The organism is Xanthomonas sp. D-109 (assembly GCF_017746095.1).
Taxonomy (GTDB): Bacteria; Pseudomonadota; Gammaproteobacteria; order Xanthomonadales; family Xanthomonadaceae; genus Xanthomonas_A; species Xanthomonas_A sacchari.
In genome coordinates, this window is record NZ_JAGHWV010000003.1 from 300,544 (window position 1) to 347,174 (window position 46,631).

Annotated in this window: 38 protein-coding genes and 2 pseudogenes; 11 read left to right on the plus strand and 29 right to left on the minus strand. The window is 70.8% G+C overall.

Annotation, left to right across the window (positions count from 1 at the left end; genetic code table 11):
* Positions 1 to 244 precede the first annotated feature (244 nt).
* Positions 245 to 814 (minus strand): hypothetical protein, encoded by a 570-nt coding sequence (locus J7357_RS05780; protein WP_209245339.1) that lies wholly within the window; start codon positions 812 to 814, stop codon positions 245 to 247.
* Positions 815 to 994: 180 nt separating this feature from the next.
* Positions 995 to 2,275, minus strand: coding sequence for an acetyl-CoA C-acetyltransferase (locus J7357_RS05785; protein WP_026143786.1), 1,281 nt, complete (start codon positions 2,273 to 2,275; stop codon positions 995 to 997).
* A 105-nt stretch (positions 2,276 to 2,380) separates the two neighbouring features.
* On the opposite strand from J7357_RS05785, the gene J7357_RS05790 reads away from it, so the two are divergent.
* The gene (locus J7357_RS05790) at positions 2,381 to 3,268 is read left to right on the plus strand and encodes a hypothetical protein (RefSeq protein WP_209245340.1); all 888 of its coding nucleotides are present in this window, start codon (positions 2,381 to 2,383) and stop codon (positions 3,266 to 3,268) included.
* A 196-nt stretch (positions 3,269 to 3,464) separates the two neighbouring features.
* Positions 3,465 to 4,031, plus strand: coding sequence for an NADAR family protein (locus tag J7357_RS05795; RefSeq protein ID WP_209245341.1), 567 nt, complete (start codon positions 3,465 to 3,467; stop codon positions 4,029 to 4,031).
* A 162-nt stretch (positions 4,032 to 4,193) separates the two neighbouring features.
* Here the strand turns inward: J7357_RS05795 and J7357_RS05800 are convergent, their stop codons facing one another.
* The 7 genes from J7357_RS05800 to glnA all read right to left on the minus strand — a co-directional run bounded on the left by J7357_RS05800 (position 4,194) and on the right by glnA (position 12,108).
* Positions 4,194 to 4,820, minus strand: coding sequence for a superoxide dismutase family protein (locus J7357_RS05800; RefSeq protein WP_209245342.1), 627 nt, complete (start codon positions 4,818 to 4,820; stop codon positions 4,194 to 4,196).
* Positions 4,821 to 4,898: 78 nt separating this feature from the next.
* Positions 4,899 to 5,477 carry a superoxide dismutase family protein gene (locus J7357_RS05805; protein ID WP_209245343.1) on the minus strand — a complete coding sequence of 193 codons (579 nt, stop codon included), beginning with the start codon at positions 5,475 to 5,477 and terminating at the stop codon, positions 4,899 to 4,901.
* Between the two features lie 291 nt (positions 5,478 to 5,768).
* Complete coding sequence (ntrC, locus tag J7357_RS05810; RefSeq protein WP_209245344.1) at positions 5,769 to 7,199, minus strand: nitrogen regulation protein NR(I); 1,431 nt, start codon at positions 7,197 to 7,199, stop codon at positions 5,769 to 5,771.
* Between the two features lie 10 nt (positions 7,200 to 7,209).
* Entirely contained in the window at positions 7,210 to 8,241 is a 1,032-nt protein-coding gene (locus J7357_RS05815) for an ATP-binding protein (RefSeq protein WP_209245345.1), read from the minus strand.
* Between the two features lie 334 nt (positions 8,242 to 8,575).
* Complete coding sequence (amt, locus tag J7357_RS05820) at positions 8,576 to 10,015, minus strand: ammonium transporter (protein ID WP_209245346.1); 1,440 nt, start codon at positions 10,013 to 10,015, stop codon at positions 8,576 to 8,578.
* Positions 10,016 to 10,034: 19 nt separating this feature from the next.
* Positions 10,035 to 10,373 (minus strand): P-II family nitrogen regulator, encoded by a 339-nt coding sequence (locus J7357_RS05825; RefSeq protein WP_010341076.1) that lies wholly within the window; start codon positions 10,371 to 10,373, stop codon positions 10,035 to 10,037.
* A 325-nt stretch (positions 10,374 to 10,698) separates the two neighbouring features.
* Positions 10,699 to 12,108 (minus strand): type I glutamate--ammonia ligase, encoded by a 1,410-nt coding sequence (gene glnA / locus J7357_RS05830; RefSeq protein WP_010341075.1) that lies wholly within the window; start codon positions 12,106 to 12,108, stop codon positions 10,699 to 10,701.
* Between the two features lie 225 nt (positions 12,109 to 12,333).
* Between glnA and J7357_RS05835 the strand changes: the two genes are divergently transcribed.
* Complete coding sequence (locus tag J7357_RS05835; RefSeq protein WP_209245347.1) at positions 12,334 to 13,125, plus strand: undecaprenyl-diphosphate phosphatase; 792 nt, start codon at positions 12,334 to 12,336, stop codon at positions 13,123 to 13,125.
* A gap of 783 nt (positions 13,126 to 13,908) precedes the next feature.
* Here J7357_RS05835 and J7357_RS05840 read toward each other — a convergent pair.
* From J7357_RS05840 to J7357_RS05880, 9 genes are all read right to left on the minus strand, one after another.
* Entirely contained in the window at positions 13,909 to 14,520 is a 612-nt protein-coding gene (locus J7357_RS05840; RefSeq protein ID WP_209245348.1) for a YbhB/YbcL family Raf kinase inhibitor-like protein, read from the minus strand.
* Between the two features lie 20 nt (positions 14,521 to 14,540).
* The gene (locus J7357_RS05845; protein ID WP_209245349.1) at positions 14,541 to 16,616 is read right to left on the minus strand and encodes a tetratricopeptide repeat protein; all 2,076 of its coding nucleotides are present in this window, start codon (positions 16,614 to 16,616) and stop codon (positions 14,541 to 14,543) included.
* A 354-nt stretch (positions 16,617 to 16,970) separates the two neighbouring features.
* Positions 16,971 to 17,963, minus strand: coding sequence for an alpha/beta fold hydrolase (locus tag J7357_RS05850; protein WP_209245350.1), 993 nt, complete (start codon positions 17,961 to 17,963; stop codon positions 16,971 to 16,973).
* A gap of 67 nt (positions 17,964 to 18,030) precedes the next feature.
* Complete coding sequence (locus tag J7357_RS05855; protein ID WP_019801786.1) at positions 18,031 to 18,825, minus strand: lysophospholipid acyltransferase family protein; 795 nt, start codon at positions 18,823 to 18,825, stop codon at positions 18,031 to 18,033.
* A gap of 114 nt (positions 18,826 to 18,939) precedes the next feature.
* Positions 18,940 to 19,359, minus strand: a complete 420-nt coding sequence (locus tag J7357_RS05860; RefSeq protein WP_209245351.1) for a hotdog fold thioesterase — start codon at positions 19,357 to 19,359, stop codon at positions 18,940 to 18,942.
* A gap of 144 nt (positions 19,360 to 19,503) precedes the next feature.
* Entirely contained in the window at positions 19,504 to 21,498 is a 1,995-nt protein-coding gene (locus J7357_RS05865) for a phospholipase D family protein (protein WP_209245386.1), read from the minus strand.
* Between the two features lie 11 nt (positions 21,499 to 21,509).
* Positions 21,510 to 22,064 (minus strand): YceI family protein, encoded by a 555-nt coding sequence (locus J7357_RS05870; protein WP_244667315.1) that lies wholly within the window; start codon positions 22,062 to 22,064, stop codon positions 21,510 to 21,512.
* 56 nt (positions 22,065 to 22,120) lie between these two features.
* The gene (locus J7357_RS05875) at positions 22,121 to 22,597 is read right to left on the minus strand and encodes a histidine phosphatase family protein (protein WP_209245387.1); all 477 of its coding nucleotides are present in this window, start codon (positions 22,595 to 22,597) and stop codon (positions 22,121 to 22,123) included.
* Between the two features lie 15 nt (positions 22,598 to 22,612).
* Entirely contained in the window at positions 22,613 to 23,245 is a 633-nt protein-coding gene (locus tag J7357_RS05880; RefSeq protein ID WP_209245353.1) for a ParA family protein, read from the minus strand.
* Between the two features lie 142 nt (positions 23,246 to 23,387).
* On the opposite strand from J7357_RS05880, the gene J7357_RS05885 reads away from it, so the two are divergent.
* The gene (locus tag J7357_RS05885) at positions 23,388 to 24,881 is read left to right on the plus strand and encodes an AAA family ATPase (RefSeq protein ID WP_209245354.1); all 1,494 of its coding nucleotides are present in this window, start codon (positions 23,388 to 23,390) and stop codon (positions 24,879 to 24,881) included.
* Between the two features lie 199 nt (positions 24,882 to 25,080).
* Here J7357_RS05885 and J7357_RS05890 read toward each other — a convergent pair whose 3' ends face one another.
* Entirely contained in the window at positions 25,081 to 25,995 is a 915-nt protein-coding gene (locus tag J7357_RS05890; RefSeq protein WP_209245355.1) for an AEC family transporter, read from the minus strand.
* 114 nt (positions 25,996 to 26,109) lie between these two features.
* Between J7357_RS05890 and J7357_RS05895 the strand changes: the two genes are divergently transcribed.
* The gene (locus J7357_RS05895; protein ID WP_209245356.1) at positions 26,110 to 26,310 is read left to right on the plus strand and encodes a hypothetical protein; all 201 of its coding nucleotides are present in this window, start codon (positions 26,110 to 26,112) and stop codon (positions 26,308 to 26,310) included.
* A gap of 17 nt (positions 26,311 to 26,327) precedes the next feature.
* Here the strand turns inward: J7357_RS05895 and J7357_RS05900 are convergent, their stop codons facing one another.
* Positions 26,328 to 26,939 carry a tetratricopeptide repeat protein gene (locus tag J7357_RS05900; RefSeq protein ID WP_209245388.1) on the minus strand — a complete coding sequence of 204 codons (612 nt, stop codon included), beginning with the start codon at positions 26,937 to 26,939 and terminating at the stop codon, positions 26,328 to 26,330.
* Between the two features lie 190 nt (positions 26,940 to 27,129).
* Here J7357_RS05900 and J7357_RS05905 point away from each other — a divergent pair, with 190 nt between their 5' ends.
* Both J7357_RS05905 and J7357_RS05910 read left to right on the plus strand, forming a co-directional pair.
* Positions 27,130 to 30,852: an indolepyruvate ferredoxin oxidoreductase family protein gene (locus J7357_RS05905; protein WP_209245357.1), complete on the plus strand. Its 3,723-nt coding sequence runs from the start codon at positions 27,130 to 27,132 to the stop codon at positions 30,850 to 30,852.
* Positions 30,853 to 30,935: 83 nt separating this feature from the next.
* A complete protein-coding gene (locus J7357_RS05910; RefSeq protein WP_244667294.1) occupies positions 30,936 to 31,625 on the plus strand; it encodes a hypothetical protein in 690 nt (229 codons plus the stop codon).
* A 303-nt stretch (positions 31,626 to 31,928) separates the two neighbouring features.
* On the opposite strand, the gene J7357_RS05915 is transcribed toward J7357_RS05910, so the two are convergent.
* The 6 genes from J7357_RS05915 to J7357_RS05940 all read right to left on the minus strand — a co-directional run bounded on the left by J7357_RS05915 (position 31,929) and on the right by J7357_RS05940 (position 37,911).
* Positions 31,929 to 32,711 (minus strand): hypothetical protein, encoded by a 783-nt coding sequence (locus J7357_RS05915; protein ID WP_209245358.1) that lies wholly within the window; start codon positions 32,709 to 32,711, stop codon positions 31,929 to 31,931.
* A gap of 187 nt (positions 32,712 to 32,898) precedes the next feature.
* Positions 32,899 to 33,528, minus strand: coding sequence for a DUF938 domain-containing protein (locus J7357_RS05920; protein WP_209245359.1), 630 nt, complete (start codon positions 33,526 to 33,528; stop codon positions 32,899 to 32,901).
* Between the two features lie 73 nt (positions 33,529 to 33,601).
* Positions 33,602 to 34,426 carry an NYN domain-containing protein gene (locus J7357_RS05925; RefSeq protein ID WP_209245360.1) on the minus strand — a complete coding sequence of 275 codons (825 nt, stop codon included), beginning with the start codon at positions 34,424 to 34,426 and terminating at the stop codon, positions 33,602 to 33,604.
* Positions 34,427 to 34,509: 83 nt separating this feature from the next.
* Positions 34,510 to 35,325 carry an EcsC family protein gene (locus J7357_RS05930; RefSeq protein ID WP_209245361.1) on the minus strand — a complete coding sequence of 272 codons (816 nt, stop codon included), beginning with the start codon at positions 35,323 to 35,325 and terminating at the stop codon, positions 34,510 to 34,512.
* Between the two features lie 122 nt (positions 35,326 to 35,447).
* Positions 35,448 to 36,842 carry an MFS transporter gene (locus tag J7357_RS05935; RefSeq protein ID WP_209245362.1) on the minus strand — a complete coding sequence of 465 codons (1,395 nt, stop codon included), beginning with the start codon at positions 36,840 to 36,842 and terminating at the stop codon, positions 35,448 to 35,450.
* 160 nt (positions 36,843 to 37,002) lie between these two features.
* Entirely contained in the window at positions 37,003 to 37,911 is a 909-nt protein-coding gene (locus J7357_RS05940) for a DUF4424 family protein (RefSeq protein ID WP_209245363.1), read from the minus strand.
* Between the two features lie 158 nt (positions 37,912 to 38,069).
* Here J7357_RS05940 and J7357_RS05945 point away from each other — a divergent pair, with 158 nt between their 5' ends.
* The gene (locus J7357_RS05945) at positions 38,070 to 39,893 is read left to right on the plus strand and encodes a family 43 glycosylhydrolase (protein WP_209245364.1); all 1,824 of its coding nucleotides are present in this window, start codon (positions 38,070 to 38,072) and stop codon (positions 39,891 to 39,893) included.
* A gap of 97 nt (positions 39,894 to 39,990) precedes the next feature.
* Positions 39,991 to 40,548 carry a lysozyme inhibitor LprI family protein gene (locus J7357_RS05950; RefSeq protein ID WP_209245365.1) on the plus strand — a complete coding sequence of 186 codons (558 nt, stop codon included), beginning with the start codon at positions 39,991 to 39,993 and terminating at the stop codon, positions 40,546 to 40,548.
* Between the two features lie 184 nt (positions 40,549 to 40,732).
* Here the strand turns inward: J7357_RS05950 and J7357_RS05955 are convergent, their stop codons facing one another.
* Both J7357_RS05955 and J7357_RS05960 read right to left on the minus strand, forming a co-directional pair.
* On the minus strand, positions 40,733 to 41,245 hold the full coding sequence (locus tag J7357_RS05955; RefSeq protein WP_244667295.1) for a hypothetical protein: 513 nt from the start codon (positions 41,243 to 41,245) through the stop codon (positions 40,733 to 40,735).
* A gap of 64 nt (positions 41,246 to 41,309) precedes the next feature.
* Positions 41,310 to 41,972: a hemolysin III family protein gene (locus J7357_RS05960; protein WP_209245366.1), complete on the minus strand. Its 663-nt coding sequence runs from the start codon at positions 41,970 to 41,972 to the stop codon at positions 41,310 to 41,312.
* A gap of 390 nt (positions 41,973 to 42,362) precedes the next feature.
* Here J7357_RS05960 and J7357_RS05965 point away from each other — a divergent pair.
* Positions 42,363 to 44,579, plus strand: a pseudogene (locus J7357_RS05965) (DEAD/DEAH box helicase); the annotation flags it as partial.
* Entirely contained in the window at positions 44,555 to 45,913 is a 1,359-nt protein-coding gene (locus tag J7357_RS21325) for a ribonuclease H-like domain-containing protein (RefSeq protein ID WP_343237393.1), read from the plus strand. The pseudogene J7357_RS05965 and the gene J7357_RS21325, both read left to right, overlap by 25 nt.
* A gap of 21 nt (positions 45,914 to 45,934) precedes the next feature.
* On the opposite strand, the pseudogene J7357_RS05975 reads toward J7357_RS21325, so the two are convergent.
* Positions 45,935 to 46,631, minus strand: a pseudogene (locus J7357_RS05975) (peptidase M56); the annotation flags it as partial.

Here is a 46,631-nt window from a genome sequence, read left to right on the forward strand (position 1 = left end):
GCTCCTACGGGATCCGTCCCGGTGTTGTTGGAGATGGCCGAGCCTACAAGACCAGGCCGGGCACGCTGATCCGCGGCGAAAGCGCGTCATGGATGCTTCCGGACGCGGCAGCGCACGCGCATCGCTCGCGGGCCGATCAGCAAAGATCCCAGGAGCACGGCAGAACGCACGGGGCGCGTCGTGTGTTAAGGCCAGCCGCTCGCCGGTCATCGACTCCGAAGCTAGGCCAGCCGCGTCCGGCCGCTCAGCGCCTCAGAGCCGGCGGCAGCGCCGGCAGGCGCGCCAGGAACGCGGGTGCCAGGCCCTTGTAGCGCGCGTAGCGCTCGTCCATGCGCCGCGGCACCAGGATGCGCGCGCCGAACATGCCCCAGATCAGCATGACCAGGAACACGGCGCCGCCCAGCCAGAACCCGCTCTCACCGCCGACGGCGAATCCCAGCAAGGGACCAACCAGGAAGGCACCCGCGATCAACAGGATGTACCGGTTGCGCCGACGCCGATGCTCCGCGCACATCCCGAGCACATGGCTGCTGCGCTTGCGCGCGACCAGCGCCGCGATCGCATAGACCAGGATGCTCACCAGGATCAGCGCGTACCAACCCGGCGCGTGCCAGTAGAAGGTGCGCTTCTTGAGTTCGTCGTTGCGCAGCGCCGCCCCGCACTTCACGCAGTGCGGCGGAAACGGCGCATCGCGCAGGCACAGCAAATCCGTGCCATCGCGCCACAACGTTTCGCCCGGCAACGGCGGCGGCAGGCTGGACGGGCTGGCGACGCTGGGCGCCTGGTACGGATTGAAACTGCCCTGCTCGGTCATGGCCTGCGCCCCCTGCGCGCCGTGTCGCCCGCGTGGCGCAGGCGAATCGGCGGGCATGGTAGCGCGACGGATGCAGCGCGGTAAGCGCTGGCGGCGCCAGCGTGCAAGGACCGGTGGATGACGCGCAGGCGCGTCCTGGGAGGATGTGGGCACGCGTGCAGGCACGCGCCCGCACCGGGCTCAGCGCTCGACGATCGCCACCACGCCCATGCCGCCGGCGGTGCAGATCGAGATCAGTGCGCGGCCGCCGCCGCGCTCGACCAGTTGCTTGGCGACGGTGGCGACGATGCGCGCGCCGGTCGCGGCGAACGGATGGCCGGTGGCCAGCGACGAGCCTACCGGATTGATCTTGGCCGGATCGATCTGCCCCAGCGGCGCGTCCAGGCCGAGCCGGGTGCGGCAGTAGTCCTCGCTCTCCCACGCGCGCAGGGTGCACAGCACCTGCGCGGCGAAGGCCTCGTGGATCTCGTAGATGTCGAAGTCCTGCAGGCGCAGGCCATGGCGCTTGAGCATCTCCGGCACGGCCACGGTCGGCGCCATCAGCAGGCCTTCGCCGTGCACGAAATCCACCGCCGACACCTGCGCATCGCGGAGATAGGCCATCGGCACGTGGCCATGCGCCTGCGCCCATTCTTCCGAGGCCAGCAGCACCGCGGCGGCGCCGTCGGTGAGCGGGGTCGAGTTGGCCGCGGTCAGGGTGCCGCGGCCGCTGACCTTGTCGAAGGCCGGCTTCAGCGTGGCCAGCTTCTCCAGCGAGGTGTCCGCGCGCAGGATGTTGTCGCGCTCCACGCCGCGGAACGGCGCGATCAGGTCGGCGAAGAAGCCGCGCTCGTAGGCGGCGGCCAGCTTGTGGTGCGAGGACACCGCCCAGGCGTCCTGCGAATCGCGCGAGATGTTCCACTGCTTGGCCATGTCCTCGCAGTGGTCGCCCATGCTCTTGCCGGTGCGCGGTTCGGCCACGCCCGGGAACTCGGGCTTGAGCTCGGCGAACTTGAAGCCGCGGGTCAGCGCACGCAGCTTGTCGCCGGTGCTCTTGGCACGGTTGGCCGCAAGAAGCCGCGCGCGCAGCTTCTTGCCGTAGACGATCGGCACTTCGGAAGTGGTGTCCGAGCCGCCGCCGATGCCCGACTCGATCTGCCCCAGCGCGATCTTGTTGGCGACGGTGATGATGCTGTCCAGGCTGGTGCCGCAGGCGCGCTGCAGGGTGATGCCCGGGGTCAGCGGCGACAGCCCGGACGACAGCGCCGCCTCGCGGCCCAGGTTCCAGTCGCTGGAATGCTTGATCACCGCGCCCATCGCCACTTCGCCCAGCTGCTGCCCGTGCAGCCCGTAACGCTCGACCAGCGCGCCCAGCGTGCGCACCGACATGCCGAGGTTCCCGACATCCGCATACGCCGTGTTCTGCCGGCAAAACGGAATGCGGACGCCGCCGAGAATGGCGACGGGACGGGCTGCTGGCATGGGATTACCTCGCGCGAGGGGAGTCGGGGACATGGCCTGCACGGTAGCGCAGGCATAATGAAGCGAGTGTAGCTATGCGCCCGCGACGGGCCAACCGCCAATCCCATGACCCAAGCCTCCGCCAATCGCCACGCCCACGGGGTGATCGCCCTGGAACTGTCCTCCGGGCGCGAACCGGCGCATCCGGCGCTGCCGCATGCGCAGGCCGCCGAACTGGCCGAGAAGGTCGGCCGCGACCTGGCGCAACTGGTGCCGGCGGTGCGCGAACTGGAACTGAGCCTGGCCGGCGCGCATTTCGATCCGGCCGAAGCGCTGCGTCCGGGCTGGCCGCTGCACCGGCGCCTGGAGGAACTCGCCGCCCGCGCGCCCGGCCGCGCCGAAGGCCCGCGGTTGCTGGCCTTCGGTACCGATGCCGACGGCAGTGTGCCGCTGCCGTTCCAGGCCGACCCCGGCCTGCGTGGCGGCGCGTTGCGGGTGGTGCCGTTCCTGCTCAGCGGCCCCGCCGACAGCGTGCAGGCCGTGGCCGAAGCGCTGGAGGACGTGTTGCTGGCACAGGGCATGGCGCAAGCGGACACCGCGCTGCTGGCACAGCAGGGCTTCGGCGCGCAGATCGAGCACGCCCGCTACCTGACCGGCAACGACCTGGCAGCGATGATGTCGATGCAGTACGACAACCAGGGCCTGGCACCGCTGTGGCCGTTGATCGAGACCGCGCTGCTGGCGCCGGACCAGGAAGAATGGCTGCAGGCTCCGCCCGAGCCGCTGCTGCGCTACCGCGAAGGCGAGGTGCGCATGGCGCTGTTCGACCCGGCCAGCTGGTGCGCGCACTACGCCTACGACCGCCAGGACTGCGAACGCCTGCAGCGGGTCTACGAGCAGTACCTGGCACGCCAGCGGCAACTGGCTGCAGTGCTCGAGGCACACGGCCTGCCGGTGCTGTACGTGCATTGCGAGAGCGGGCAGGACGCCAAGCAGGCGTTGCTGGCGGCCTGAGCCACGTCGGCAGCGCCCGACCGGAGCAAGCGGGCCAGCGGTGGCATCCGGGCAAGCGCGCGTTGCAGAGGGAACGCGATGCCGTGCTGATCCGGCAACAGGCGGCCGCAACAGCATGTCGCAGCATCCGCAGCGCTGCCCTGGCACTGCGCGGTTGCAGCAGTGCAGACGAACTTGATTTCCAGCGAGGACATCCATGCACACCGTGTTGACCGCGGAAGCGCTGTGCGCACGTCAGCAGGCGGGCGAACACCTCAAGTTCGTCCACTTCTGGGGGCATACGCCGAAACAGCCCGGCGCCATCGACCGCAGTTGCTTCAGCCAATGGTTCGAGGCGCCCTTCGTGCTCGATTCGGTGACCTACCCCACCGCCGAGCATTACATGATGGCCGGCAAGGCGCGGCTGTTCGGCGATCGTGCCGCCTGTGCCCGCATCCTGGCCGCAGCGCACCCGGGCGAGGTCAAGGCGATCGGGCGGGAGATCCAGGGTTTCGATGAATCCACCTGGCGCGACGCCCGCATGCAGTTGGTCATCGCGGGCAACCTGGGCAAGTTCGGCCAGCATGCGGCGCTGAAAACCTTCCTGCTCGGGACCGGCGACAGGGTGCTGGTCGAAGCCAGTCCGGTCGACCGGATCTGGGGCATCGGCCTGGCGGCGGACGACCCGCGCGCCGCCGATCCCACGACGTGGCAGGGCGAGAACCTGCTGGGCTTCGCCCTGATGGAGGTCCGTCGGCAACTGGCGGAACCAGATCCTCGCTGAGCGCGAGACACGCCGCCGCTCTGCGGCATCCAACCGCGATCCGGCGCGACTTAAGCCGTTTGCCGGATCAGCGCCGACCAGGCAAGTCCAGATCCAGGAAACGGGAAGACGGCGGCACCCGCAACGCGGACGCCGCCATCTCGAACGTCATCCGGCGTGCGCTTACTGCGCCGGCGCAGCCGCCGCGTCGCCCTTGATCACGCCGCAGGCCAGGCGGCCGCCGGCATTGCCGGTGGGCTGGCTCTTGTAGTCGTCGGGGTCGGCGTGGACGATCACCGCGTGGTTGAGGATGTCGAAGCCGTCGCCCTTGCCGATGTTGACGTTGTTGGACACCGCCGCATCGATGGTCGCCTTGCCCTCGGCGTCGGCCTTGAGGTTGGGCATGTCGCCGCCGTGGTGCGGATCGCTGCCGACCTGGCCGTGCTCGGTCTTGGCCGGGTTGAAGTGGCCGCCGGCGCTGCTGCCGTCGGGCGCGCTGCAATCGCCGAACTCGTGGATGTGGAAGCCGTGTTCGCTGTTGGGCTTGAGCCCGGTGATGGTGCCGGTGACATGCACGGCGCCGTCGACGGTGGTGAACTTGACCTCGCCGGCCACTTCGTTGCCCTGGGTCGGGCTGAGCGCCGCGCTGGCGCTGCCGGTGGCGTTGCTGGCGGCCGGCGGTGCGCTCGCGGCAGGGGCGGCAGCGGGTTCGGGGGTCGCCGCCGGCGTGGCGGCGGGTTCTTCGCGCTTGCAGGCGCTCAGCGCCAGGGTGGTGGCCAGGAACAGCAGACTGGGAAGGGTACGACGCATGGGGTTCTCCTTCGTTACAGAGCCGCGGAATGCGGACGGACCTCCCAGGCGGACCCGGGCGGAAATAGCGATGCGAGGTCAGCGCAGCGGGCGGATCACGCCGCAGGCCACGCGCGCGCCGGCGTTGCCGGCCGGCTGGCTGCGGTAGTCGTCCGGATCGGCATGCGCGACCAGCGCGCGGCCGACGATGTCGTTGGCCGCACCGCCGCCGAGGACCACGCCATGCAACAGCACGTCGATCTGCGCGGTGCCGTCGGCATTGGCGTTGAGGTTGTCCATGTCGCCGGCGTGGTGCGGACCGTTGCCGGCGCGGCCGTGCGGCGCGCCGAGCGGGTTGAAGTGGCCGCCGGCACTGCTGGCGTCGGCCGCGCTGCAATCGCCGCGCTCGTGCACATGGAAGGCGAAGCTGCGGTTGGGCTGAAGACCGCCCAGCGTGCCGGTGATGCGCACGCCGCCGGGCGCGGCGACCAGCGACAGCTTGCCGCTGACCAGGCTGCCGGACGCCGGCGCCAGCACGGCCTGCGCCTGCTGCACCGTGCCGGCGCTGGCCAGCGGCGGCGCCTTGGGCGGCGGCGGCGGCGGGGCCTTGGGCGGCGCGCTGCTGCACGCGGCCAGCATCAACAAGGCGCTCGCGGCGAAGGGCAATCCATAACGCATCGACATCGACTCCTGTGGCAGGGCGAAACTAGAGGGGCAGCCGTGCAGACCTCATGAAGGTGCACGGCGTGCAGTCTAGTCGGGTGGGATTGGGGATTGGGGATTGGGGATTGGGGATTGGGGATTCGCAGGAGCGTAGCGCCAGGCGGTTCGGCGCAATGGCTTGCGACGTCATGCCGCAACACGCGCCGCGTGCAGCGGCGACACCCGCCCGAAAGTGGGACATCGCCGTTGCGAATCCCTAATCCCGGCTCTCAACAGCCGCAGGCTGGTCATCCCCAATCCCGCCCCTCAGCGCCGCCGCCGCCCGGGCCCCAGCTTGCGGGTGACGGTGTTGCGGCCCACGCCCAGGCGGGCGGCGGCTTCGGCGCGGCGGCCCTGGGTGAAGCGCAACGCAACTTCCAGCAGCGCCTTGTCGAAGCGTTCGCGGGCCTCGGCATGCAGGCCCTCGGCGCCGTCGGACAAGCGCTGCTGCGCCCAGGCCGACAGTTGCGTGTCCCACTCGCCGCCGTCGCCGCTGCGCTCGCGGCGGCCGCCGCGCAGCAGGGCGGCCTCGACATCGCCTGCATCGATGATTTCCGCCGGCGCCAGCGCGGCCAGGCGCCAGCACACGTTCTCCAGTTCGCGCACGTTGCCGGGCCACGGATAGGCGCGCAGCGCATCCAGCGCCGCCGGCGCCAGCCGCTTGGGCGGGGTGTCGAGCTTGCGTGCGGCCATCGCCAGGAAGTTCTCGGCCAGTTGCGGCACGTCGGCGCGGCGCTCGCGCAGCGGCGGCAACTGCAATCGCACCACGTCCAGGCGGTGCAACAGGTCGGCGCGGAAGCGGCCCTGTTCGACCAGCGCCTCCAGGTCCTGGTGGGTGGCGGCGATCACCCGCACGTCGACCCGGATCAGTTCACGGCCGCCGACGCGGAAGAATTCGTTCTCGGCCAGCACGCGCAGCAGCCGGGTCTGCAGCGGCAGCGGCATGTCGCCGATCTCGTCAAGGAACAGGGTGCCACCGTCGGCCTGCTCGAAGCGGCCGATGTGGCGGCGCTGGGCGCCGGTGAAGGCGCCGGCCTCGTGGCCGAACAGTTCGCTCTCCAGCAGTTCGGCCGGGATCGCCGCGGTGTTGAGCGCGACGAACGGTTTGCGCGCGCGCGGCGACTCGGTGTGCAGCGCGTGCGCCACCAGTTCCTTGCCGGTGCCGGTCTCGCCGTTGATCAGCACCGACAGCGGCGCCTGCGCCAGCCGGCCGATGGCGCGGAACAGCGCGCGCATCGCCGGGGTGTCGCCGATCAGTTCGGTGCTGCCCTGCCCGGCCGGGGTCACTGCCGGTGCCGCGGCGATGGCGCTGCCGGGATCGGGCAGCGCGCGTGCGGCCAGCGCCACCGCATCGTCCAGGTCGAACGGCTTGGACAGGAACTCGTGGGCGCCGCCGCGGAACGCGCCGGCGGTGCTGGCCACGTCGGTGTAGGCCGACATCACGATCACCGGCAATTGCGGATGCGCGGCCTTGAGCTTGTCCAGCAGCACCAGGCCGTCGTCGCCGGGCATGCGCACGTCGGTGAACAGCAGGTCGGGCATCGGCCGCTGCGCCAGCGCCTGCAGCGCGGCGGCGGCGCTGTCGAAGCCGTCGACGCTGTAGCCGGCGTCGCGTAGTGCGGTGGACAGCACGAAACGCACCGAACGGTCGTCGTCGACCACCCAGATCCGTTGCGTTCCTTGCAGGGCGTCGGTCATCGCGGTGCTCCTAATCGGTATCCGCTGCGCTCTGCGGCAGCAGCAAGGTGAACACGGTGTGGCCGGGGCGGGAACGGTAGGTCAGCGAGCCGGCATGTTCGCGCGCCACCTGCTGCGCCAGCGCCAGGCCCAGGCCGCTGCCTTCGGCGCGGCCGCTGACCAGCGGCAGGAACAGGTGTTCGGCCAGTTCCTCGGGTACGCCGCGCCCGTCGTCGACGATCTCCAGGCGCAGGCCGCGCGCGTGCACGCGGTCGCGGATGCGCTGGCCGTGCTCGACGCGGGTGCGCAGGGTGACCTGCGCGGCGCCGGCCTGGATCGCGTTGCGCACCAGGTTCCACACCGCCTGGGTGAGGCGGTCGGCATCACCGAGGAATTCGGGGATGCTGGGGTCGTAGTCGCGCTGCAGGCGCACCGACCAGCCGCCTTCGTTCTCGGCCAGGCGCAGCACCCGCTCCAGCACCGCGTGGATGTTGAGCATGGCGTGCGGGCGTGCCGGCGCCGGCGACAGCAACTGGTCGAGCAGGCTGTTGAGGCGCTCGATCTCCGCGCCGATCAGTTCGATCAGTTCGCGTTCGTCCTCGTCGCGGTGCTGGGCGCGCCGCGCCAGCAGCTGGGCGGCACCCTTGAGCCCGGCCAGCGGATTACGCAGTTCGTGGGCCAGGCCCTTGAGCGCCGCGCTGAGCGCGTTCGGCAGGGCCTGCGCCGGGTCCAGCGTTGGGAATTCGTCGACCGGATGCGCTTCCAGCAGCCAGCCGCCGTCGTCCAGCCGCGACAGCCAGCCCTCGGCAAAGCGTGGGGGTTCGCCGGGCACGGCCAGGGCCATGCGGTGCAGGCGCAGCACGTCGCGCTCGTCGTTGCGCAGGAACCGGGCCAGCGCATCGCCCTGCACTTCCAGCGAGGCCAGCGGCTGGTCGAGCAGGCGCCGCACGCTGACCCCGAGCCAGCGCGCGAAGGCGGGGTTGGCGCCGCGCAGGCGGCCGTCGCCATCGGCCCAGACCACCGGGGTACCGAGGGCGGAAAGCGGGGGCGGCGGGGTGTTCATGCGCATTGCACCAATGTAGTGCAAAGCCAGGCAGGCGGCACGGGCGAGCGACGCACGGCACGGCCCCTGCCCTTGCGGACGGCGCGGCGTGCGGCCGCCTGCGGACCGGGTGACGCCAGCACCGGACCTTGCAACGCGACGCAGCCAGGAATCTTGCGGAAAGCCGGGGGTGTGGCGAGGCGAATGGCCACGCGGAATACCTCGATCTTTTGAGAATGGCCGGCGCTTCCCCCCAGGAAGCGCCGGCGAAGGCCGCGGGTGCATGGGCCGGCAACCAGTTCCGGCCACACGTACTGCGACAAGGCCCGCGACCGCCGTCGCGGGCCGGCGAAACTCACAACTCGTAGGCGGATTCGCCATGCGAGGTGATGTCCAGGCCCTCGCGCTCGGCGTCTTCCGGCACGCGCAGGCCGATCACCAGCTTGGCGATCAGGAAGCCGACCACCGACACCACGCCGATCCAGCCGACGGTGATCAGCACGCCTTCGGCCTGCACCACCAGCTGCTTGCCCATGGTCATGCCCTCGGCGTAGCCCATGCCGCCCAGCGCCTTGTCGGTGAACACGCCGGTGAGGATCGCACCGACGATGCCGCCGACGCCGTGCACGCCGAACACGTCCAGGGTGTCGTCGGCGTTGAGCAGCTTCTTCAGCCCGGTCACGCCCCACACGCAGATCACGCCGGCGGCCACGCCGATGGCGATCGCGCCGAACGGCCCCACGGTGCCGGCGGCCGGGGTGATGCCAACCAGGCCGGCGACCATGCCCGAGGCCACGCCCAGCGCCGAGGACTTGCCCTTGATCACCTTCTCCGTCAGCGACCACGCCAGCACCGCCGCGGCGGTGGCCAGCAGGGTGTTGAGGAAGGCCAGTGCCGCGGTGGCGTTGGCTTCCAGCGCCGAACCGGCGTTGAAGCCGAACCAGCCCACCCACAGCAGCGAGGCACCGACGAAGGTCAGGGTCACGTTGTGCGGCTTCATCGCGGTGTGGCCGAAGCCCAGGCGCTTGCCGACGAAGTAGGACCCGACCAGACCGGCCACGCCGGCGTTGATGTGGACCACGGTGCCGCCGGCGAAGTCCAGCGCACTCCTGCTGAACAGGAAGCCCGGGGTCGACCACACCATGTGCGCCAGCGGCAGGTAGCCGAAGGTGAACCAGATGACCACGAACAGCAGCACCGCGGCGAACTTCACCCGCTCGGCGAAGGCGCCGACGATCAGCGCGCCGGTGATGCCGGCGAAGGTCAGCTGGAAGGCGACGAACACGTACTCCGGCAGCTTGAAGCCCTTGGAGAAGGTGTCGGCCAGCGTGGTGGTGTCGACGCCGGCCAGCAGCGCCTTGTGCAGCGTGCCGATGAACGGACCGCCGTCGGCGAACGCCAGGCTGTAGCCGTACACCACCCACAGCACCGCGATCAGCGAGAACACCACGCCGACCTGGATCAGCACCGACAGCACGTTCTTGGCGCGCACCATGCCGCCGTAGAACAGCGCCAGGCCGGGCACCACCATCATCAGCACCAGCAGCGTGGAGGTGAGCATCCAGGCGACGTCGCCCTTGTCCACCACCGGCGCGGCAGCGGCCGGTGCCGGCGCGGCGGCCGGCGCGGGCGGCGGCGTCAGTTGTTCGGTGACCACGTCCGGCGTCGGCGCCGGGGTGACTTCGGCCTGGGCGAAGGCGTTGCCAGGCACGCCGACCGCCATCGCGCTGACCAGCATCAGCATGCATACCGCGTAGAACCGGGCCTTCCACCCGGCGAACAGACCTGTCTTCATGAAGGGCTCCAAGGTGGGGTTAGAGCGCATCGGCGCCGATTTCGCCGGTACGGATACGGACGACCTGCTCGATGGCGGTGACGAAGATCTTGCCGTCGCCGATCTTGCCGGTGCCGGCCGCGCCCTGGATCGCCTCGACCACGGCATCCAGACGCTCGTCGGTCACCACGGTCTCGATCTTGATCTTGGGCAGGAAGTCGACGACGTATTCGGCACCGCGATACAACTCGGTGTGGCCCTTCTGCCGACCGAAGCCCTTGACCTCGGTGACGGTGATGCCGGACACCCCAGCCTGCGACAAGGCCTCGCGGACCTCGTCGAGCTTGAATGGCCGGATGATGGCGGTGATCAGTTTCATGCGCATACCCCGTTGGTGGAAGGAACCGGCGGCCGGAGGCCGGCCGGCACTGAGCCCATCGACCGCGCCGCGAACGGCGCGGTTACTGCTGCGCGATGCGTTCCGTGGATCACGCCGTGGCCCACCGCACCGAAGGTGCGGCGGCAACGGCGACGTGGGAGGGAACGTGGCCCACGGCACGCAAGCGCTCTGTTGCGCGGTACATCCCCTGGTCAATCGATGACGCGATGGCGGGCGCGGACCACCTGCGCGGCTCCCCAGCCGGGCAGGTGGCGGCGATGGCGAAGGAGGGAGGGGAAGCCTTCGCCATCGCCGCGCGTGGAACTCAGTTGGCGTAGTACAGCTGGTATTCCAGCGGGTGCGTGGCCGCGCGGAACTTGGTCACTTCCTGCATCTTCAGCGCGATGTAGCCGTCGATGAAGTCGTCGGTGAACACGCCGCCGGCCTTGAGGAACTCGCGGTCGGCGTCCAGCGCTTCCAGCGCCTGGTCGAGGCTGGAGCACACCTGCGGGATCTGCTTCTCTTCTTCCGGCGGCAGGTCGTACAGATCCTTGTCGCTGGGCGCGCCCGGGTCGATCTGGTTCTTGATGCCGTCCAGGCCGGCCATCATCAGCGCGGCGAAGGTCAGGTAGCCGGACTGCAGCGGATCCGGGAAGCGGATCTCGATGCGGCGCGCCTTCGGGTTGGACACCCACGGAATGCGGCACGAGGCCGAACGGTTGCGCGCTGAGTAGGCCAGCATCACCGGCGCCTCGAAGCCCGGGACCAGGCGCTTGTAGCTGTTGGTGCCGGAGTTGGTGAAGGCGTTGATCGCCTTGGCGTGCTTGAAGATGCCGCCGATGTACCACAGCGCCAGCTGCGACAGGCCGCCGTAGCCGTCGCCGGAGAACAGGTTGGTGCCGCCCTTGGCCAGCGACTGGTGCACGTGCATGCCCGAGCCGTTGTCGCCGACGATCGGCTTGGGCATGAAGGTCGCGGTCTTGCCGTTGCGGTAGGCGACGTTCTTGATGATGTACTTCATCATCATCAGTTCGTCGGCCTTCTTCACCAGCGAGTTGAACTTGGTGCCGATCTCGCATTGGCCGGCGGTGGCCACTTCGTGGTGGTGCACCTCGACTTCGATGCCGACCTGCTCCAGGGTCTTGCACATCTCGGCGCGCAGGTCCTGCAGCGAGTCGGTCGGCGGCACCGGGAAGTAGCCGCCCTTGACCGCCGGACGGTAGCCGCTGTTGCCGCCTTCGATCTTGCTGCCGCTGCTCCAGGCCGCCTCTTCCGAATCGATCTTGAAGAAGGTGTGGCCCATCTCGTTGCCGAAGCGCACGCCGTCGAAGATGAAGAACTCCGGCTCCGGGCCGAAGAACGCCTGGTCGGCGATGCCGCTGGACTTCAGGTAGGCCTCGGCGCGCTTGGCCACGCCGCGCGGGTCGCGGCCGTAGCTCTGCATGGTGGCCGGATCAAGAATGTCGCAGGTCAGCACCAGGGTCGGATCGGCCATGAACGGATCGACGAAGGCGGTGTCGGCGTCGGGCAGCAGGACCATGTCCGACTCGTTGATGCCCTTCCAGCCGGCGATCGAGCTGCCGTCGAACATCTTGCCTTCCTCGAACAGCGACGGCTCGATGATGCTGACCGGGAAGGTGACGTGCTGCTGCACGCCGCGCATGTCGACGAAGCGCAGGTCGACGAACTCGATCTTGTTGTCCTTGACCAGCTTCTCAATAGTTTCCGCAGACATTCGATGCAACCTCGGGTTGTGAAGGACGTGGGCGAGTATCAGCAATCGCCATGCCAAGCGTGTGGCACTCACAAGCCCTTGATTCTGCTGAAGCGTGCACGCGAACGATGCAAATGCACTGCACTTTCTTGGTGCATTCACACCTGAACGCACCAAATTTGTGCGCGTGGAGGATGCTCTATCCTTGCGCAGCTTCCCCTCCCCCAAAACGCGACCCTCTCCTCCATGAGCGATCTGTTGTCGGCCCTGCTGCTGGGCATCATCGAAGGCCTGACCGAATTCCTGCCCATTTCCAGCACCGGGCACCTGTTGATCGCCGAGCGCTGGCTCGGCCACCGTTCCGACTTCTTCAACATCGTGATCCAGGCCGGCGCGATCCTGGCCACCACCCTGGTGTTCCGGCAGCGCCTGTGGGACCTGGCGACCGGCCTGGGCGACCGCGCCAACCGCGACTACGCGTTCAAGCTGGGCGCCGCCTTCCTGGTCACCGCGGTGGTCGGCCTGGTGGTGCGCAAGGCCGGCTGGCAGTTGCCCGACAATGTGGAACCGGTGGCCTGGGCGCTGGTGATCGGCGGCGTGTGGATGCTGGTGGCCGAGTACTTCGCCGCACGCCTGCCGGAACGCGAGACGGTGACCTGGACGGTGGCCATCGCGGTCGGCCTGGCGCAGGTGGTGGCCGGCGTGTTTCCCGGTACCTCGCGTTCGGCGGCGACGATCTTCCTGGCGATGCTGCTGGGCCTGAGCAAGCGCTCGGCCGCGGCCGAGTTCGCCTTCCTGCTCGGCATTCCGACCATGTTCGCGGCCAGCGCCTACTCGTTCCTGGAGCTGTACAAGGACGGCGGCCTGGGCAGCGAGAACTGGGGCGACGTGGCCCTGGCCTTCGTCGCCTCGATGGTCACCGGCTTCGTGGTGGTGAAGTGGCTGCTGGGCTACATCAAGTCGCACCGCTTCACCGCCTTCGCGGTGTACCGCATCGTGCTGGGCGCGGCGCTGCTGCTGTGGTTGCCGGCAGCGTGAGGGGTTGAGTGGGCGAGGCGCTGCGCGCGCCGACCCTCACCCCAACCCCTCTCCCGGCGGGAGAGGGGCTTCGGCTTCTCCCTTCTCCCCTCGGGAGAAGGTGCCCCGAAGGGGCGGATGAGGGTCCGGGCGTAGCCTCGCAATGACGGATCGGCGAGGCGCTGCGCGCGCCGTACCCTCACCCCAACCCCTCTCCCGGGGGAGAGGGGCTTCGGCTTCTCCCTTCTCCCCTCGGGAGAAGGTGCCCCGAAGGGGCGGATGAGGGTACGGGCGTAGCCTCGCGATGACAGTTTGGCGAGGCGCTGCGCGCGCCGTACCCTCACCCCAACCCCTCTCCCGAAGGGAGAGGGGCTTTGGCTTCTCCCTTCTCCCCTCGGGAGAAGGTGCCCCGAAGGGGCGGATGAGGGTACGGGCGAAGCCTCGCAATGTCAGATCGGTGAGGCGCTGCGCGCGCCGTACCCTCACCCCAACCCCTCTCCCGGGGGGAGAGGGGCTACGGCTCTTCCCTTCTCCCCTCGGGAGAAGGTGCCCCGCAGGGGCGGATGAGGGTCCGGGCGAAGCCTCGCAATGTCAGATCGGCGAGGCGCTGCGCGCGCCGTACCCTCACCCCAACCCCTCTCCCGATGGGAGAGGGGCTTTGGCTTCTCCCTTCTCCCCTCGGGAGAAGGTGCCCCGCAGGGGCGGATGAGGGTCCGGGCGAAGCCTCGCAATGTCAGATCGGTGAGGCGCTGCGCGCTCCGACCCTCACCCCAACCCCTCTCCCGGGGGGAGAGGGGCTTACGCTCACTTCGCGGCGGGATTGAGACTGTAAGTGCCGTGCAGGCTGGCCTCTGCCAGCACGTGGCCCTGCATCGCGCGCAAGGCATCGGCGGCGGTGAAGCGTGCCGGCACGTCCAGGTGCGCCACGTCCAAGGCGAACAAGCGGAAGAAGTAGCGGTGCACGCGCAGGTCGTTGGCCGGCGGATACGGGCCGTCGTAGCCGTGGTAGTCGCCGCCCATCGCCGCGTCGCCGGCGAACCAGTCGGTGTAGCTGTTCAGTCCCTGCCGCGCGCCGTCCAGGCCGGGCGGTTGCTGCTTGCCCTTGGCCACCACGCCGTCGCTGGCGCTGCCCTCGGCGATCTCCCGCAGATCGGCCGGCAGGTCCACCGCCACCCAATGCACGAATTCGGTGCGCGGCTGCGCGACCGGGATCTGCACGTCGTCGCGGCCGACCATCTCGGCCACGGTCGGCACGTCCGGATCGACGCACAGCAGCACGAAGGACTGGGTACCGGCCGGCACCGCGTCCCAGGCCAGGTGGGGGTTGCGGTTGCCGCCGAAGCCGTCGGCCTGGCCCATCGCGTAGGTGGCGGCGATGGGCTGACCCGGCTGGATGCTGTCACTGCGAAGACGCATGCGTGAATCTCCTTGGGGAATCAGGTTTCAGGGTAGCCAAGGCGCACCGCGACCGGCGTCAGCAGCGCGAAGGCCGCGGACAGCGGTGCGGCGTAGGCGCGCCAGTGGCCGGCGGCCAGGCGCGGCGGGCCGACCGTGGCGATGGTCGGGAACGCCACGCCGAACGCCTGCTCCAGCGCCGCCGCCACGCCGGCCGGATCGTGCTCGGTCCCGTCCAGGCGCACCAGGTGGTGCGGATACAGGTCCTGCGCGTGCAGGTCGGCGACCTGCGCCAGCACCGACGCCAGCCACTGCGCACCGGTCTCCGGCGAGGCCAGGCCCAGCGGCGCCGGAGCGCCGTTGGCCAGCCAGTCCAGCAGCATGTCGCGCGGATCGCGCAGCACGATCAACAGCCGCCCTTCCGGCAGGTGCGGGCGCAGCGCGCGCAGCAGCGCGTTGTCCCACCACAACAGCCAGTCGACGATGTTGCCGTCGCCGACGCCGCGCGCCGGCAGTTGCGCGCGCCACTCGGCGACCAGCGCCGCACCGTCCAGGGTGCCGCTGTCCAGCTCCTCGACGCTGCGGAAGCGCTGCAGGCCGTCGGTCGGCGGCTGCGGGCCGAAGCGGTCGCCGCGCAGCACCGGGCTGGCCGCGTCGATCACCGCGATCACCCGCTCCACGCCGCTGCCTGGCGGACCCCAGACGAACAGCGGGCGCGCCTGGTTCTGCGGGTCGACTTCCCCCAGCGGCGGCCACTGCGCCGGGGCCTGGCCCAGCGGTGGCAGCGGCAGGCGGTGCGGCAGCTGCTCCTGCTGGAAGGCCACCCAGGTCGCGAGTGCGTCTTCCGGGCGCCCGGCCGCATCCTGCACCGCCGCCAGCCACGGCCGCACCACGGTGCGGTCGCGTTCGGGCATGCGCTGCATCAGGCCGTGTACGTGGGCGATGGCGGCGTCGTGCTCGCCGCGCTCCAGCAGCGCCTCGACCAGGCGTTCCTCGCCGCTGAGCCGGCCCGGTTCCAGCGCCACGATGCGCTGCGCCACGGCCTCGCCCTGGTCGCGCTCGCCGGCCATGTCGTGCACCCGCAGCTGCGCTTCCAGCGCCGGCACGTGCGCCGGCATCGCCGCCTGCCAGCGCGCGATCAGCGCCCGCGCCTCGGGGCCGCCCACCGGCTCCAGCGCCAGCCGCGCCAGCCACAGGTCGTGGGCGTCGGTGGTGGTGGCCAGCGCCGCTTCCAGGGTGGCGCGGGCGTCGTCGATCGTACCCAGGCGCTGCCAGGCGATCAGCGCTGCGTGCAGGGTGCGGCGGTCGGCCGGCGCCACCGCCAGGGTGCGGCGCAGGTGGTCCAGCGCCTCGGCCGGGCGGTCCGCCTGCAGGGCGTACTCGCCGGCCAGCCGGCGCATGTTGGCGGTATCGCCGGCCGGATCGGCCAGCACCGTCTCCAGCGCGGTGATGGCGTCGTCCAGGCGGCCCTGGCGGTAGGCCAGCTGCGCGACCAGCGCCATCATCGCCGCGCCGGTGCCCGGGGTGAGCGCGGCGACGCGGCGGAACGCGGTCTCGGCGAAGGCGAAGTGCTGCTTGTCCAGGTAGGCGAAACCCAGCGCGTAGAGCAGGCGCGGATCGTCCGGCAGCGCGTTGCTGGCGCGCGCGAGGAGCGCCAACGCGCGGTCGGCGTCGCCGCGGCGCAGCGCCAGCATGCCGTCCACGCCGAGCAGTTGCGGATGCTCCGGCTGCAGGCGCGCGGCGGTGCGGCTGAGCCGCTCCACTTCGTCCAGGTCGCCGCGGCCCAGCGCCAGGTGCGCGCGCATCACGTAGGCGAGGAATTCGTTGGGATCCAGCGCGGCGGTCTGCGCCAGCGCGTCCTCGGCCTGGGCCAGGTCGTTGGCGCTGACCAGCATGCCGGCGTGCAGCAGGTGCAGGCTGGCGTCTTCCGGCGCCAGCGCGATCGCGCGGCCGATGCTGTCCAGGGCGGCGGCGGTCTCGCCGTGCTGCTGCTGCGCCAGCGCCAGCCAGCGCAAGGCCTGCGGGTCGTCGGTGGCCTCGGCGGCCCAGGTCTGGGCGAGACGCAGCGCGTCGGCGGTGTCCTGGCGGCGCAGGGCGTCGAGAATGGGCTCGTGCATGGAGTTCCGGCTCGGGGCAAACCCGCATTGTAGCGGGAGCATCGGGCCGCCCTGGGCTGACGGCTGCGGCCAGCCGGCGGGCACGGCGGGTGGCGTCGGGCCTCGCTGAAGCGGCCGTGTCGCCGACGCTGCAGGGGACTGAGGCGACGCGATGGCGAGGTGCGCCGAACATGCCGGGCTGCACAGATGACCCGGTACGCCGGGCAGCGCCACGTGGTGGCGGCGGTGCCGGCACGGGAACCGCGAAAGAGGCGTCGATGCGTGCCGCGCCCGGGAATCGCGGTGCGCCCACCCTGCTGACCGCCTGGCGCGCACGCGGGCGAGGTCGCCCGCCGGCCTGCACGCCACCGCCGGTCAGGCCTCGACCAGCCCCTCGGTCAGCCGTTCGGCCACCCAGCGTTCGGCGAAGCCGTCGCCGCGCGCGTTCTCGATGAAGCCGCAATGGCCACCCCAGCGGGCGATCTCCAGCCGGGCGATGTCGGGCAGGCGCCAGCTGCGGAAGTCGTCCAGCGGAATCACCGGATCGTCCTCGGCCATCAGGATGTCGGCCGGCACACTCAGGCCGAGCAGGCGCTCGCCGGCGATGCAGTAGCTGTCGAAGTAGGCGTCCAGGCTGGCGAAGCCGGCATGGCGCTCGGCCAGCCAGGCCATCAGCCCGCGCATGTCCAGCGCCAGGGTGGCGTCGTCGTAGCCGTGGCGGTCGGGGAACAGCTCGCGCTTGCGCAGCAGCGACTCGCGCCACTTGCGGCGGAAGTACCAGTCGTAGAACTGCGGGCCGTTCTCGATCCGCTGCATGGTGGTGGCCGGGTCCAGCAGCGGGCACACCGCGGCCACGTGCTGCAGCGGCAGGCCCGCGGCCGGCGCGCGCAGCGCCAGGCGCAGGGCGAAATTGCCGCCCAGCGAGTAGCCGGCCGCGAGCAGGGTCGGCGCCGGGAAGCGCCGCCACAGGTCGCAGGCGGCGTTGACCACTTCGTCCAGCCGCTCGGAGTGGAACAGGTCCACGTTGAGGTGGTGGGTGCCGCCATGGTCGCGGAAGTTGAGCCGGAACACCTGGTAGCCCAGCGCCAGCATCTTCGCCGCGGTCAGGCGCATGTAGCTGGAGTCGGCGCTGCCTTCCCAGCCGTGCAGCAACAGCACGGTGCCGCGCGGCGCTTCGCCGGCCGGCACGCTGAGCCAGCCCTGCAGGCGCACGCCGTCGCCGCCGTCGAGGATGTGCGAGGTGGTGGTGGCGCCGCTGGCGGCGAGCAACTGTTCGCCACGGCGCACGCGCAGCAGGCTGGAACCCAGTACCGATTGGACGTGCGGGTTGCGCAGCCAGCGTGGGGGGGAATAATCGGTCGCGTTCATGGGCAGCGAGCTTGCGCCTGTCGACTGGAGTAATCGGTCAAGCGCGGCAGCGGCAGTGTCCCGGTGTTCAGGGTTGTGCCATCGCCGTGACGATGCGCGCGCGTGAGATCTCGGCGATGCGCCGGCGCCCCTCCACGTCCTGCAGCCGGATCGGCTCCAGGAAATGCACCTCGGCCACCCGCCCCGGCTCGCCGAGCAGGCGCAGGAAGTTGGCGAAGAAACTCTCGTGCGGCCCGAACGCGACAATCTGCTGGGCCGAGCCGCCGGCGCCGTAGCGCAGGGCCACCGGCTGCACCGCCACCTCGGCCTCGACCGCGGCCTGGAAGATGCGCGCGTGGAACGGCCCCACATCCTGGCCGCTTCGGGTGCGCCCTTCCGGGAACACGCCGACCGAGCAGCCGGAGCGCAGCCGCTCCAGCATCGCCTGCAACACCCCGCCCAGCGACTCGGTGCTGCCGCGCTGGTGGAAGATGGTCTGCCCGCGCGCGGCCAGCCAGCCGACCAGCGGCCAGCCGGCGATCTCGCGCTTGGCGACGAAGCCCATCATGCGCTGGCTGTGCAGCATCACGATGTCGATCCAGCTGACGTGGTTGGCGACGAACAGCACCGGGTTGGGCAGGGGCGCGCCGATGCGGCGCACGCGCAGGCCGAAGATGCGCAGCAGCCAGGTCGACCACCAGCAGACCATGCGGTCGCCGAAGGATTCGGTGCCGGCGCGGCCGGGCGACAGCGCCATGCACACCAGCAGGAACGGCAGCGACAACAGCACGTGCAACGCCAGCAGCGGCACGCGGTAGCCGTAACGAACCCAGCGCAGCGCCCCACCGTATTGGCGCATGGCGGGTGGGGAGAACTCGCTCATCTGAACAAGGGTACCGGAAGCGGGGGCCTAGCGGAGAATTGTGTCACCCCGAAGACGCGGCTGGCGCCGCCGCGGCCGCGCGTGCCGAGGCAGGGTTCAGCCCGGGCGCCGGGCTCAGCCGCGGTCGACCACCGCCAGGGTCAGCCGCGACACGCATACCGGCTTGCCGGCCCCGTCCTCGATGTGGATCTCCCACACCTGCGTGGTCCGGCCCACGTGCAGCGGCCGCGCGGTGCCGGTGACCGTGCCGCTGCGCGCGGCGCGCAGGTGGTTGGCGTTGATCTCCAGGCCCACGCAGATCCGCCCCGGCCCCACGCACAGGTTGCCGGCGGTGCTGCCCAGGGTCTCGGCCAGCACCACCGAGGCACCACCGTGCAGCAGCCCGTACGGCTGCCGCGTGCGCGCATCCACCGGCATCGTCGCCCGCAGCCAGTCCGGCCCGGCCTCGGTGAAGACGATGCCCAGGTGCGCGATCAGGGTGTCGCGGCAATCGGCGTTGAGGACAGCGAGATCGGCAGGTTCGCGAAAGGACATTTGGGGGCCGGGATTGGGGATTCGGGATTGGGGATTGGCAAGAGCGGCATCCCCGGCGCGGACATTATCGCGCCAGGACGAGGCATGAGCTCGCAGGAAGGCGCTTTTGCGAATCCCGAATCCCCATTCCCGAATCCCCGCCCCTCAAAGAATCGGCACCAAGCCCGAGCCGAACGCGGTCAACATCCGCACCAGCAGCCACTTCGGGCCGACGTTGACCTCGGGGAAGTCGCCGACGGCGCTGTAGCAGCGGTGGAAGCCGGGGTCGCGCCGGGTCAGCGGCGCCGGGCAGTCGGGGCCGGGCTGGAACTCGTAGTCGGTGGCGTAGCGCCAGGGCCAGAAATCCAGCACCGGCAGCGCTTCGGAGACCTTGCCCATGCTGTAGTTCAGGCCCGACAGCACCGGCGGCTTGACCCGCGGTGCCACCACCCAGGAGTTCTCCGGCTCGATGTCGCGGCCGATGCTGGCCGCCAGCGCCTGCGCGAAGGCCGGATCGTCGACGATCACCGCGCCCTCGGTGTTGTAGGTCTCGCTGCGCGGGTCGAAGTTGTGGGTGCCGATCACGCCGACGCGGCGGTCCACCACCAGCGACTTGGCGTGCAGGCCCATACGCGCGCCCTCGCGGGTCACCGGCAACGGCCGGTTGGCGATGCGCCGGCTCAGGTAGGAGGGGCGGGTCTCGGTGCGCAGCACGCGGCGCGCGACCTGGCTGCCGTCGGCGCGGTTGCCGGACGGTCCGCCACTGCCGCTGCCGAGCAGCGAACTGCGCCCGGCGGCGCTGCCGCCCAGCAAGGTGTTGCGGCCGCTGCCGGGATCGCCCTGGTTGTCGTCGCTGGCCGCCGCGGACGGCAGCTCGCCCTGCAGCGGTGCCGGCAGCAGGTTGGCGTAGTCCACCGGCGCGTCCAGCGGGAACGGCTTGTATTCGTAGATGTCGAAGCCCAGCTCGCGCAGGTTGCGGCGCTTGTACTTGTAGGACAGCGCGTACACCACCGGGTTGTCGGTGGCCGCCAGGCTGTTGGTGGCGACCACCACGCGCGGCGGCGGGGTGCGCTTGCGCAGGTCGCGGAAGATCTCCTGCGCCGGGTCCGACAGCACCAGGTACGGCGTCTGCAGGATGATTTCCTGGCGCGCGTCGGCGATCAGCCGGTCGAGCTTGGGCGCGGTGGAGATGGCCTTGGGGCCGTGTTCGCGGCGGTGCTTCTGCGGCAGGTCGGCGACGTAGTCCACATGCTTGACCGGCAACGCCGGCAGCACGAAGGCGTTCTCCACGAAGGCCGGATCGGCCGCCTCCTCGCTGACCCGCTGCACCCGCTCCGGGCGCAGGAACTGCGCCGGCGGCATCGCCGGCACGCCCTCGCGCAGCAGCAGCTTGCCAACGTCGTTGAGCCGCGCCACCGGCACGCTGCGCCGCGCCGCCCAGTAGGCGTCGAAGTTGGCGGCCATCGACCGCGCCACGGGACCGGCGACCAGCACGTCGCGGTCGCGGAAGTTGTACTCGGCGTCCCAGTCGAAATAGTCGTCCTGGTAGTTGCGCCCGCCGACCACGCCGATCGCATCGTCGATCACCAGCAGCTTGTTGTGCATGCGCTGGTTGAAGCGGCGGAAGCAGCACAGCACGCTGGCGGCGTAATGGAAGTAGTTGGGCTTGGCCAGGCCGAAGGTGGGGTTGTAGATGCGCAGCGAGAAGTTCTCGTGCGCGCCGGCCAGGGCGCCGAGGATCTGCAGGTCGGAGATCGCCGAGAGCTGGTCGATCAGCACGCGCACCTGCACGCCGCGCCGCGCCGCGGCCAGCAGTTCGTCCATCACCAGCCGCGCGCTGTCGTCCTTGTCGAAGATGTAGGTCTGCAGGTCGATGCTGCGGCTGGCGCTGCGGATCAGGTTGACCCGCGCCACCAGCGCCTCTTCGCCGTGGTCGAGGATGGTGGCGTAGTGGCGCGGCGCGCCGTCGCCGGACTGGGCGAAGGCCTTGCCGGCCAGCCCGCGCAGCGGCGAGGCCAGCGCGCAGTGGTCCCCGCGCGTGCAGTCGACCTGGCGGTCGCGCGCGGCCTCGGCGATCGCCACGGCACGACCGTGCTGCGCCTGCGACAGGCTCGCGCAGCCGCTGCCGAGCAGCAGCGCCACCACCACCAGCACCCGCATCCATCGTGATGTCACCGAGTGGACGCCTCGGTCAGGCGTGCGCGCAGCACGAAGGTGACCCGGTCGCTCAAGGCCAGATCCCACTTGTCCATTCCGTAACGTCCACGCAATACCGTACCGCGGCTGATGACATCGCAATCATAGCCTGCGCGGGTGCATGCGGCCGGCATGACGGTCAGCGTCTCGGCGTGGCTGATCCCGCGGATGCTCAGGATGCCGGGGATCGGCCCGCCCTTGCCCAGCACCTGCGGCGAGAACGGCTGCGAGTCGAAGGACACGGTGGGGTAGCGCGGCGCGTCGAAGAAATCCTCGCCGCGCATCCAGCCGGTGTAGCGCGGCTTGCCGGGGATTTCCACGTAGGCGGTGAACAGGCGCAGGTGCACCTGATGGCGGCCATCGGGCAGCACGTGCACGGTGCCTTCGTAGCGCGGGAAGAAGCCTTCGATGCGTTGGCCGAAGCGGGTGCGGATCTCGAACCCGAAGCGCGACTGCACCGGGTCCAGCGCGTACTCGCCGGGCGCCAGCAAGGCCGGTGTCACCTGCGCGCAGGCGGTGGCGCACCACAGACACAACGGCAGCAGCGCGGCGCACAGCGCCGGCCGCAGGGACCTGCGCAGCGGGCTCAGGGCCACCAGAACCCGGTCAACCGCGCCACGCCCGGCTCGATCGCCGCGTCGTGCGGGACCCCGAGCACGGCGACGCTGGCGGTGGGCATGCCGCGGTAGTCGCCGGACTGGCCGCTGTGCATCAGTGCCGCCAGCCGCTCCAGACCCGGATTGTGGCCGACCAGCAACAGCCGCTCGACGTCGCGGTGGCCGTCCAGCAGATCGGCCAGGGTGCCCGAAGTGGCCTCGTAGATGCGCGGCTCCAGGCGTTGCTCGACGTAGCCGGTCAGCTCCAGCACCGCCTCCAGGGTCTCGCGCGCGCGCCGCGCCGGCGAACACAGCACCCGGTCCGGCACCAGCCGCTGCTCCAGCAGCCAGCGCCCGGCCGCTTCGGCCTCGGCCAGGCCGTGCGGGGACAGCGGCCGGTCGAAATCGGCCTGGCCGGTGTCGGCCGGTTCGGCGTGGGCATGGCGCAGCAGGATCACTTCTCGCAAAACGATGGTCATCGGTCAGGCCTTCTTGAGCCACTTGAGCAACGGTTCCCAGTCCTGCTGGTGGTCGCGGACCTGGACGGAGTGGTAATCGAACAGGCTGCGGCCCAGCCCCACCAGCACCACGTAGGCCTGGCTGTCGCGCAGTTGCGCCACCACCGGGTAGGGCCATTCGCCCAGCATCTGCAGCGCCTGCTGGGTGGCGTTGGTCCAGGGCTTGCTGCGGTTGAGCACCAGCCCGACCGGCAGCTTGCGCTGATGCACCCGCGGCACCTTGGCCAGGGTGTTGAGGAAGCCGACGGTGGCCTCGATGTCCAGCGCCGACGGCATCACCGGCACCACCACTGCGTCGGCCTCGTCGAGGAAGTGGCCCAGATCCTCGGCCATGGCGCCGGCGGGGGCATCGACGATCACCCGCTGCGCGTCGTCGGGCAGCGCCGCGCGCCAGCTGCGCTTGCGGCTGGCGTCGATCGGCAGCACCGCGCTGTCAAGGCCGGCGCGGCGTTCGGCCCAGCGGGTCGAGGAGCCCTGCGGATCGGCATCGGCCAGCACCGTGCGCTTGCCGGCCAGCGCGTAGGACGCCGCCAGGTGCGTGGCGACCGTGGTCTTGCCCACGCCGCCCTTGGAGCCGGCCACCAGGATCGTCTTCATGCACGCCTCGCTTCCGGGGGAAGAAGCCGGAGCGTACACCGGCCCTACGTCAGCCGGTAGTCAACATGCAGCATGCCGGCCGGCAGCACGCCGGCCGCCGCCGGGCTTGCTATCGTGGCGGCCCCCTTCGGCTTCCGATGCCATGAGCGAACTGCAGGACCTGGTCGCGCTGATCCGCGCCAACACGCCCCTGATCGTGATCGAGACGCAGGAGGAGGCGCGCATCGTCGATCTGTTCCGGCAGGCCTTGATGCAGGTCTGGCGCGCCCTGCACCGCTGGTCGATCACCGAGGGCCTGCGCCGCATCGACCTGGACCGCGAGGACCCGCCGAGCGGGCCACCGGACGCCAGCGCGGTGCTGCAGGCGATCAAGCAGGCCGATCAGCGCGGCATCTACCTGCTGCTCGACGTCACCCCGTACCTGGGCTATGCCAGCCACCAGCGCCTGCTGCGCGATATCGTCGAACGCCGCCACTGCCAGCCGCACGTGCTGGTGCTGATCGGCACGCGAATCGAACTGCCGGCCGAGCTGGAAACGCTGGCGACCCGCTTCAACCCGCGCCTGCCCGACGCCAACGCCCTGCTGAAGATGGTGCAGGAAGAAGCGCTGGGCTATGCGCGCGAGTTCGGCGGACGCCGGGTAGAGGTCGACGGCGAGGCGGTCAAGCAGATCCTGCGCAACCTGCGCGGCCTCAGCCTGATCGACGCGCGGCGCATCGCCCGGCAACTGATCTACGCCGACGGCGCGCTCACCGCATCCGACCTGCCGCAACTGGCCAAGCTCAAGTTCGAACTGCTCAACCGCAGCGGCCACCTGCAGTACGACAACGACGCCACGCGCTTCGAGGACGTGGCCGGCGCGCGCCGGCTCAAGCAATGGATCGCGCAGCGCCGCGCGGTGTTCGCCGGCACCGCGCCGCCGGGGCTGGACCCGCCCAAGGGCGTGCTGCTGCTCGGCGTGCAAGGCTGCGGCAAGTCGATGCTGGCCAAGGCCACCGCCGCCGGGTTCGGCGTGCCGCTGCTGCGCCTGGACATGGGCGCGCTGTACGCCAAGTATCACGGCGAGACCGAGAAGAACCTGCGCGACGCGCTGGCCGCGGTCGAGCAACTGGCGCCGTGCGTGCTGTGGATGGACGAAATCGAGAAAGGCCTGGCCAGCGGCGGCGAGGACGGCGGCGTATCGCGGCGCGTGCTCGGCACGCTGCTGACCTGGATGGCCGAACGCGGCAGCGCCGACGGCAGCGCCGCGGTGTTCATCGTCGCCACCGCCAACCAGGTGCACGAACTGCCGGCGGAACTGCTGCGCAAGGGCCGCTTCGACGAGATCTTCTTCGTCGACCTGCCCGATCCGCAGGCGCGCGTGGAGCTGTTGCGCCTGCATCTGACCAGGCGACAACTGCACGCGGACGCATTCGCGCTGCCGGCCTTGGCTGCCGCCGCCGACGGGTTCTCCGGTGCCGAGATCGAGCAGGCGATCGTGTCCGGACTGTATGCCGCGCATGCAGAACAGCGGCCGCTGGATACCGAGCTGCTGATGCAGGAGATCCGCAACACCCGACCGCTTTCGGTGCTGATGGCCGAGCAGGTGCAGGCGCTGCGCAGTTGGGCCAGCGGGCGGACGGTGCCGGCGGATTAGTTGCGGGCGATTGGTGACACCGGGCGATGCCGCTATGCGAGGCTGCGCCCGACCCTCACCCCAACCCCTCTCCCGGGGGGAGAGGGGCTTCTAAATTCCTTCTCCCTCCGGGAGAAGGTGCCCCGAAGGGGCGGATGAGGGTGCGTCGCCCACGCCATGCCACACCCCATCGATCCAGGTAGCACCCTCCGGCGCAGGCTCAACGCAACGCCCCCAACAACCACGCCCAGGCCGGCAAGGTCACCAGCGACAGCAGAATCCCATAGCCGACCAAGGCCGCGGCCAGGCGCGGCGCCAAGCGATGCGAGATCGCCAGCAGGGCGGCGGTGATCATGGTCGGCATCGCCGATTCCAGCACGTTGGCCTGCAGCGCCTGCCCGCGCAGGCCCAGCGCCCACGACAGCGGCCAGGCCAGGGCCGGCAACAGCAGCAGCTTCAACACCAGCCCGGCGGCCAGCGGTGCCAGTTCCTCGCGCGGCAAGCGCAACTGGATCGAGAACCCCACCGCCAGCATCACCAGCGGCAGCATCGCGTCGGCCAGGTGCTGCAGGCCGGAGGCAATCCAGGCCGGCGCCTGCGCCGGCATCAGCGTCAGCGCGAACGCCAGCGCCCAGAGTGGCGGGAAACGCGCCATCCGCAACAGGGTCTGCCGCGGCGACGGCGGCGCCTCGCCGCTGTAGCGCGCCAGCACGTACAGGCCGAAGCTGGACAGCAGCACGAAGGTGCCGAACTGGTCGTAGACCACCGCATACGGCAGGGCCGCCTCGCCGAGCAGCGCGCGCACCATCGGGTAGCCGATGAAGCTGGAATTGGCCAGCGCCACGCACAGCAGCAGCACCGCCTGCTGCTCGCGGCGCAGCCGCAGCGGCCCGCGCAGTGCCAGCATCGCCAGCACGCTCACGCCGGTCAGCAGCCATGGCGTCAGCATCAATCCGAGCAGTTCCAGGTTGAACTGCAGGCGCGGCACGTAGATCAGCACCGAGGCCGGCAGGCACAGATACAGCACCACCCCGTTGAGCACCTCGGTGGTGTTGGCCGGCAGCACGCGCAGGCGCGCGAACAGCTTGCCGAGCGCCAGCATGGCCAGAATCAGGGCAAAGGCATCGAAGGCCATCGCGACAACGCAACTCGACGAGAATCGGCCCGCATCATCGCATGCGCTGTGTGGACGCGATGGAGGCGCGGCCGCCGCGGCCGCGCCGACATGCCAGCGCGTGGCAGATCAAAGATGGCGATCGTGATCCGCAACGCGCGGGGCATACCGGCCTACCAGCGCCGCGTCGGCAACGCCTGCGTGGGCGACATCGCGCTCGGCGCGACGCGTGGGGACGCCTGCGTGCGTTGCGCCTCAAACGGCAGCAAACGCGAAGGCGACAGCCGCATCGCTTTCGACTCAGGCCTCGACGCGCGCCCCGCCCTACCGCGGTAGGCGCGCTGCGCGCCGACTCAGGGCCAGGCCGGCGGCGCTGCCTTCCAGGCGGCCTGCACTTCGGCAAGAGTGGCACGCTCGTCGTCGCGCCAGGTCGGCAGCAAGGCCGCGAAATCGGCCGTGGCGCCCCATTTGTCCGGCCAGGTGCGCGCCGCCGCGGCATACCACTTCACCGCCTCGTCCTTGCGCTGCAAGCGCCACAACGCCAGCGCCAGGGTCGGCGGCAGCCAGTCCGGCGCGGCCGGGCGACCGTTGACCAGCGCGCCCCACTGCGCCAGCGCGCGCGCCGGGTCGCTGGCACGCAGCAGGTCCCAACCGTAGTTCCACTGCACCTGGCGCCGCTGCTGGCCGGCGGGCAGCGCATGCAACGCGGCCTGGTACAGCTGTTCGCCCAGTTCCTGGCGGCCGCCGGCCATGGCGATGCCGGCCAGCTGCGCGCGCGCTTCGTTGGCGTTGGGGTCGCGCTGCACGGCGCTGGCCAGGCGATCGACCAGGGCCTCGCCGCTGCCGGCGATGGCGGTGACCGGACGCGTGGTGCTGCGGTCTTCGTCGAAATAGAACTCTTTCGGTGCCGGCAATGCCTGCGCCCGCACGCTGGCCGCGGTGACCAGCCCGATGCAGGCCAGCATCGCGGCCACTGCGTATGTGTATGCCTTCACTGCTGCAATCCCCTGGAGTGATCCCCTCACCCGGGTCCCATCCTACCCCGGCGGGGCCGGCGTGGACGAGAACGAGCGCAAAAATCGCCGCTGATACAATCGGGACGATCGCGCGCGGCAGGCGCTGCGCGCCCGCCAGCCTTCCATTTCCGGGCAAGCCATGAACCGCATCGCCGATCCGCGTCCGTCGTCCTCCCTCGCCGCAGCGGCCGCTGGTGGTGTGGATACCGGCTATACGCTGGAAGACAAGTACACCCGTACCGACGGCCGCATCTACCTGTCCGGCGTACAGGCGCTGGTGCGGCTGCCGCTGATGCAGCAGCTGCGCGACCGCGCCGCCGGGCTGAACACCGGCGGCTTCGTCAGCGGCTACCGCGGCAGCCCGCTGGGCGGGTTCGACCTGGAACTGTGGCGCGCGCGCAAGCACCTGGACGCGGCCAACGTGGTGTTCAAGCCCGGCCTCAACGAGGACCTGGGCGCGACCATGGTCTGGGGCACGCAGCAGACCAACCTGTTCCCCGGCGCGCGCGTGGATGGCGTGTACGCCATGTGGTACGGCAAGGGCCCGGGCGTGGACCGCTGCGGCGACGTGTTCAAGCACGGCAACGCCGCCGGCACCTCGCGCCACGGCGGCGTGCTGGCGCTGGCCGCCGACGACCACGCCTGCCGCAGTTCGACGCTGCCGCACGGCTCGGAGGACGAGTTCGTCAGCGCGATGATGCCGGTGCTCAACCCGGCCGGGGTGCAGGACATCCTCGACATGGGCCTGCTCGGCTGGGCGATGAGCCGCTATACCGGGCGCTGGATCGGCTTCAAGACCATCGCCGAGACGGTGGAATCCTCGGCCTCGGTGCAGGTGGACCCGTTCGCGCGGCAGATCGTGCTGCCGGAGGATTTCGAGCTGCCGCCGGGCGGGCTCAACATCCGCTGGCCGGATCCGCCGCTGGACCAGGAAATGCGCCTGCACCGCTACGCCGTGCGCGCGGCGCAGGCCTTCGCCCGCGCCAACGGCATCGACCGCACGGTGATGGACGCGCCGCAGGCGCGGCTGGGCATCGTCACCACCGGCAAGAGCTACCTGGACGTGCTGCAGGCGCTGGAATACCTGGGCCTGGATGCGGAGGCCTGCGCGCGCATCGGCATCCGCGTGTACAAGGTCGGCATGACCTGGCCCCTGGAACCGCTGGGCATCGCCGCGTTCGCGCGCGGGCTGCAGGACATCGTGGTGGTGGAGGAGAAGAAGGCCTTCATCGAGCGGCAGATGAAGGAACAGTTCTACAACTGGCCGGCCAGCGCCGGTCCGCGCCCGAGCATCGTCGGCAAGTACGACGAAGCCGGCGAATGGATCCTGCCTTCCACCGGCGAACTGACCCCGGCCACCATCGCCGGGGTGATCGGCCGGCGCATCCTGCGCCTGCCGCAGTCCGCCGCGCTCGACACCGACTCGATCCAGCAGCGCCTGCGCTGGATGGAGGCCAAGGAAGCGGAAATGGCGCTGCCGCGCGCCAACTTCCCGCGCGTGCCGCACTACTGCTCCGGCTGCCCGCACAACACCTCCACGGTGGTGCCGGAAGGCTCGCGCGCGCTCGGCGGCATCGGCTGCCACTACATGGTGACGTGGATGGACCGCGCCACCGACACCTTCACCCACATGGGCGGCGAAGGCGTCACCTGGGCCGGGCAGGCGCCGTTCACCGACACCCCGCACGTGTTCCAGAACCTGGGCGACGGCACCTATTTCCACAGCGGCTCGCTGGCGATCCGCCAGTCGATCGCCGCCGGGGTCAACATCACCTACAAGATCCTCTACAACGACGCTGTGGCGATGACCGGCGGGCAACCGGTGGACGGCACCCTCAGCGTGCCCGACATCGCCCGGCAGATGCGCGCCGAGGGCGTGCACACCATCGCCCTGGTCAGCGACGACATCGGCAAGTGGACGCGACGCCGCGAGCTGTTCCCCAGCGAGGTGGACTTCCACGACCGCAGCGAGCTGGACGCGGTGCAGCGGCGCCTGCGCGAGGTCAAGGGCACCAGCGTGCTGATCTACGACCAGACCTGCGCCACCGAGAAGCGGCGCCGGCGCAAGCGCGGCAAGCTGCCCGATCCGCCCAAGCGCGTGCTGGTCAACTCGCTGGTGTGCGAAGGCTGCGGCGACTGCGGCGAGAAGAGCTTCTGCGTGTCGGTGCTGCCGAAGGAGACCGAATACGGACGCAAGCGCCAGATCGACCAGTCCAGCTGCAACAAGGACTATTCCTGCGTGTCCGGGTTCTGCCCCAGCTTCGTCACCGTGCACGGCGGGCAGCCGCGCAAGGGCCGCAAGGCCGAGGCCGCGGCACTGCTGGAACAGTTGCCGGCGCCGAGCTTCCGCAGCGACCTGAGCCAGCCCTGGAACATCCTCATCACCGGCGTCGGCGGCACCGGCGTGGTCACCATCGGCGCGCTGCTGGGCATGGCCGGGCACCTGGAGGGCAAGGGCGCCAGCGTGCTCGACCAGACCGGCCTGGCGCAGAAGGGCGGCGCGGTCACCACGCATATCCGCATCGCGCGGCAACCGGAGGACCTGCACGCGGTGCGCATCGCCGCCGGCGAGGCCGACCTGGTGCTGGGCTGCGACATGGTCGTGGTCAACGACTACTGGGCGCTGTCCAAGGTGCGCGGCGACCGCTCGCAGGTGGTGCTGAACACCTACGAGGCGATGCCCGGCACGTTTACCACGCATCCGGACATGCAGTTCCCGGCCGCCGACATCATTGCCGGCGTGCGCCTGGCGCTGGGCGGGCGCGATCCGCTGCTGCTCGACGCCACGCAACTGGCCACCGCGCTGCTCGGCGACGCCATCGCCAGCAACCTGTTCATGCTCGGCTACGCCTGGCAGCAGGGCCTGGTACCGCTGTCGCACGCGGCACTGATGCGCGCGATCGAACTCAATGGCGCGGCCGTGGCGATGAACCAGCAGGCCTTCGCCTGGGGCCGTCTGGCGGCGCTGGACCTGCCGGCGGTGCGGCGCGCGGCCGGTCTCGCCGATCCGGCCGCGGACGAGCGCGAACGCCAGGCGCTGAGCCTGCAGCAACTGCCGCCGGGCGAGTGGGAAGGCCACGAGGCCGGCGCCAGCGCCGCCCCGCGCAATCCGTCCAATCCGCGTCCCACGCGCGAGCTGCCGGCTGCCGCCGAGAGCGGCGATGCCGGGCACGCGCCGCTGGACGACAGCCGCCTGTCGCGCTCGCTGCACGAACTGGTCGCGCGCCGCCACGCCTTCCTGATCGACTACCAGGACGCCGCCTACGCCGCGCGCTACACCGCGCTGGTGGAGCGCGTGCGCGCTGGCGAGCAGCGCGTGGCCCCGGCCTCGACCGCGCTGACCGAAGCGGTGGCGCGCTACGCATTCAAGCTGATGGCCTACAAGGACGAGTACGAAGTCGCGCGGCTGTACACCAGCGGCGCCTTCGCGCAGCAGGTGCAGGCGCAGTTCGAGGGCGACTACCGCCTGCGCTTCCACCTGGCGCCGCCGCTGCTGGCGAAGAAGGACGCGCAGGGCCGGCTGCGCAAGCGCGAATACGGCCCGTGGATGTTCACCGCGTTCAAGTGGCTGGCCAAGCTGCGCCGGTTGCGCGGTGGCGCCTTCGACGTGTTCGGCTACAGCGCCGAGCGCCGCGGCGAACGGCAACTGGTCGCCGACTACGTCACCACCGTGGACGAACTGCTGCAGCGGCTGCAGGCGGACAACCTGGCACTGGCGGTGCAGATCGCCAGCATCCCGGAACACATCCGCGGCTACGGCCACGTCAAGGAAGCGCACCTGCACGAGGCCAAGCAGCGCGAAGCGCGGCTGCTGGCGACCTGGCGCAATCCGAAGGCGCTGCATATCGTGCAGGCGGCCTGAGCGGGGGACGAACGCGTGTCGCCGTGGAGTGGCGGCGCAGTGGCAGCATCGAAGGCGTCTGACCGAACGCAGGGCGGCCGGCCTTGGGCATCATCCGCACGTTGCGTGGATCGCCAGCGATCCACGGCCGCATCAGCCTCGAAGGACATCGCGTGAAGCGTTTGGTCAAACTCGCCTGCGTGGCGCTGGTGGGCGCCATCCTGCTGTTCTACCTGCTGGCGGAGCACGCCGGCCCCTGGATCATGCCGCGGTTCATCACGATCCGTGTCGTGGCAGGACCCGATCGGCCGCTCTCCGGCGCGAGGATCCGCGTCCAGCAGGACGTGTGGTCGATTCCGTGCCTGAGCTACATGGGGATCTCCGGCGCGAGTTGCGCGTCGGGCAAATGGACAGTCTTCCATGGCCGCCTGGATCGCAACGGCGAGGCGCGGGTGTTGGTCTTTCAGGCAGCCGGGCTGCGAGCGGACTCGTATATCGCCTGCATCAATGGGAACCAGTACGAGGGCTACTTCGCCTACACCGAGTGGCCAGAGCGCCAGGACGTGCAGCGTCTCACCCTCGACTACAAGCGCCTGGAGCAGCAACGAACAGGTTGCATGAACGGCTATGGAGAAGAACCGCTGGCGGCCCCGGCATGGTGGGATGCTGCCTTGAAGGAAGATGCGGAGGCCGATGCGCAGGAGGATGCGCAGGAGGATGCGCAGGAGGACGATTCGTCGCAATCGACGGCTCAACAACCTCCGGATAGCTCACCGACATCGGACGGACCGTAGGAACCAGGCTGCAGGAGCGGCTTCAGCCGCGACCTGCCATGTCACCAGGTGGCGATGCAGCCCATGCCCAACGGCTTGCAGCGCACCACTACCATGCAGATGGATCCCGGTCGATCGCGATGCTGCCGATGACGGAAGGGTCTGCGCGTCGGGACTGAAGTCCCTCCCACATGGTTGCGTACGCACGCTCCGTATGTGCCACAGCGGCCCTGGGCGAGCGGCCGCTGTGTCCTATCAAGGCGCGACTCGGTCGAGTGCCGCGTGGCAACTCGACCGAACGCACTCAACGGAACGAACTTCGAATCAGACCCGCGGATCGGGCGGATTGCCGCGGCCCGGGCGATCGTAGCGATCCGAATCGAAGGCTTCGCGCACGGCGGCCTTGGCCTGCGCCCAGCTCAGCCGCGAGCGATCCTTGGCGCGCTCCCAGCCGCTTTCCAGGTCCGTGTCCAGGCGGTCGTCCCAGACGCGGTCGCGGTAGCGGCTGCGCGCCTGCACGCCGTAGCGGTAGGCCGGGCGATAGTCGTCGTAGCTGCTGTCGGTATCGCGGTAGTCCGCGGTGTCGAAGCGATCGGCGTAGTAGCGGTCGCTGTCCTCGTAGGTGCGGTAGGTGGCATCGGCGCGCTCCCAGGAATCGCGCGCGGCCAGCCGCGCCTCGTCCCACTCCAGGCGCGAGTCGCCACGGCGCGTGCCCCAGTCGTGCGACAGTTCGCGCTCGTGCTCGTCCCAGGTGCGCGAGGGATACTGCTCGCGCGCCTGCAGGCCCAGGCCGTAGGCCGCGGCGTAGTCGCGGTCGTAGTCGTAATCGGCCTTGGCGTAGTCGCGGTTGCGGTATTCCTCGCGCCAGTAGGCGTCTTCGCCGGTGGGATCGATGCGCTCGGCCACACCCTTGCCCGCGGCTGCGCCGGCGACCACGCCGACCGCCGCGCCGATCAAGGTGCCAAGCGGCCCGAACACGGTACCGGCCAGTGCGCCCGCGGCCACGCCGCCGGCGGCGCCGCCGATGCCGACCCCGACCGGATGCGAACCCGGGGTGCCGGAGATCGGATCGCGATTGAGGTCGCGGGCTTTGTCGTTGTTGTCCATGGGAATGCTCCGTGGCGAATGAGGGAAGCACCGGCTGCAGGCAGATGGGCGGCGGCGGGTGTCGGCGCACAGTCGCAAGCCGGCGGTGAATCCGCCGTGGCACGGTGGTGAACCCGCCATGAGGGGCGCAGCGCGCTTTCGTCACCTGGACGCAACGCGCGCCCGTCGGGCCGATCGCGTTCCCTGTTCAGATCGCCGTCGCGGTCAGCCCCGCCTGGCCGCGGCGCCAGACCAGGCAGCGGTTGTTGGCCGGCATCGCCACGTCTTCCTGCAACGTCAGGCCCTGCGCCTGCGCCAGCGCGTCCACCGCCTCGGCATCGCGGATGCCGCTGGCCGGGTCGCGCGCCTTCAGCCATGCATCGAAGTCGCGATTGCTGTCGCTGGTGAAGTCGCCGCCGTAATTGAACGGGCCATACACCGCCAGCACACCATCGCTGCTGTTCGCCAACAACGGGCCGACGCCGGCGAAGAACGCCTGCACCGCGTCCCAACCCATGATGTGCAAGGTATTGGAGGTGAACACCGCATCGTAGCCGGTGTGCGGCCACGGCCCGTCGCGCACGTCCAGCGCCAGCGCCGGCGGCGTGTTCGGCAGGCCTGCCGCCGCCAGCCACTGCGCGATCCCGGGCAGGTGCTCGGCACGCTCGCTGCATTGCCAGCTCAGGTGCGGCAGCGCCGCGGCGAAGTGCACCGCGTGCTGCCCGGTGCCGCTGCCGATCTCCAGCACACGGCGACGATCGGCGAAGTGCCGCTGCAGCACCTGCAGGATCGGATCGCGGTTGCGGTCGCAGGACGGGGCGTAGGGTCGATCGCTCATCGTGGCGCGCACCTGTGTGCGCCATTGCGCGCCGCGGCGGCACGCACCAGTGCGAATGGCAGCGGCGGACGGCTCATCCGCGCGAGCGCACGAAGATGCGCTTGCCGCCGCCTTCGTTGCCGCGCTCCTCCAGTTCGAAATGCGTCGACAGCCGGCGCAGCAGGTCGCTGAGCTTCTTGTGTCCGTACAGGCGCGGATCGAAATCCGGGCGCACCTTGTTCAGATAGCTGCCGACACTGCCCAGCCCGGCCCAGCCCTGGTCGTCGGAGGCTTCCTCGATGGCCTGGCGCAGCAGAGTCAGCGGCGCCTGCTTGGTCTCGGTGGCGGCGGGCACGGGCTCGGGCTTGGCCGGCGTCGCGGTCGGCTTCTTGCGGCCCTTGGCCGCCGGCTTGGCGGCCGCAGCGGCGGGCTTGGCCGGTTCGGCGGCGCTGGCCTCGCTGCGCAGCACTTCGGTGTAGATGAACTTGTCGCAGGCCTGCACGAACGCATCCGGGGTCTTGCGCTCGCCGAAGCCGTACACCGTCGGCCCCTCCTCGCGCAGGCGCTGCGCCAGGCGGGTGAAGTCGCTGTCGCTGGAGACCAGGCAGAAGCCGTCGAAGCGGCCGGTATAGAGCAGGTCCATCGCGTCGATGATCAGCGAGCTGTCGGTGGCGTTCTTGCCGCTGGTGTAGGCGAACTGCTGCACCGGGCTGATCGAGTGCTTCAGCAGCGCCTGCTTCCACTGGGTCATGCGCGTGCTGGTGAAATCGCCGTAGATGCGCTTGACGCTGGCCAGGCCGTACTTGGCGACTTCGGCGAGCAGGCCTTCGATCACCGACGGTTGCGCGTTGTCGGCATCGATCAGCACCGCCAGCCGCGGCTGGTCGTCGTCGCTGTCGGAACGGTGGCGGGTTTTCATGGCATGCACCTGCGGCAAGGAAAGATCGGGAGAAGCCTGGAAGCGGTCACCACTGTGCCAGCGCAATGCGGCGACCGCCATGGTCATCGCCCGGCCGGCAACGCCTCGTAGGCCTGGCGCACCGCCGCTTCGCCGTATCGGCGTTCCAGCCGGCGCACGGTGAAGTGGCCGCGCGCCATCGCCTGGAAGTGGGCGATGAACACCGTGTTGAGCAACGCGCCGCTGGCCGCGCCGACCAGCGGCACCGCCTGCGCCGCCAGCTTCTCGCTGACCGTCACCGAGAACTTGGCGGCGATGCGCGACAGCAGCGACACCAGCACCGGCGCGCCCTTGCTGCCCAGCCCGTGCGCGGCGATGTACTGCGCGGCGGCGCTGAGCTGTTGCGCCATCGCTGCGCGCACCGCGAAGTAGCCCGATTCGCTGCCGTCGTCGCGCTGGCTGCGGCCGCCGTGCGCCAGCACCTCCAGGCAGGCCAGGGCGGTCGCCGGGTCGTCCAGGCGCTCGCCTTCGGCGCGGGCGATGTCGGCGATGGAGCGCAGCATCAGGGTGGTGGTCAGCGGCAGTTCCACCACCAGCCCGGGCAGGCCGAAGAAGCCGCCGGCGGCGCCGGTCGCCGCCACCGCGGCGCCATGCAGGCGCGGCCGTGCGCGTTCCGGCGTCTGCCCACGCAGGGTCAGCAGTGCCGAGCGCAACGCCACCCGCAGCGCGCGCTGGCTGACCGCATCGATGCGCGAGGCCAGCATCTTCGGCAGGCGCTTGCTGATCAGCGCCTCGATCGGCGCGCCCACCGCATTGGCAATCTTCGCCGCCAGGCCGGGGTGTTCCAGCAGGGCGCGCGCCTGGGCCAGGTCGCGGTGGTCGGCGGCATCCATCACGGGGACGGGCAGTAGCGTGGTCATGGCCGAAGATCGTGGCGAGGGAGGCCACAGCATGCACCGGGCGGCAGCGGCATGGTGTCGAGGACCGATGACCGGTGCGCGACGTTCAGCCATCGGGCGCGCCCGTGCGCCCATGACCAGCCCTAGATACGCTCCAGCGCGCGCTGGTGGGTGCGCGGTCCGAACCGGCCCACCACCGTGGCGGCAATCAGCAGGCTGGCGGCGATGAAGCCGAGCACGCCGCGATGGCCGGTGCGGTCCAGCAGCGCGCCGATCAGCAGGCTGCTGGCGGCGGTGGACAGGCGGCTGAAGGAATAGCAGAAGCCCACCGCGCGGGCGCGCAGCGCAGTGGGGAACAGTTCGGCCTGGTAGCCGTGATAGGCGAAACTCATCCAGGCATTGCAGAAGGTGACCGCCGCGCCGCAGGCGATCAACAGCAGCGGCTGGTGCTGCCAGGCGAACAGCAGACCGAACAGCATCGCGCCCAGCGCCGACACCACTACCTGCCACTTGTTCTCCCAGCGCTGCGCCACGCCCATCAGCAGCAGCGGCGCCACGGGATACGCCAGCGAGATGGCGAAGGCGTAGCCGAGCCCGTGCACGCTGTCGGCGCCTTGCCGCGCCAGCAGCGCCGGCAGCCAGTTGCCGAAACCGAAGAAGCCGATCGCCTGGAAGATGTGGAAGGTCACCAGCATCGCCATGCGGCGCCGATACGGGGGCTGCCATAGCGCGGAAAAGCGCGGCGGCGGCGCAAGGGAGACAGGGAGCGGCTCCGGTGCCGGCAAGGGCCGCCCCAGGTCGGCGGCACAGCGTGCCTCCAGCCGCTGCAGCACCGCATCGGCCTCGGCATGCCGGCCTTGCGTGGCCAGCCAGCGCGGCGATTCCGGCAGGCGACTGCGCAGCCACCACACCGCCAGCGCGAAGCCGCCGCTGAGCAGCGCCACCCAACGCCAGCCGCTCAGGCCCAGCGGCGCGTGCGGCACCAGCGCCCAGGCGCTCAGCGCTACCGCCGGCACCGCCAGGAACTGCACGCAGAACGCCAGCGCGAACGCCGCGCCACGCATCTGCCGCGGCACCATCTCCGACAGGTAGGTGTCGATGGTGACCAGCTCCACGCCCAGGCCGATGCCGACCACGCCGCGCCACAGGATCACCCCCAGCGCGCTGTGCTGCAGGCCCATCGCCACGGTCGCCACGCTGTACCAGAGCAACGCGAAGGAGAACACCGCGCGGCGTCCGAAACGATCGACCAGCGGGCTGAGCAGGCTCGCGCCGAGGAACAGGCCCAGGAAGGTCGCCGAGGCGAACGCGGCCTGGTCGGCGATACCGAACACGCCGGCCGCGCCCTCGGCGAACACGCCGTCACGCAGCAGGCCGGGGCTGAGGTAGGCGGTCTGGAACAGGTCGTACAGTTCGAAGAAGCCGCCCAGCGCCAGCACCGCGACCAGGCGCCACAGGGTGCGGGTGGGCGGCAGGCGCTCCAGGCGCGCCGCGACCAGGGCGACGGGATCGGAAGCGGCAACGGCAGCATCGCGCATGCAGGCAAGTCCTGTGGGGGAGGAAACGCGCCGCCGCATGCTGCCCGATCCGCCGCCGCGCGCGCCACCGCGTCGGGCGAAAACTGCCGACCGCGCCGCATCGGCGTTCAGCCGGATGTCGGCTTCGGGGCGGTCGGCCGCTATGGTCGCCGGCCGCCGGTCAGCGCAGGAACAGGATGTCCAGGTCGCGGTCGGGCACGAAGTCGCGCTGGCGAAACTCGAAGGTCAGCGCGTCGGTGCGCTGCAGGTCGCCGTCGAAGCACAGGCTGAGCAGGTCGCCGGGGGCGCGCTTCTTCAGGGTCAGGTGGAAGTCCTGGATCGGCCCCTTCCAGTTGGCGCCGGTGCGCAGCACGTAGCGCAGGTTGCTCCACTGCAGGCCGTTGGCGCCGGCGCGGCGACGCATGCGCTGTTGGGTAGCGGCGTCCAGGCAGGTGGGCTTGGCGTACTCGCCGATCAGGTCGCTGGCCGGCATCGGCACGCCGGTGGCGACGCTGGGCGCATAACTGTGGCGGATCGCCACCGTGCCGCTGGCCGGGAAGCGCTGCTGCCAGACGAAGTACTCGCTGAGGGTGAAGCGCGGCTGCCCATCCGCATCGAACCAGCGTGCGGGCAGCGGCTTGCGCCCGGCCGGGACGGTGCCGCCCTCGACGTACTCGGCCAGGTCGTCCGGCGTCCAGCCGCTGGCCGCCCACGCGCGCGAGATGTCGGCCCCGTCCAGCTTCGCCACCAGCCGGCGCTCGGTGCGCACCGCCTTGCCGTCCACCCACAGCCTGAAGTCGGTGAGCGCACTGTGGTCGGCCATGCCGAAGTACATCGGCGGCATCGGGAAGGCGATCGGCACCAGCAGCTCGCGCGTGCTGGTGTTGGTGAACACGTAGTCCACCTGCACCCGCTCCTCGCTGATGAACAGGTCTTCCTTGCTCATGCGGATGTCCGGCTGGCGGATCAGTTCGATGGAGCCATTGGCATCGCCGATGCTGCTGTCGTTGGCGTAGGCGGCAGCGGCGGCGAACAGCAAGCACGACAGCAGGGAGGGCAGCAGGCGGCGCGGCAAAGCGTTGGCAGTCATGGCGTCGACGATCGGCGAGGAAAGGCGCTGCGGCCGCCGCGCGGCAGCGGCGAACGGGCGGGGCGCCATGGTAACCGCGGCGCATCGCACGCCGCATCGCGCCCCGCCACGGCGTTTGCTACGGTAGCCGGCGCCGTCACGGGGGGAAGGCCATCGCCATGTTCAAAGCATTCGCAACGCTGGCGCTGCTGACGTCCGCCTGGCTGGCCGCGGCGCAGACACCGGACGCGCGCAGCTACGCCAACCCGATCGACCTGGACTACCGCTACAACTTCGAGCAGTTGAACGAAGGCATTTCCTACCGCACCGGCGCCGACCCGGTGTTCGTGCGCTTCGGCGATGCCTACTACCTGTTCCAGACCCTGGCCGACGGCTACTGGTGCTCCCCCAACCTGCTCGACTGGCAGTTCGTCACGCCCAGCCGCTGGCCGTTCGAGAGCATCGTCGCGCCGGCGGTGGTCGCCGACGGCGACCGCCTGGTGATCATGCAGTCGGCCTTCGAACCGCGCCCGCTGCTGCAGACCCGCGACCCGGCCAGCGGCGAGCTCGACTTCCTGACCCGCCTGCTGCCCACGCTGCCGCGCGCCCAGCCGATCGGCACCGAGATGAAAGGCCGGCCGCTCAGCGACGTGCCGCCCGGCCCCTGGGATCCGGACCTGTTCATCGACGACGACGGCCAGTGGTACCTGTACTGGGGCTCGTCGGACCGGTACCCGCTGTACGGCATCGCCATGGACCGCAGTGCGCAGGGCTTCGCCTTCCGCGGCGTGCCGACGCCGCTGCTCGCGCTGGACCCGGCGCAGCACGGCTGGGAGCGCTTCGGCCCCGATCACCGCGGCGCCCGCTTCCCGGACGGCAGCCCGATCGGCAGCTTCCTGGAAGGCGCATGGATGACCAAGACCGGCGGCCGCTACTACCTGCAATATGGCGCACCGGGCAGCGAGTACAACGCCTACGCCAACGGCGTGTACATCGGCGAGCACCCGCTCGGCCCGTTCGTCTATGCGCCCTACAACCCGGTGGCCTACAAGCCCGGCGGTTTCATGCAGGGCGCCGGCCACGGCTCCACCTTCCAGGACGCGCACGGCAACTGGTGGAACAGCGGCACCGCGTGGATCGGCGCCAACTGGACCTTCGAGCGGCGCATCGTGCTGTTCCCGGCCGCGTTCGCCGCCGACGGGCAGATGCGCGTGTCCACCCGCTTCGGCGATTTCCCGCACTGGATGCCGGACGGCCCGGTGGCCGACCCGGAGACGCTGTTCACCGGCTGGATGCTGCTGTCCTATCGCAAGCCGGCCACCGCCTCGTCCACCCTGGACGACTTCGCCGCCGACCGCGCCACCGACGAGGACCCGCGCAGCTACTGGGTGGCCGCGCGCAACGCGCCCGGCGAGACCCTCACCGTGGACCTGGGCGGGGAGCGCAGCGTACGCGCGGTGCAGGTCAACTTCGCCGACTACCGTGCCGGCCGCTACGGCGATGCGCCGGACATCTACACCGCGTTCCGGCTGCAGCACTCGCGCGACGGCCGCCACTGGCTGCCGCTGGCCGAGGTCGGCGACGGCGCCGACCGCCGCGACCGGCCCAACGCTTACCTGCAACTGCCCGCGCCAGTGCGCACCCGCTACATCCGCTACGTGCACGGCCACGTCGGCGCCGCGCACCTGGCGATCAGCGACCTGCGCGTGTTCGGCAACGCCGACGGCGCCCCGCCACCTGCACCCACCGGTGTCGTCGCGCGCCGCGAGGCCGACCGCCGCAACGCCCGCGTGCACTGGCAGGCGGTACCCGGCGCCGTCGGCTACAACGTGCGCTGGGGCCTGCGCGCCGACCGCCTCACCCTCACCTACCAGGTGTTCGCCGACCGCGGCACCGACCTGGAACTCCGCGCGCTCAACGTCGACCAGGACTACGTGTTCGCCGTCGAAGCGTTCGACGAACGCGGCGTCTCCCCGCTGAGCGCGCCCGTCGCCGTGCCATGAAGCCATCACGGCCTTCCCGTATGCTTGGCGCCACCTCGACCGCGCACCGGCGAAGCGGCGCGCGGCAGGATCGGTTGCCGATCGAAGGAGAAGGACGATGCACCAGCACCAGGGAACCCAGCGCCAGCGCCGGCTGCGCGCATGGCTGATCGCCGCGGTGGTCGCCGCCGTGTGCGGCAACGCCGCCGCGCAGCAGATGGACCCACGCGACGCGCAACTGCAGCAACAGCAACGCCTGCTGCAGCAGCAGGCCGAGCAGATCCAGCAGATGCAGCAGCAACTGCAGCAGATGCCGCCGGCCGGCGCCGAAGCCGGTGCCCCGAGCGATGGCCTGTCCGCCACCTACCACGACTGCCGCAAGCAGGCGCAGGGCCTGGACGAGAACCGGCGCTGCATCCAGCGCGAACAGCGCGTGCAGCAGGAGCGGCTGGACCGCGCCTACGACAAGCTGCGCTACCGCCTCAGCGGCATGGACCGCTCCCGCCTGATGGATGCGCAATACACCTGGCAGCAGTCCAACGACCAGGCCGCACAACTCGACCGTGCGTTCGGCGCCCGCGGCCAGGAGTCAGGCCTGCAAAGCGCCGAAGCCACCCTGCGCCGGATCAGCTCCCGCGCCGACGAACTGGAAGGCTATACGCGCGGCGGGCGTTGAGGGCAAAGCGACCTCCGCAACAGGGCATGCACTGCGCGGAGCACAAAGCCGGTATGCGGATTCGAGAAAGACTCAGCGGAGGCACCTTCGACGGCAGCGTCGCAGAACTTGGCATCAACGACCTGCGATTCGAAGACGCCTGCAGCTGAGGCGGCCGAGCCGGCCAGCGCGCATGGGGCGCATCTCACTGCCCCGCCGCGCAACCCCCACCCTGGTCCGCGCACACCTTCATGGCGCGCTGCAGTTCGGCCTCGCTCAGTTGCGGGGGCGGCCGCGCGACGGCGGCCTGGACCTGGTCGGGGCCACCGGTCAGCGCGTGCAGGCCCTTGGCCGCCTTGCCGGCCAGGTAGTAGACGCCGAGCGCGATGTAGCCGCCGCTCTGGCTGACCTGTTCCACCGAGGGCGGCGGCCGCCAGTCCTTGTCGAAGCGGTTGGGCGGCGGGGTCACCGGATTCTTGAAGCGATACAGATCCAGCGGCTCGCCCTCGTCCGGCGGCAGCGCGCGCACTTCGCCCAGGGTCTGGATGTCGTCTTTGGCAGCGTCGGTGGCCGGCGGCATCGCGACGGACGGTGCGGGCGTCGCAACGGCATCGTTCGCAGGCGCGGCCTGTTGCGCCTGCACCTGCGTGCACGCCGCCAGCAACGCGACGGCCAGCGACGCCCTCAGGCGCCGGCCGATCGGTTCCGTTGTGCCCATGCTGTCCATGGCGCCCGAGCTTACGGACGCGGCGCGGCCATCTCTAGCGCGTCGCCACCGCCGTTCACGTCGGCGACAGCGGCCGCAGGCACAGCCAGATCGCGCACCAGTGCGCCAGCGCGCCGCCCAGCACGTGCGCATGCCAGATCGCGCGGTTGTAGAGCATCGCCTTGCGCACGTAGAAGGCCACGCCCACCGTATAGATCGCGCCGCCGGCGGCGATCAGCCACAGCACCGGCGTGTCCAGCCCGGCCACGATCGGCTTGACCGCGGCCATCCCCGCCCAGCCCAGCAACAGGTAGATCGCCACCCAGAAGCCCTTGGCGATGCCGGGCAGGAACAGCTTGGCGAACACCCCGAACAGCGCCACGCCCCACACCGCCAGGGTCATCGACCAGACCCAGGCGCCGGACAGCGCCAGCACGAAGAACGGCGTGTAGGAACCGGCGATCATCACGAAGATGCCGGCGTGGTCGAGCTTGCGCAGCACCGGCTGGCGCTGTGGCGGGGCGAAGTTGTACGCCGCCGAGCAGGCGAACATGGTCAGCAGCCCCAGCGCGTAGATGCTGGTGGCCAGGATCAGCGCATCGTTGGCATGGGCGCGCCAGACCAGCAGCGCGCCGCCGACCACGGCCAGCAGCAGGCCGGCGGCATGCACGAGCAGATCGGCACGGCGGGCGGCGGCGGTGCGGTAGTGCGGCGAAGCGGAAGGAGCAGAGACGGACAAGGGAATGTGCGGCGCCAGGAGCTGCGTCGCTGCCGAAGGGGGAGCGACAGCATAACTGCCGATCGCGTCCCTCCGCTCGCCGGCGGCGAACGCGCGCCCGCGCTTCCCGGGGCGATGCCTCGGCGCGCTCGGGGATCGCCGACGCTCGCCCGCACCGATGCGCGCGATCCGCACCCGCCTGCAACGACGACGCCAGCCATGCACAGCGCCCGGCGCAGAGGCGCAGGCTGAATCCGCTCAGCCTGCATGGCTCGCCCGATCGTGCGCGGTCTCATACCCTGAGACGCGATTTCGCTTCCCTGTTCCGCTTTGAGAGCCGTGCCGATGCCCGCCCACGCCCTAGCCCCGCGCACCGAGGACGCCGAGCGCGCCCTGTCCACCACCGACGGGATGCCCTCGCGCGATGGCGCGCTGCTCAGCGCGCGGCTGGAGCGGCGTTACCACGACCGCATCACCGGCAGCTTCACCATCCCCGGCCAGGCCGGCCGCTACGCGCCGATCCCGGACGACGTGCCGCCGGCGCTGGCCGCCGCATTGCGCGAACGCGGCATCGCGCAGTTGTACAGCCATCAGGCCGAGGCCTGGGAGGCGGCGCAGCGCGGCGAGCACGTGGCCATCGTCACCCCCACCGCCTCGGGCAAGTCGCTGTGTTACACGCTGCCGGTGGTGGCCGCGGCGATGACCGCGCAGGCCAAGGCGCTGTACCTGTTCCCGACCAAGGCGCTGGCGCAGGACCAGGTGGCCGAGCTGCTGGACCTCAACCGTGCCGGCGACCTCGGGGTGAAGGCCTTCACCTTCGACGGCGACACCCCCGGCGATGCGCGCCAGGCGATCCGCCTGCACGGCGACATCGTGGTCAGCAACCCGGACATGCTGCACCAGGCGATCCTGCCGCATCACACCAAGTGGGCGCAGTTCTTCGAGAACCTGCGCTACGTGGTGATCGACGAGATCCACACCTACCGCGGCGTGTTCGGCAGCCACGTCGCCAACGTGCTGCGCCGGCTCAAGCGCATCTGCGCGTTCTACGGTGTCACGCCGCAGTTCATCCTGTGCTCGGCCACCATCGGCAACCCGCGCGCACACGCCGAGGCGCTGATCGAGCAGCGCGTGCACGCGATCACCGATTCCGGCGCGCCCAGCGGCGACAAGCACGTGCTGCTGTGGAACCCACCGGTGGTCAACGCCGACCTGGGCTTGCGCGCCTCGGCGCGTTCGCAGAGCAACCGCATCGCGCGCATCGCGATCAAGTCCGGGCTAAAGACCCTGGTGTTCGCGCAGACCCAGTTGATGGTGGAAGTGCTGACCAAGTACCTGAAGGACATCTTCGACCACGACCCGCGCAAGCCGCCGCGCATCCGCGCCTACCGCGGCGGCTACCTGCCCAGCGAGCGCCGCGAGGCCGAGCGGGCGATGCGCGCCGGCAGCATCGACGGCATCGTCTCCACCTCGGCGCTGGAACTGGGCGTGGACATCGGCGCGCTGGACGTGGTGGTGCTCAACGGCTACCCCGGCAGCGTCGCCGCCACCTGGCAGCGCTTCGGCCGCGCCGGGCGCCGTCAGCAGCCGGCGCTGGGCGTGCTGGTGGCCAGTTCGCAGCCGCTGGACCAGTACGTGGTGCGGCATCCGGATTTCTTCGCCGACGCCTCGCCCGAGCACGCGCGCATCGCCCCGGACCAGCCGCTGATCCTGTTCGACCACATCCGCTGCGCCGCGTTCGAACTGACCTTCGTCGCCGGCGAGGCGTTCGGCCCGGTGGACCCGGCGGTGTTCCTGGAAGCGCTGGCCGAGAGCGAGGTGGTGCACCAGGAAGGCGATCGCTGGGAGTGGATCGCCGACAGCTATCCGGCCAATGCGGTGAGCCTGCGCTCGGTGGCCGACGGCAACTTCGTGGTGGTGGACAAGACAGACGGCAAGCAGCAGATCATCGCCGAGGTCGACTATTCCGCCGCCGCGCTGACCCTGTACGAAGGCGCCATCCACATGGTGCAGAGCACGCCCTACCAGGTGGAAAAGCTCGACTGGGAAGGCCGCAAGGCCTACGTCACCCGCACCCACGTGGACTACTACACCGACAGCATCGACTTCACCAAGCTCAAGGTGCTGGACCGCTTCGACGGCGGCGCGGCCGGGCGCGGCGACGCGCACCACGGCGAGGTGCACGTGGTGCGGCGCGTGGCCGGCTACAAGAAGATCCGCTACTACACCCACGAGAACATCGGCTACGGCCCGGTCAACCTGCCCGACCAGGAACTGCACACCACCGCGGTGTGGTGGCAGTTGCCGCAGGCCACCCTGCTCAAGGCGTTCGGCAGCAAGCAGGACGCGCTGGACGGCTTTCTCGGCGCGGCCTACGCGCTGCACGTGGTGGCCACGGTGGCGGTGATGGCCGATGCGCGCGACCTGCAGCAGGCGGTGGGCGACGGCGACGGCGCCTGGTTCGCGGTGGCCGACGCCAAGGGCCGCGGCCAGCTGCGTGGCGGCGACAGCGGCGAGCCGGCCAGCGTCGAACTGCAGCAGTTCGTGCCCACTGTGTACCTGTACGACAACTTCCCCGGCGGCGTCGGCCTGAGCGAGCCGCTGTGGCGGCGCCAGGCCGAACTGGTGCAGCGCGCCCGCGAACTGGTGCAGGGCTGCGACTGCGTGGCCGGCTGCCCGGCCTGCGTCGGCCCGGTGCTGGCGGCGCAGGAGGAAAGCGCGACCACGCCTCGGGCGCTGGCGTTGCGCGTGCTGCGCCTGTTGCTCGACGGCGAGGACGACGCGGCGCTGGACGCGCGCGGCGCGGCCACGATCGCGGCCGACGTCGATGCAGACGCGCTGCCGGAGTGGAGCGCATGAGCATCAGCCTGGAGCGCCTGCGCGCGCTGCGCCGGCAGGCCGGCGATACCAGCGCCGAGCGCACGCCGGCGTCCTCCGGCCATCGCATCGCAGCCGACGCGTCTGCCGCGCCACGCGCAGACACCGCCGCGGCGACGCCCACGCACGCGCCGCGGCAGGCAACGGCGCAGCCGCGCGAGGTCGCATCGCACGCGGCACCGCCAGCCGCACGCACGCAATTCGCTGCCCCGCGCAGCGGCGGCACCGACACCGCCGTGGCGCCACCCATCGCCATCGCCCCGTTCGACCGTGGCGGCACCGATGTGTCCGCCCTGCGGCGCCTGCTCGGCCTGCGCGAGCGTGCCGTCGCGCCCGCCGCGGCGGCGGCCGCACGCCGGCCGGCGGCAGCGCCGGACCGGCATCTACCCGGGGTGGAGATCGCGCCCGGGCTGCACCTGATCGAAGCATTCCTGCCGCAGCCGGTGCCCGCCGGCGCGCTGTCGCTGGCCTTCGCCCGCCGCGAGGATGCGGTGGAACCGACCGACCTGCTGTTCTTCGACACCGAGACCACCGGCCTGGCCGGCGGCACCGGCACCCGCGCCTTCATGATCGGCGCGGCCGACTGGACGGTGCATCCGGCCGATGGCCCGGGCCTGCGCATCCGCCAGTTGCTGATGGCCACGATGGGCGCAGAGAAGGCGATGCTGGAGGCGTTCCGCGCCTGGCTGCGGCCGGGCACGGTGCTGTCCAGCTACAACGGCCGCTGCTACGACGCGCCGCTGCTGAAGACCCGTTACCGGCTGGCGCGCTGCGCCGATCCGCTGTCGGCGCTGGATCACGTGGACCTGCTGCATCCCACCCGCCGCCGTTATCGCGGCACCTGGGAGAACTGCAAGCTCGCCACCATCGAGCGGCAGTTGCTGCGGGTGGTGCGCGAGGACGACCTGCCGGGCTCGGAAGCGCCGGCGGCGTGGCTGGGCTACCTGCGCGGCGGCAACGCGCGCAACCTGCGCCGCGTCGCCGCGCACAACCACCAGGACGTGGTCACGCTGGCGCTGCTGCTGCAGCGCCTGGTCGCCGCCGAGGCCGAGGAACGCGCACTGGCGGCGGCCGCGTCGGCGTAAGCGCGGCACGCAACGAGCGGATCACTCCAACCGCTGCGCATTCCCCGCGGCGATGGCCGCATCGAGCAGGCGGTCGACCTCGCGATCGATCTGCGCGCTCAATTCGCCCTGACGCGTGCCCAGTTCGCCCTGCTGCCGGCCCAGCGCGGCCTGCTGTTCGCCGAGCGCGCGCATCTTCGCCGACAGCGCGTCCTGGCGCTGCGCAAGCGCCGCCTGCGCACTCGCCTGCGCCTTGGCGGCGACGGCATCCATGTCGATGCGCTCCAGCGCCCGCGCCGCGGCTTCCTGCGCCAGCTTGCCCTGTTCCCGGCCCAGCTCGCCCTGCTCGCGGCCCAGCGCTCCTTGGCGCTTGCCCAGCTCGCCCTGCTGCGCGCCCAGCTTGCCGATCGGCTCGAACAGCGCGTCGAAGCGGGCCAGCAGCGCCGGATCGTGCACCACATAGCGCTTGCCGCCGCGGCGGAACCACAGGCCATCGCCCTGGGTCTCGCGCTTCATGCTGGCGAGTTCGTCGCTGCTGCCACTCATCGTCGAACGGTTGCCCTTGACCCGGACATACGACTGTTCGAGTTGACCGTTGCGGGTCTTCTGCACCGACCGCGTGCTGATCCGCGAGCCGATGGCCGGCGGCGCAGCGGGGACCGCCGGTGCCGGCGGCGCCAGCGGCGCGGGCGGCGGCAGCGGGGCGACCGGCGGCGGTGCAGGCTGCGCGGGCGTCGCT

What these genes read in the sequence shown, in the direction of transcription:
- J7357_RS05850 (WP_209245350.1), bottom strand. Translation starts at nt 17,963, where the DNA reads ATGAACGCGACCGATTATTCCCCCCCACGCTGGCTGCGCAACCCGCAC.
- amt (WP_209245346.1), bottom strand. Translation starts at nt 10,015, where the DNA reads ATGAAGACAGGTCTGTTCGCCGGGTGGAAGGCCCGGTTCTACGCGGTA.
- J7357_RS05845 (WP_209245349.1), bottom strand. Translation starts at nt 16,616, where the DNA reads ATGCACGAGCCCATTCTCGACGCCCTGCGCCGCCAGGACACCGCCGAC.
- J7357_RS05955 (WP_244667295.1), bottom strand. Translation starts at nt 41,245, where the DNA reads ATGGGCACAACGGAACCGATCGGCCGGCGCCTGAGGGCGTCGCTGGCC.
- J7357_RS05890 (WP_209245355.1), bottom strand. Translation starts at nt 25,995, where the DNA reads ATGGCCTTCGATGCCTTTGCCCTGATTCTGGCCATGCTGGCGCTCGGC.
- J7357_RS05865 (WP_209245386.1), bottom strand. Translation starts at nt 21,498, where the DNA reads ATGCGGGTGCTGGTGGTGGTGGCGCTGCTGCTCGGCAGCGGCTGCGCG.
- J7357_RS05880 (WP_209245353.1), bottom strand. Translation starts at nt 23,245, where the DNA reads ATGAAGACGATCCTGGTGGCCGGCTCCAAGGGCGGCGTGGGCAAGACC.
- J7357_RS05815 (WP_209245345.1), bottom strand. Translation starts at nt 8,241, where the DNA reads ATGAACACCCCGCCGCCCCCGCTTTCCGCCCTCGGTACCCCGGTGGTC.
- J7357_RS05930 (WP_209245361.1), bottom strand. Translation starts at nt 35,325, where the DNA reads ATGACCACGCTACTGCCCGTCCCCGTGATGGATGCCGCCGACCACCGC.
- J7357_RS05940 (WP_209245363.1), bottom strand. Translation starts at nt 37,911, where the DNA reads ATGACTGCCAACGCTTTGCCGCGCCGCCTGCTGCCCTCCCTGCTGTCG.
- glnA (WP_010341075.1), bottom strand. Translation starts at nt 12,108, where the DNA reads ATGTCTGCGGAAACTATTGAGAAGCTGGTCAAGGACAACAAGATCGAG.
- J7357_RS05945 (WP_209245364.1), top strand. Translation starts at nt 38,070, where the DNA reads ATGTTCAAAGCATTCGCAACGCTGGCGCTGCTGACGTCCGCCTGGCTG.
- J7357_RS05855 (WP_019801786.1), bottom strand. Translation starts at nt 18,825, where the DNA reads ATGAGCGAGTTCTCCCCACCCGCCATGCGCCAATACGGTGGGGCGCTG.
- J7357_RS05835 (WP_209245347.1), top strand. Translation starts at nt 12,334, where the DNA reads ATGAGCGATCTGTTGTCGGCCCTGCTGCTGGGCATCATCGAAGGCCTG.
- J7357_RS05790 (WP_209245340.1), top strand. Translation starts at nt 2,381, where the DNA reads ATGACCCAAGCCTCCGCCAATCGCCACGCCCACGGGGTGATCGCCCTG.
- J7357_RS05800 (WP_209245342.1), bottom strand. Translation starts at nt 4,820, where the DNA reads ATGCGTCGTACCCTTCCCAGTCTGCTGTTCCTGGCCACCACCCTGGCG.
- J7357_RS05785 (WP_026143786.1), bottom strand. Translation starts at nt 2,275, where the DNA reads ATGCCAGCAGCCCGTCCCGTCGCCATTCTCGGCGGCGTCCGCATTCCG.
- J7357_RS05795 (WP_209245341.1), top strand. Translation starts at nt 3,465, where the DNA reads ATGCACACCGTGTTGACCGCGGAAGCGCTGTGCGCACGTCAGCAGGCG.
- J7357_RS05920 (WP_209245359.1), bottom strand. Translation starts at nt 33,528, where the DNA reads ATGAGCGATCGACCCTACGCCCCGTCCTGCGACCGCAACCGCGATCCG.
- ntrC (WP_209245344.1), bottom strand. Translation starts at nt 7,199, where the DNA reads ATGACCGACGCCCTGCAAGGAACGCAACGGATCTGGGTGGTCGACGAC.
- J7357_RS05840 (WP_209245348.1), bottom strand. Translation starts at nt 14,520, where the DNA reads ATGCGTCTTCGCAGTGACAGCATCCAGCCGGGTCAGCCCATCGCCGCC.
- J7357_RS05780 (WP_209245339.1), bottom strand. Translation starts at nt 814, where the DNA reads ATGACCGAGCAGGGCAGTTTCAATCCGTACCAGGCGCCCAGCGTCGCC.
- J7357_RS05915 (WP_209245358.1), bottom strand. Translation starts at nt 32,711, where the DNA reads ATGGACAACAACGACAAAGCCCGCGACCTCAATCGCGATCCGATCTCC.
- J7357_RS05805 (WP_209245343.1), bottom strand. Translation starts at nt 5,477, where the DNA reads ATGCGTTATGGATTGCCCTTCGCCGCGAGCGCCTTGTTGATGCTGGCC.
- J7357_RS05825 (WP_010341076.1), bottom strand. Translation starts at nt 10,373, where the DNA reads ATGAAACTGATCACCGCCATCATCCGGCCATTCAAGCTCGACGAGGTC.
- J7357_RS05895 (WP_209245356.1), top strand. Translation starts at nt 26,110, where the DNA reads ATGGCGATCGTGATCCGCAACGCGCGGGGCATACCGGCCTACCAGCGC.
- J7357_RS05885 (WP_209245354.1), top strand. Translation starts at nt 23,388, where the DNA reads ATGAGCGAACTGCAGGACCTGGTCGCGCTGATCCGCGCCAACACGCCC.
- J7357_RS05925 (WP_209245360.1), bottom strand. Translation starts at nt 34,426, where the DNA reads ATGAAAACCCGCCACCGTTCCGACAGCGACGACGACCAGCCGCGGCTG.
- J7357_RS05900 (WP_209245388.1), bottom strand. Translation starts at nt 26,939, where the DNA reads ATGCTGGCCTGCATCGGGCTGGTCACCGCGGCCAGCGTGCGGGCGCAG.
- J7357_RS05935 (WP_209245362.1), bottom strand. Translation starts at nt 36,842, where the DNA reads ATGCGCGATGCTGCCGTTGCCGCTTCCGATCCCGTCGCCCTGGTCGCG.
- J7357_RS05905 (WP_209245357.1), top strand. Translation starts at nt 27,130, where the DNA reads ATGAACCGCATCGCCGATCCGCGTCCGTCGTCCTCCCTCGCCGCAGCG.
- J7357_RS05950 (WP_209245365.1), top strand. Translation starts at nt 39,991, where the DNA reads ATGCACCAGCACCAGGGAACCCAGCGCCAGCGCCGGCTGCGCGCATGG.
- J7357_RS05860 (WP_209245351.1), bottom strand. Translation starts at nt 19,359, where the DNA reads ATGTCCTTTCGCGAACCTGCCGATCTCGCTGTCCTCAACGCCGATTGC.